Origin of the sequence: Streptomyces sp. NPDC058000 (assembly GCF_042886435.1) — a bacterium.
Classification (GTDB): Bacteria; Actinomycetota; Actinomycetes; order Streptomycetales; family Streptomycetaceae; genus Streptomyces.
Window position 1 is genome coordinate 86205 of sequence record NZ_JBHVQS010000022.1, and the last position, 43185, is coordinate 129389.

Annotated in this window: 35 protein-coding genes; 15 read left to right on the top strand and 20 right to left on the bottom strand. The window is 74.1% G+C overall.

The features are described 5' to 3' along the window. The first annotated feature begins 171 nt into the window (after positions 1 to 171). Positions 172 to 990 carry a hypothetical protein gene (locus ACFVT2_RS22075; protein ID WP_390020388.1) on the top strand — a complete coding sequence of 273 codons (819 nt, stop codon included), beginning with the start codon at positions 172 to 174 and terminating at the stop codon, positions 988 to 990. 123 nt (positions 991 to 1113) lie between these two features. Here the strand turns inward: ACFVT2_RS22075 and ACFVT2_RS22080 are convergent, their stop codons facing one another. Together ACFVT2_RS22080 and ACFVT2_RS22085 are read right to left on the bottom strand one after the other, a co-directional pair. Continuing rightward, positions 1114 to 1695, bottom strand: a complete 582-nt coding sequence (locus ACFVT2_RS22080; protein ID WP_390020390.1) for a TerD family protein — start codon at positions 1693 to 1695, stop codon at positions 1114 to 1116. A gap of 146 nt (positions 1696 to 1841) precedes the next feature. Next, complete coding sequence (locus tag ACFVT2_RS22085; RefSeq protein WP_390020393.1) at positions 1842 to 2108, bottom strand: GlsB/YeaQ/YmgE family stress response membrane protein; 267 nt, start codon at positions 2106 to 2108, stop codon at positions 1842 to 1844. A 136-nt stretch (positions 2109 to 2244) separates the two neighbouring features. Here ACFVT2_RS22085 and ACFVT2_RS22090 point away from each other — a divergent pair, with 136 nt between their 5' ends. Then, positions 2245 to 3279, top strand: coding sequence for a zinc-binding alcohol dehydrogenase family protein (locus ACFVT2_RS22090; RefSeq protein ID WP_390020396.1), 1035 nt, complete (start codon positions 2245 to 2247; stop codon positions 3277 to 3279). Positions 3280 to 3287: 8 nt separating this feature from the next. Here the strand turns inward: ACFVT2_RS22090 and ACFVT2_RS22095 are convergent, their stop codons facing one another. Both ACFVT2_RS22095 and ACFVT2_RS22100 read right to left on the bottom strand, forming a co-directional pair. Next, positions 3288 to 3662, bottom strand: a complete 375-nt coding sequence (locus ACFVT2_RS22095) for an MmcQ/YjbR family DNA-binding protein (RefSeq protein WP_390020398.1) — start codon at positions 3660 to 3662, stop codon at positions 3288 to 3290. An 81-nt stretch (positions 3663 to 3743) separates the two neighbouring features. Beyond that, on the bottom strand, positions 3744 to 5204 hold the full coding sequence (locus ACFVT2_RS22100; RefSeq protein ID WP_390020490.1) for an SDR family NAD(P)-dependent oxidoreductase: 1461 nt from the start codon (positions 5202 to 5204) through the stop codon (positions 3744 to 3746). Between the two features lie 312 nt (positions 5205 to 5516). Between ACFVT2_RS22100 and ACFVT2_RS22105 the strand changes: the two genes are divergently transcribed. Continuing rightward, complete coding sequence (locus ACFVT2_RS22105) at positions 5517 to 7175, top strand: FAD-dependent oxidoreductase (protein ID WP_390020401.1); 1659 nt, start codon at positions 5517 to 5519, stop codon at positions 7173 to 7175. Between the two features lie 117 nt (positions 7176 to 7292). Beyond that, positions 7293 to 7691, top strand: a complete 399-nt coding sequence (locus tag ACFVT2_RS22110) for a CU044_2847 family protein (RefSeq protein WP_390020492.1) — start codon at positions 7293 to 7295, stop codon at positions 7689 to 7691. 23 nt (positions 7692 to 7714) lie between these two features. Here ACFVT2_RS22110 and ACFVT2_RS22115 read toward each other — a convergent pair whose 3' ends face one another. From ACFVT2_RS22115 to ACFVT2_RS22180, 14 genes are all read right to left on the bottom strand, one after another. Beyond that, positions 7715 to 9154: an oxygenase MpaB family protein gene (locus ACFVT2_RS22115; RefSeq protein ID WP_390020404.1), complete on the bottom strand. Its 1440-nt coding sequence runs from the start codon at positions 9152 to 9154 to the stop codon at positions 7715 to 7717. 205 nt (positions 9155 to 9359) lie between these two features. Beyond that, entirely contained in the window at positions 9360 to 10340 is a 981-nt protein-coding gene (locus ACFVT2_RS22120; protein ID WP_390020406.1) for a nucleoside hydrolase, read from the bottom strand. Between the two features lie 114 nt (positions 10341 to 10454). Further along, the gene (locus tag ACFVT2_RS22125) at positions 10455 to 12038 is read right to left on the bottom strand and encodes an AMP-binding protein (RefSeq protein WP_390020409.1); all 1584 of its coding nucleotides are present in this window, start codon (positions 12036 to 12038) and stop codon (positions 10455 to 10457) included. Next, complete coding sequence (locus tag ACFVT2_RS22130) at positions 12035 to 12691, bottom strand: 4'-phosphopantetheinyl transferase family protein (RefSeq protein ID WP_390020412.1); 657 nt, start codon at positions 12689 to 12691, stop codon at positions 12035 to 12037. Before ACFVT2_RS22130 ends, ACFVT2_RS22125 begins: the two co-directional genes overlap by 4 nt. Then, complete coding sequence (locus ACFVT2_RS22135) at positions 12688 to 13842, bottom strand: acyl-CoA dehydrogenase family protein (RefSeq protein WP_390020414.1); 1155 nt, start codon at positions 13840 to 13842, stop codon at positions 12688 to 12690. Before ACFVT2_RS22135 ends, ACFVT2_RS22130 begins: the two co-directional genes overlap by 4 nt. Then, positions 13835 to 14995 carry an acyl-CoA dehydrogenase family protein gene (locus ACFVT2_RS22140; RefSeq protein WP_390020417.1) on the bottom strand — a complete coding sequence of 387 codons (1161 nt, stop codon included), beginning with the start codon at positions 14993 to 14995 and terminating at the stop codon, positions 13835 to 13837. Before ACFVT2_RS22140 ends, ACFVT2_RS22135 begins: the two co-directional genes overlap by 8 nt. Beyond that, a complete protein-coding gene (locus ACFVT2_RS22145) occupies positions 14992 to 15246 on the bottom strand; it encodes an acyl carrier protein (protein WP_390020420.1) in 255 nt (84 codons plus the stop codon). The genes ACFVT2_RS22140 and ACFVT2_RS22145 overlap by 4 nt, the downstream gene beginning before the upstream one ends. Before the next feature lie 27 nt (positions 15247 to 15273). Next, entirely contained in the window at positions 15274 to 16410 is a 1137-nt protein-coding gene (locus tag ACFVT2_RS22150) for an acyl carrier protein (protein WP_390020422.1), read from the bottom strand. 35 nt (positions 16411 to 16445) lie between these two features. Further along, entirely contained in the window at positions 16446 to 17162 is a 717-nt protein-coding gene (locus tag ACFVT2_RS22155) for a maleylpyruvate isomerase family mycothiol-dependent enzyme (protein WP_390020425.1), read from the bottom strand. A 96-nt stretch (positions 17163 to 17258) separates the two neighbouring features. Then, positions 17259 to 18530, bottom strand: a complete 1272-nt coding sequence (locus tag ACFVT2_RS22160) for a pyridoxal phosphate-dependent aminotransferase (protein ID WP_390020427.1) — start codon at positions 18528 to 18530, stop codon at positions 17259 to 17261. After that, positions 18527 to 19867 carry a KamA family radical SAM protein gene (locus tag ACFVT2_RS22165; protein ID WP_390020430.1) on the bottom strand — a complete coding sequence of 447 codons (1341 nt, stop codon included), beginning with the start codon at positions 19865 to 19867 and terminating at the stop codon, positions 18527 to 18529. Before ACFVT2_RS22165 ends, ACFVT2_RS22160 begins: the two co-directional genes overlap by 4 nt. Then, positions 19864 to 21543, bottom strand: a complete 1680-nt coding sequence (locus tag ACFVT2_RS22170; protein WP_390020432.1) for a carbamoyltransferase C-terminal domain-containing protein — start codon at positions 21541 to 21543, stop codon at positions 19864 to 19866. The genes ACFVT2_RS22165 and ACFVT2_RS22170 overlap by 4 nt, the downstream gene beginning before the upstream one ends. A 43-nt stretch (positions 21544 to 21586) precedes the next feature. Next, a complete protein-coding gene (locus ACFVT2_RS22175; protein WP_390020434.1) occupies positions 21587 to 24028 on the bottom strand; it encodes an ATP-grasp domain-containing protein in 2442 nt (813 codons plus the stop codon). Between the two features lie 161 nt (positions 24029 to 24189). Then, positions 24190 to 25485, bottom strand: coding sequence for a condensation domain-containing protein (locus tag ACFVT2_RS22180; RefSeq protein WP_390020437.1), 1296 nt, complete (start codon positions 25483 to 25485; stop codon positions 24190 to 24192). 280 nt (positions 25486 to 25765) lie between these two features. Here ACFVT2_RS22180 and ACFVT2_RS22185 point away from each other — a divergent pair, with 280 nt between their 5' ends. The 5 genes from ACFVT2_RS22185 to ACFVT2_RS22205 all read left to right on the top strand — a co-directional run bounded on the left by ACFVT2_RS22185 (position 25766) and on the right by ACFVT2_RS22205 (position 34424). Continuing rightward, the gene (locus tag ACFVT2_RS22185) at positions 25766 to 27421 is read left to right on the top strand and encodes an AMP-binding protein (RefSeq protein ID WP_390020440.1); all 1656 of its coding nucleotides are present in this window, start codon (positions 25766 to 25768) and stop codon (positions 27419 to 27421) included. Beyond that, on the top strand, positions 27418 to 28650 hold the full coding sequence (locus ACFVT2_RS22190) for an MDR family MFS transporter (protein WP_390020443.1): 1233 nt from the start codon (positions 27418 to 27420) through the stop codon (positions 28648 to 28650). The genes ACFVT2_RS22185 and ACFVT2_RS22190 overlap by 4 nt, the downstream gene beginning before the upstream one ends. A gap of 280 nt (positions 28651 to 28930) precedes the next feature. Continuing rightward, the gene (locus ACFVT2_RS22195; protein ID WP_390020446.1) at positions 28931 to 31036 is read left to right on the top strand and encodes a PP2C family protein-serine/threonine phosphatase; all 2106 of its coding nucleotides are present in this window, start codon (positions 28931 to 28933) and stop codon (positions 31034 to 31036) included. A gap of 57 nt (positions 31037 to 31093) precedes the next feature. Continuing rightward, a complete protein-coding gene (locus ACFVT2_RS22200; protein ID WP_390020449.1) occupies positions 31094 to 31867 on the top strand; it encodes a uracil-DNA glycosylase in 774 nt (257 codons plus the stop codon). A 133-nt stretch (positions 31868 to 32000) separates the two neighbouring features. Continuing rightward, positions 32001 to 34424 carry a SpoIIE family protein phosphatase gene (locus ACFVT2_RS22205; RefSeq protein ID WP_390020452.1) on the top strand — a complete coding sequence of 808 codons (2424 nt, stop codon included), beginning with the start codon at positions 32001 to 32003 and terminating at the stop codon, positions 34422 to 34424. 27 nt (positions 34425 to 34451) lie between these two features. On the opposite strand, the gene ACFVT2_RS22210 is transcribed toward ACFVT2_RS22205, so the two are convergent. Beyond that, entirely contained in the window at positions 34452 to 35870 is a 1419-nt protein-coding gene (locus ACFVT2_RS22210; RefSeq protein ID WP_390020456.1) for a tetratricopeptide repeat protein, read from the bottom strand. Positions 35871 to 36001: 131 nt separating this feature from the next. Between ACFVT2_RS22210 and ACFVT2_RS22215 the strand changes: the two genes are divergently transcribed. The 5 genes from ACFVT2_RS22215 to ACFVT2_RS22235 all read left to right on the top strand — a co-directional run bounded on the left by ACFVT2_RS22215 (position 36002) and on the right by ACFVT2_RS22235 (position 41669). After that, positions 36002 to 37165, top strand: coding sequence for a CaiB/BaiF CoA transferase family protein (locus tag ACFVT2_RS22215; RefSeq protein ID WP_390020459.1), 1164 nt, complete (start codon positions 36002 to 36004; stop codon positions 37163 to 37165). Positions 37166 to 37236: 71 nt separating this feature from the next. Then, complete coding sequence (locus tag ACFVT2_RS22220; RefSeq protein ID WP_390020461.1) at positions 37237 to 38196, top strand: trypsin-like serine peptidase; 960 nt, start codon at positions 37237 to 37239, stop codon at positions 38194 to 38196. 217 nt (positions 38197 to 38413) lie between these two features. Beyond that, positions 38414 to 39307: an alkaline phosphatase family protein gene (locus ACFVT2_RS22225; protein ID WP_390020464.1), complete on the top strand. Its 894-nt coding sequence runs from the start codon at positions 38414 to 38416 to the stop codon at positions 39305 to 39307. Between the two features lie 5 nt (positions 39308 to 39312). Beyond that, positions 39313 to 40650: an MFS transporter gene (locus ACFVT2_RS22230; RefSeq protein ID WP_390020467.1), complete on the top strand. Its 1338-nt coding sequence runs from the start codon at positions 39313 to 39315 to the stop codon at positions 40648 to 40650. After that, positions 40647 to 41669: a TolB family protein gene (locus tag ACFVT2_RS22235; RefSeq protein ID WP_390020469.1), complete on the top strand. Its 1023-nt coding sequence runs from the start codon at positions 40647 to 40649 to the stop codon at positions 41667 to 41669. The genes ACFVT2_RS22230 and ACFVT2_RS22235 overlap by 4 nt, the downstream gene beginning before the upstream one ends. On the opposite strand, the gene ACFVT2_RS22240 is transcribed toward ACFVT2_RS22235, so the two are convergent. Beyond that, positions 41657 to 42577 (bottom strand): DMT family transporter, encoded by a 921-nt coding sequence (locus ACFVT2_RS22240; protein ID WP_390020471.1) that lies wholly within the window; start codon positions 42575 to 42577, stop codon positions 41657 to 41659. The genes ACFVT2_RS22235 and ACFVT2_RS22240 overlap by 13 nt on opposite strands. Before the next feature lie 160 nt (positions 42578 to 42737). Between ACFVT2_RS22240 and ACFVT2_RS22245 the strand changes: the two genes are divergently transcribed. After that, positions 42738 to 42965 carry a hypothetical protein gene (locus ACFVT2_RS22245; RefSeq protein WP_390020474.1) on the top strand — a complete coding sequence of 76 codons (228 nt, stop codon included), beginning with the start codon at positions 42738 to 42740 and terminating at the stop codon, positions 42963 to 42965. The last annotated feature ends 220 nt before the right edge of the window (positions 42966 to 43185 follow it).

Here is a 43185-nt window from a genome sequence, read left to right on the forward strand (position 1 = left end):
AATTTTTGTTAATTTACAAAATTTTTGGTGTGGGCCAACCCCGGAACATATGTGGGGGCCCCCGGGGGTGGCCGGCCCCCGGCCCCCCCCCCGCCGCTGTCCGGACAACGCGGCCGAGCACCGGGCCGGACCGTCGGGCAATCTTGACTCTCAACCCATCGGGGAATACACGTGCACCAGAACGACCGCTTACAGGCACCGGACGCCGCCGCATTCGAGCGCACCGTGGACCAGGCCCTGAACTCCCCGGAGATCAGGGCGGCGCTGTCGCACACGGTCGGTTCGCTCAACGCCGAGCAGCTGCGCAGCGCGGCGTTCGGAGCGCGCGACGCCCTGGCCGCCACGGCGGCCGCCGAATACCGCGAACTCGTCCGGCTGCGCGCCGATGCGGCCGGTGACACCCGCCCGGTCCCTTCCCCGCCCGCCACCGGGACGACGTCACGGAGCGGTGGGGTGCTCCCCGCGCTGGGGGTGCTGGTGCCCGGTCTGGCCGCCACCGCCGCGGCCGTCTTCCTGCTGTTCGGGTTCGGTCTGCGCGCCGTGGCCACCTCGTCCCGGCTCGCCGACGAGCTGATCGCGGCCGGTTGGACGTCCGCCGGGGTCGCCGGGGTGGCGACCCTGACGGGGCTGAGCTGGATGCTGGTGGCGGCCTCGCGCAATCGCGCGGCGGCCGACGCGCAGTCGCCCGACGAGGGCGATCCGGCGGCCGCCCGGGCACACGATGCCTGGCAACTGGCGCTGCTGGAGCGGGGGATCATGCCGTTCCTGCTCGGCCGGATCGATGGCGCGGCGGGCGGCGGGAGACCCGGCGGACGACCCGCCCTCCCCCGCCCGGCCACGGCCGGGGTGGCCGGCGGCGGGGGCGAGGCCCGTCCGGCGGCGGCCGACGGCCCCGGTTTCAGCTCCCCCGACTTCGCCGGACCCGACTTCAGCAGCCCGGACTTCGGCCGTCCGGGCTTCTCCGGGCCGTCCGCACCCGGGGCGCCCTGACACCGCCGCCGAGGGTTTCCCCCCTCGGCGGCGCCGGCGGCGTCCCCTTGGTCCCCTTGCGCCCGCGGCCGCCGGTCCGCGGCTCCCCGGGAAGCGGGGGCCGGGAGCGCGCGGACCGGGGGCTCACAGGTGCGCGGCGATGGCGGGCATCAGGTCCTCGAAGGTGCGGCCCTGGGCGGGCGTGCCGAGCGCCGCCATCTCCCAACCGCCGTCCGACCGGAAGACCTTGGCCATGATCTGGGCGGTGTGCGAGCCGCCGCCGGAGAGGGAGTAACGGGCCAACTCCTGGCCGGTGGTGTCGTCGAGCAGGCGGCAGAAGGCGTTCTCCACCTCCTGGAAGGTCTGTCCGGTGAAGGAGTTGACGGTGAAGACGATCTGGTCGACGTGGACCGGCACCCGCTCCAGGTCAACCAGGATCGACTCGTCGTCTCCACCCTGGCCGGCGCCGCCGACGAGGTTGTCGCCGGTGTGCCGCACCGAGCCGTCGTCGCTGACGAGGTGGTTGAAGAAGACGACGTCCACGGGCTGCTGGCCGGCGAAGAGCACGGCCGAGGCGTCGAGGTCGATCTCGCGGGCGGTGAGCCGGGCGAGGAAGCCCTTGCGGCGCGCCGCCTGCCAGCCCAGTCCCATCCGGACCACGCTCAGCGCGCCGCCGTCGGACTTGCTCAGGCTGACCTTCTGGCCCTTGCTCAAGTTCACACTCATCTGATTCCCCATATGTCGGTCTCAACTGGAAACGGATGCGCCGGCACGGCAGTTCCGGCTTCCACCGACGAATCCAGGATCCACCTCACAGTAGAAGGCGACATTCCGGGACGGAAATCGACACCGTGGCCGGTCCGGGCATCCGCTCAGTCCCGGGAGTTCCCGAACAGCAGGCGGTAGAGGACGAGCAGCACCAGGGCGCCGGCGACGGCCGCGATCCAGGTCGCGAGGTCGAAGAAGTTGTGCGCGATCGGCCGGTGCAGGAACTTCGCCGACAACCAGCCACCGATGAACGAACCGGCGATGCCGATGAGCGTGGTGCCCACCAGTCCGCCCGGATCGCGTCCGGGAAGCAGGAACTTGGCTATCGCCCCGGCCAGGAGCCCGAGCACGATCCAGCTGATGATGCCCACGGGACATCCTCTCCTTGGTCGTTGGGTAGGTGCGGACCGAAAATCTACATCACTGTAGAAGTTGCCTGCGCACGATCGAGCCAGGCCGGCCGGCACAGCGTTTGCCCGGGTGGCGGGCGGGCGGGACGCTGAGGGCATGGCGTGCGCCGCGCACCCGGAGACGCTGACCGGGTGGGCCGTCGAGCGACCGGGGCCGGCTGACTCCGGGCCGCTGACACGGGTGCGCCGCCCCGTCCCGGAGCCGGGGCCCGGGGATCTACTGGTGACGGTGGAGGCTTGCGGTGTCTGTCGTACGGATCTGCATCTCGCTGAGGGTGATCTTCCGCCGCACCGGCCGGCCACCGTACCGGGACACGAGATCGTGGGCCGGGTGGCGGCCGCGGGTGCGGCGGTGACGCGGTTCCGGGTCGGCGACCGGGTCGGCGGGGCCTGGCTGCGCGCCACCTGCGGGGAGTGCCGGTACTGCCGGGCCGGGGCCGAGAACCTCTGCCCCGCCTCGCGGTACACCGGCTGGGACGCGGACGGCGGCTTCGCGGACCTGACGCTGCTTCCGGCGGACTACGCGTACCCGCTACCGGAGTCGGCGCCCGCGACGACGCTCGCCCCGCTGCTGTGCGCGGGCATCATCGGCTACCGGGCGCTGCGGCGGTGCGCACTGCCACCGGGCGGACGGCTCGGCATCTACGGCTTCGGCGGTTCGGCACACCTGGCGGCGCAGGTCGCGGTGGCCGAGGGGGCCCGGGTGCACGTGCTCACCCGGTCCGCACGGGCCCGCGACCTGGCGCGCGAGTTGGGTGCGGTGTCCACCGGCGGCGCCTACGACCGCCCGCCCGAACCGCTGGACTCCGCGATCCTCTTCGCGCCGGTGGGCGATCTGGTGCCGGTGGCGCTGGCGGCGCTCGACCGGTCCGGAACGCTCGCCGTCGCCGGGATCCACCTCACCGACATCCCCCCGCTCACCTATCAGGAACACCTCTTCTACGAGCGGAACCTGTGCAGCGTGACGGCGAACACCCGGCGCGACGGGCGGGAGTTCCTCAAGACCGCGGAACGGATCGGAATCAAGGTCACGACCAGCCGGTATCCGCTCAGCCGGGCGCCCGAGGCGCTAGCCGATCTGGCCGGCGACCGGGTCCAGGGGGCGGCCGTCCTGGTACCCGACGAGGAATGACGAGGAATTCAGCCCGTCGTGAGGTAGGCCGCGACGAGGTCGGCGGGGGCCGCCTGCCGCCACGAGTCGACGAGGATGTCGCGGAGTTCGTCCAGGTCGTCGAGGGCGGCCAGACGCACCCGCACCCAGTTCGAACCGGCCTCGTGCGGCGGCACCCAGAACTTCTCCGGCTCCGCCGCGATCAGCTCAGCGCGCTCGTGCGCGGGACACCGCACGGCGAAGGAGGTCTCGTCGTCGGGCACGGTGATGAACATCTTCCCGGCCACCCGGAAGGTGGGCATGCCCCAGGCTTGCTTCTCCGTGGTCTGCGGGAGCGCGAGCGCGATGCGGCGGACGTCGTCGGAATCGGGCTCGGAAGCGGAGCCGGATGTGGTCGTGGTCACGTCACCAGGGTACGGCGCGGTGATCTCCGGCCGAGCGGCCGGAGCCGCCGGAGGGCGGCACCGCGCCGACGTCCCGCGGGCTCACCAGGGAGACGGGGCGTAGTCCTTGAGGAAGCAGCCGTGCAGGTCCTCGCCCTGTTCGCCGCGGACGATCGGGTCGTAGACCCGGGCCGCGCCGTCCACCAGGTCCAGCGGGGCGTGGAAGCCCTCGTCGGCCAGCCGCATCTTGTCCGGGTGCGGGCGCTCGTCGGTGATCCAGCCGGTGTCGACCGCGGTCATCAGGATGCCGTCGGTCTCCAGCATCTCGCGGGCGCTGGTGCGGGTGAGCATGTTGAGCGCGGCCTTGGCCATGTTGGTGTGCGGGTGGCCGGCACCCTTGTAGCCGCGGCTGAACTGACCCTCCATCGCGGAGACGTTCACCACGTACTTGCGTCGGGCCGGGGCCGCGGCGAGCGTCGGGCGCAACTTGCTGACCAGGAGGAACGGCGCGGTCATATTGCAGAGCTGGACCTCCAGGAGCTCGACCGGGTCGACCTCGTCCACCGTGTGGATCCAGCTGTTGGTCGGGTCCAGGTCGGGCACCAGCCCACCGGCGTCGATCGCGGTGCCCGCCTCGATCCGGGCCGGCGAGGCGGAGCCACGGGTCAGGGCGAGGGCCGTGAGGTTCTCGGCGGTCAGCGCGGTCGGACCGCCGGGCGCCGCGGCGGGCAGGGCGGGGGCGCCGCTGCCGAAGTGGCCGAGGACGACGGAGGCGGGCAGTTCCCCGGCGGGCAGCGGCGCGGACTCGGCCTCCACCAGCTGGCGGTACGCCTCGGGCGAGCGGCGGACGGTCTGCGCGGCGTTGTTGATCAGGATGTCGAGCGGGCCCTCGGCGCTGACCGTCTCGGCGAGCGAGAGGACCTGGGACGGGTCGCGGAGGTCGATCCCGACGATCTTCAGCCGGTGCAGCCACTCCGCGCTGTCCGGCATCGCCGTGAAGCGCCGGACCGCGTCGTTGGGGAAACGGGTGGTGATGGTGGTGTGGGCGCCGTCCCGCAGCAACCGGAGCGCGATGTACATGCCGATCTTGGCGCGGCCGCCGGTGAGCAGCGCACGCCGTCCCGTGAGGTCCGCGCGGGCCTCCCGGCGGGCCCGGTTCTCCTGGGCACAGGAGGGGCACAGCTGGTGGTAGAAGGCGTCGACCTCGACGTACCGGCTCTTGCAGACGTAGCAGCTACGGGCCCGCTCCAGGATGCCGGCGAGGTCCGAGCTCACCGAACTGGCGAGGGCGCGGCCCATGGTCTCGTCGTCGATCCGGTCGGCGGCACCGGTGGCGGTGGCCTCGGTGACGGCCTTGTCGTGGGCGGTCTTGGCGGCCCGGCGATCCTGCCGGCGGCGCCGCTTGACCTCGCGGAAGATGCCGGCGGTGGCCCGCCGTATGGTGATCGCGTCCGGGTGGTCCACCGGCAGGGCGTCGAGCTCTTCGAGGACGCTCAGGCAGATCGCCATCCGCTCGGCGTCGATTCCCGTGCTCTCGGCCCGGTCTGCTTCGGTCACCGTCATCGCCGCTGCGGCATTCACTGGGATTTCCCTGGGTTCGTTCGGTCTCTCCAGGCCGGCCTTGGGCCCATGGGATTGCCTGTTCGAGCTTCGGCGGAACTTTACGTCAGCGGTGCGCGACTGCGCCAAACCGGCGGCGACGGCGTACGGGCCGCGGGCGGTGACCGGGCGCGCACGGCGGCCGGCGGGGCGCACCGCGCGGGGCCGCCGCGGTCGGTGCCACGCGCTCTGCCTCCCGCGGGAATCTTCACGCATGGTAGTGAGTTGACTACACAGTGAAGGCGATCACGCCGCTCGATCCACAGGGGAAGTCAGATGGCCGTGCACACGATCCGCGCCGGTGCCGCGTACGGCACCGAGGTGCGCCCGGGGGACGCCCGGTACGAGGCGCTGCGCCGGGGGTTCAACCAGCGCTTCATCGCCACGCCCGACTACGTCACCGTGGCCCGTTCGACCGACGAGGTGGTCGGGGCGGTCACCAAGTACCTCGCCGATCGCCGTTCCGACGGCGGACCCGCCCGCCGGCTCACGGTCCGCTCGGGCGGCCACTGCTACGAGGACTTCGTCTGCGGCGACGACGTGGCCGTGATCCTGGACCTGGGGCAGATGGACGCCGTCTATCTGGACGAGGAGAGGGGCGCGTACTGCGTCGAGGCCGGCGCCACCAACTGGCACCTGGCCACGCGCCTCTACGCCCCGTTCGGGGTGGCGGTGCCCGGCGGGTCCTGCTATTCCGTGGGCACCGGCGGGCACGTGACCGGCGGCGGGTACGGCCTGCTGTCCCGGCAGCACGGCCTGACCGTGGACCACCTCTACGCGGTGGAGGTGGTCGTCGTCCGGGACGGGCAGCACGCCGAGGCGGTGGTGGCGCGGCGGGACTCCCCGGAGCCGGAGCTGCGGGACCTGTGGTGGGCGCACACCGGCGGGGGCGGCGGCACGTTCGGGGTGGTGACCCGCTTCTGGTTCAAGGGGCTGCCCGAACCGCCGTCCCTGGTGCTGCTGCACGCCGTCGCCTGGCCGTGGGACCGGCTCAAGGACCATCCGGAGCGCTTGAAGTCACTGGTGCGGAACTACGGACTGTTCTTCGAGCATGAGAACACCACGCGGCTGCCCGCGCCGCTCCGCGTCGACTACAGCGACATGTTCACGCTGCTGAAGCTGAACCACCTCTCCAACGGCAAGATCGGGCTGATCACCCAGCTCGACGCCACCCGGCCGGACAGCGCCCAGCGGCTGACCGCCTTCCTCGACTGGATCACCCAGGACCTGGGCGTCGAACCGACCCCGCTGGACCGGCGGATGGGCGAGCACGCGCCCATGGGCGGACTGCACGTACCGACCCGGCTGCCCTGGCTCACCGCCACCCAGACGCTCAACGGCTCCGGCGACAACCAGTGCGGCAAGTACAAGTCCGCGTACATGACCCGGGGTTTCACCGAGCCGCAGCTCGACGCGATCTTCCACCACCTGCGGCGGCCCGACTACACCAATCCGCAGGCCCTTCTCCAAGTGGACTCCTACGGCGCCGCGGCCAACCTCCCCGGCAGCGCCGACACCGCGGTCCACCAGCGCAGTTCGGTGCTGAAGCTCCAATACCAGACATACTGGAGCTGGCAGGAGGACGTGAATCAGGACGGCGTCGCCGACCAGTTGGACGCCGCGGCGGACCCGGAGATCGCCGGCCGGCACCTGCGCTGGATCCGGGAGTTCTACCGCGACGTCTACGCCGACACCGGCGGTGTGCCGGTGCTGGCCGGCACCGGGGAGGAGGGCCGGCCGGAGCCGGTGACGGACGGCTGCTACATCAACTACCCGGACACCGACCTCGACGACCCCGAGTGGAACACCTCCGGCCAGCCGGCGCACCGCCTCTACCACGGCAGCAACTACGAACGGCTGCGGAAGACCAAGAGCTACTGGGACCCCCGGGACGTCTTCCGGCACGCCCAGTCGATCCCGCCCGCCACCGGCTGAGCCCATCGGCCTTCCGGGGGCCCACCGGCCTTCCGTCGGGCCCACCGCTCCTCCACGCGGCCGACGGCCACCCCCGATCCGACCGTTCCACTGCCGGCACCACCCGTGATCGGCACAATGAAGGACGTGCCGCACGACGCTGAACTCACCCTCGCCGACGGGACGTCCGTCCGCCTGGAACTCGCTCCGGTGCAGGGCGCGTCCCGGCCGGACGGCACGCCCGGCGGGGAGGCGGCGGCCTTACCGGAGGGGGCGGGACCGGGGGTGCCGGCGGCCCGCGGGGGCGAACGGGCCGCCGCGGCCGTGGTGGCGGCGCTGCGCACCACCCCCCGGCCGCTGGGCCCGCTGCTCCAGGAGATCCACGATGCGGCCACCTCCGCCGAGCGGCCCCCGGACGAGCTGTCGGTGCAGTTCGGCGTGCAGGTCGGCCAGGACCTCAAGCTCGGCATCGTCGCGGGCAACGGGCGGGCGTCCCTGACGATCACCGCGACCTGGCGACCGCCGCGGGCGCCGTGACGGGCCGGTGCCGGTGGCCGGGGTCAGGGGCGGCCCAGCAGTTGGGCGCCGGCCGCGGTGTCGCTGCGGGCGGTGAAGTAGGCGGTGAACGCCTCAAGGAACTCGTCCTCGGTGATCTGCCCGTCGCCGTCGGCGTCGAGTTGGCGGAAACCGTGGTTGAGTTCGGCCGGATCGACGCCGGAGCCGCCGAACAGGACACGGTATTCGTCGGCACCCAGGTGCCCGCTGCCGTCGGTGTCCGCGGCACGGAAGAGGGCCCGCAGCGCGGGGTGCAGGCCCTTGTGGAGGTAGTCGGGGTCCTGGTCGATGCCGGCGAGCATGGCCGTGGTGAACTCCGCCAGGGAGACCCGGCCGTCCCCGTCGGTGTCCATGGAGGTGCGGATCTGCTGCCACCAGGCGTCGAAGCCCTCGTACACCAGGGCTTCCCGGTCCTCGGCCAGTTCCAGCTGCCAGCAGACGTTGTGCGCCATGGCTTGGAGGTCGGCGGCGGAGAGGTACCCGTCGCCGGTCTGGTCCAGCACCTGCCGGAAGAACGTCTCCACCCGCGCCCGGCGGGCGGTGCCGCGACCGGATCGGCGCGGCCGCGGCAGCCACCCGGCCCGTGCGGCGCCACCGGGACCGTGATCCGCGGCGGCGGGAGCCTGCTCGGCAGTGCCGTCACCCGCCACCTGGCGGCGGTAGCGCAGCCGGTCGGGCAGGCGCGTCAGGACGTGCCGCCCGCCGCGGTGCAGCATCCAGGACAGGGCGGCGGCGCTACGGCTGCGGCGCAGGCCGAAGCGCTCGCGGAAGGCCGGTGGCAGGTCCGCGAGGGTCAGGGCGGTCAGCATCCGGGCGATCACCGGGCGCAGCAGCGGCCAGGCGGGACGGAGACGCCCCAGGCGGCGCGGGGCCGGTGCCTGGCGCAACATCTGGAACAGCAGGTCGTGCGCGGCCTCGGTGTACTCCAGGCGTTCGCGGACGGTGCGTTCCACGTAGGCGGGCACGTCCGCGGCGGTCGGCGGGAAGAGCTCCGCCGGTAGTCCGAAGGCGGCGCAGACGGAGCGGAACTCGGCGTACAGCCGGTCGCGTTGGTCCGGGCTCAAGGGGGCGCCGGACAGTTCGCCCATCGCCGTCATCGACTCGTACACCGTCACCAGCACCCACACCCGTACCGTCGGCTCCAGCGCCGTGAACGACCGGCCCTCCCCGTCGGTGCCGTGGATCCGGCGGTGCGTCCGCTCCAGGCGGGCGATCTCCCGGGTCAGTCCCTCGCGGTCGGAGAAGAACAACCGCTTGCCGCTGTCCATGGTGTGTTCCACCCGTCGCCAGGGATGGGCGCGGTAGGTCGAGAACTCCGCAAGTCCCGCGGCGACCGTCGGATCGGCGTTCTGCAACACCAGCAGGCGCCATGCCACCAGGGCGATACGACGCTCGCCGAGGGTACGGCGCAGCAGGTGGTCGGAGCCGGGCAGGACTGTGGACACGGGCGTCTCCCATGAGGTGGCGGTGCAACGGCGGTGCAGCGGGCGTCGGACGCCCGCTCAGCCGTACAAGTAGCGTTCACCAAGCGGTTCTTGAGAGACGATCAGGCGAGAAACCACACGTCCGGGCGATCCACCGCCCCGGCACGTTTGCCGCAACCGGCCCTGCTGCGGGCCACGGTGACGCTCCCGGGCAGGGCGCTCCGCATCAGAGGGCGGCGGCGTCACCGGGGAGCGGCGCGCCGGGGTCGGGGGCGGCGACGGTGTCGAAGAGGAGCTTCTTGAATCCGGCCTCGGCGACGCGTCGCACGAGGGTGAGGTTGGGGGCCGGTGCGGAGACCCGCCGGTCGATGACCATCTGTCCGCGGGTCTCGTCGGCGACGGAGATCTGCACATGGGCCCGCTCCTGCTCGGTGATCAGGGCGGGGTCGAGGGCGACGGCCATGGCGATGGGGTCGGGCAGGTCGTAGCCGGCCAGGCCGGTCACGTTGCGGGCGAAGTCCGCGACGGTGCGGTTGATGCGGTGGGTGAACGTCGCCATGGGAGTGCCGAGTTCCACGAGGCGCTGCTGATCGGCGGGGGTCATGACGGCGTCCTTGCGGGAGACGTCCCAACCGATCCAGGTGACCTTGTCCGCGCTGGCGGCCCGGGTGACGATCCGGGCCGCCTCGGGGTCGGCCCACACGTTGAACTCCGCCGTCGGTGAGACGTTGCCGGCCAGGTCGGCGGCGCCGGCCATGCAGTACACGTGCCGGTAGCGGGTGAACAACTCCGGATCGAGCAGCAGGGCGGCGGCGATGTTGGTCAGTGGGGCGAGGGTGACCAGCGTCAGCTCTCCGGGGTGCCGGCGGGGGTAGGACAGCAGCGCCTCGACCGCGTGCCCGTCCTGGGGTGCGGTGCTGGGGTCGGGCAGGCCGGTGTCCCCCATCCCGTCCTCGCCGTGCACCTCCTGTGCGCCGGACGCCTCGCGCAGCATCGGCCCGCCGCAGCCCAGGTGGACGGGGATGTCGGTGCGGCCGGCGGTCTCCAGGGAGATCAGGGCGTTGCGGGCGGCGACGGCGACCGGCACGTTGCCGGCCACGGTCGTCACCGCCCGGATGTCCCCGAGCCCGCTGGCGGCGGCCAGGAGCAGGGCGACGGCGTCGTCGGAACCGGTGTCGGTGTCGATGATCAGTGGGAGAGCGGGCATGGCCGTGCCCCTTTCGGCAGGTGGTGGTGCGGGGTCGGGCGGGGGACCGTCAGCGTACGGCTGCGCAGGCTCGGCCGAGGGGGAAGTCCGTCTCCGTCGGCCCGCGTCGAGCGGTCACGGCTCGCGCGTCGGCGTGGGTCGGGTCAGGTTGGGCGCGTTCGGGGCGAGGGTGGCGCCGAGGGCCGCGCGGTCGAGTTTGCCGTTGGGGTTGAGGGGCAGGGCGTCGAGTGCGGTGAGGGAGGCGGGGACCATGTAGGCGGGGAGGCGGTCGCGCAGGGCGGTGCGGAGGGCGTCCGGGGTGGTGGCCGGGTCGTCGGTGGTGTAGGCGGCGGCGAGTTCGGTGCCGCCGGGGGTGGCTGCGGGCAGGACGGCCGCGTCGAGGACGCCGGGGAGGACGCGCAGCGCGGCTTCCACTTCGCCGAGTTCGACGCGGTAGCCGTGCACCTGGACCTGCTGGTCATCGCGTCCGAGATGGACCAGCGGCGGGGGGTCGCCAGCCGCGCCGGGCAGTGGTGCGACGCGGTCGCCGGTGCGGTACCAGTGCGCGTCGGTGAGGGGGGTGGTGGGGTCGTGGCGGGATCCGTCGGGGGCCAGGAAGCGGCCGGTGTTGTCGGCCGGGTCGAGGTAGCCGGGGAAGCGCTGGGGGCCGCGCATGCACAACTCGCCGTCTTCCAGGCGTAGTTGGAGGTCGGGGTGGGGGGTGCCGATGGGGACGGTGCCGTTGGTGGGGGCGGGCCAGGCGGCGGGATCGGCGGGGAGGCGGTAGGTGACGCAGGTGACGGTCAGTTCGGTCGGACCGTAGGCGTTCTCCAGCGTGCTGGTGGGGGCGGCCCGGTGCCAGGCGGCGGCCTGCTGGAGGGTGAGCGGTTCGCCGCAGAACATGCTGTGCCGCAGGGTCGGCATGCCGGCGGGTTTGAGGGCCCGCAGGCGCTGGGCGAGGGAGATCAGCGACGGGACGGAGTTCCAGTGGGTGAGGGCGCGGCGGTTGACGAACCGGACCGGCGCCAGGAGTTCGCCGCGGGTCGGGACGACGAGGGTGGCGCCGCTCCCCCACGCGGTGAACATGTCGTGGACCGACGGGTCGAAGGTCAGGTCGAAGGTCTGCGAGAAGCGGTCGCCGGGGCCGGCGGCGGTGCGCGGGACGAGGTGCGCGAGGTAGGCGCAGACATTGCGGTGCCGGACGGGGACGCCCTTGGGGACGCCGGTCGAGCCGGAGGTGAAGAGGAGGTAGGCGAGGTCGTCGGGGTGGGCGGTGCGGGCGTCCGGGACGGGGTCCGCCGGGAGGGCGGCCAGTGCCTCGTCGGTGAGGGTGAGCGTCGGGACGCCGAGGGGGTCGGGGTGGTCGGCGGTGGTGTCGGCGAGTACCGCATCGAGCCGGGCGGCCCGGGTGATGGCGGCGTTGCGTCCGGTGGGGAAGGCGGGGCCGAGCGGGACGACGGTGGCGCCCAGGCGCTGGACGGCGAGGTAGCCCGCGTAGGCGACGGCGGTGCGGGCGGCCAGCAGCCCTACGCGGCGCGGGGGCCGGCGGTCGCCGAGGTGGACCAGCAGGCGGGCGGCCAGGGCGTCGGCGCGGGCGGCGAGTTCGGCGTAGCCGAGGGTGGTGCCGGCGACTTCCAGGGCGGGGCGGTCGCCGTGCCGGGCGACGGAGGCGGCGAACCAGTCGTACAGGGTGCGGGGTGTGGCGGCGGGCGTGGTCATGCGGGCGGTCCGGCTTTCTCGACGCGGGCGTCGTGGTCGGTGAAGGCGCAGCTCAGCGGGAGCGCGGAGCGGTCGCGGAGGGTGGTCCAGCGGTAGCCGGCCCAGTGGCCGGAGCGGGCGCCGGGCGGGACGGGGATGGTCCAGGGGCGGCCGGCCAGGCCCGCGCCGCTGGCCTTGACGCAGGCTTCCTGGGCGGTCCACACCCAGGCGACCTCCTCCGCAACGCGCTCCGGGGGCAGGGCGGCGAGGTCCCGGGCGTGGTCGGGCAGCAGTCGGCGGGGGAGGGAGGGGCTGACGTGGGCGGTGGGGCGTTGCAGGTCCACGCCGAGGGCGCGTCCGACGGCGACTCCGGCGGCCGTCCCGCCCTCGGTGTGCGAGACGCTGATGCCGATGCCGGGGTGGCCGTGCAGGGCGGGTTTCCCTCGCGGGTCGGCGGTGATGTCGGCGTCGGCGAGGTCCGGGCGGACCGCGGCGAGGAGTTCCCTCAACAGGCCGCGCCCGGCGAGGAATTCGCGGACCCGCCATTCGGGCAGGGTGGCGGCCCGGCGCAGGTCGCCGGGGTGGCGGCTGACCGGGGCCGGGCCCGACCGGTCCGGCCGGTCGCCGGTGGCGCTCAGCCAGACCTGGTCGGCGACCTGGAAGGGCCGGGTCACGGCAGGGTGCCCGGCCGGGTGAGGCCGTCGAGGACGGTCTCGGCGGCGTCCGCGACGGCGCCCAGGACGACCTCGCCGGCCCCGCCGCCGATGTTGAACAGCGCGGCCTGGGCGCGGATTTCCTGGATGCCGCCGGTGGTGAAGCCGTCCGCGCCCCACAGTTGGCCGCAGGTGGCGAGGACGTGGTTGACGGTGGCGCCCGCGGCGGCCTTGAGGGCGGCGGCGGCGATCGCGTCGTGGCGGTCTGCCACCGCCTCCGCGGAGTCCGTGGTGAGGGCCTGGAGTTCCCGCACCCGGACCAGGCAGGCCGCGAAGCGCTGCCGCACCGCGTCCAGGTCCCACAACGTGCCGTCGCCGTGCGGGCGCCCGGACAGGTGGCGGTGGGTGTCCGCCAGGACGCGGCGGCACAGGGCGACGCCCCACTGGGCGCCGGCCAGGCGTTCGGTGGCGATGTGCCGGGCGAAGAGCGGCAGGCCGAAGCCGGTCCGGCCCACCAGGTGGTCGCGGTCCAGTCGGACGTCGTCGAGGGTGAGGTGCCCGGCACCGGAGGCGGCGAACAGGGTCGAGTCGGCGGGGTGGACGGTGACGCCGGGCGCGTCGGCGGGGACCAGGACCCAGGTGAAGTGGGTGAAGTGGCGGCCGGGCCGGTGTCGGGCCAGGACCAGGTGCCAGGCCGCGGTGGTGGTGTTGGCGATCCACCGTTTGCTGCCGGTGAGCGTCAGGCCGTCGTCGTCGATCCGGACCTCGGTGCGCAGGGCGGTGAGGTCGGTGCCGGTGCCGGCGTCGGTGGCGGCGAGGGTGACGGTGGCCCGGCCGGTCAGCGCGCGGTCCAGGGCGTGCCGGGCGGGTGGGGCCTGACCGGTCGCCAGGATCGGTAGGGCGGTGGCGAGTTGGACGCTGGTCGAGAGGGTGGCGGGGATGCTGAAGCGGGCGTCGACGGCGGTGAGCAGGTCGGCGAGGCCGTCGGGGTCGGTGCCCGCGGTGACCGACCGGTCGCGGTAGGCGTGGGTGAGCAGGCCGGCGTGGCCGAGCGTGGCCCACACCTCGGCGCCGGTGGCGGTGGGCGGTAGGGCGTCGAGGGCGGCGTAGCGGGCGGCCGGTGGTTCCGGTGCGGTCCGGGGGGCGGTGGCCGGCGGTGGGGTCTCAGGCAAAGGTGACCCCCTGGTCGCGCAGTGCCAGTCGGCCGTCGGCGAGGTGCAGGCGGTCGTTGCTGTAGTTGAGGGCGGCGGAGCGCAGGTCCCGCAGGGCGCGTTCGAGGCCGGTGGGCGAGTCCTGGAGGTAGCCGTGGCGCAGGCCGAGGGCGGTGATCAGGTCGTCGACCGCGGCGTGGCACTCCTCGGCGGCGGTGATCTTCAGGGCGTTGAGCTGGAGTTGACGGGCGGGCACGGCGAGGTCGGCGCCGGACTCCAGGGTGTGCAGGGTCTGGTGGAGCAGGGCGTGGACGGTGTCCAGTCGCTGTCGGGCGCAGGAGATCCGGGTGAGCAGCAGTTCGGAGCCGAGGTCGAAGCGCTCGCGGCCGGCCGGGCTGCGCAGGAGCCGTAGGACGCGGGAGAGCGCTCCGGCCGCCGTCCCGAGCCAGACCGCCGACCAGCCGACGTGCGCGAGCGGGCCGAAGACCTGGGCGGCGATGTGGTGGAACCCGCCCGGTTCGCCGATGACGTGATGGTCGGGGACCCGGCCGGTCAGTCGCAGGGCGACGCTGTGACTGGCCCGCATCCCCATCGGCTGCCAGTCCCCCGAGGGGGTGCGGGTGAGCTGGTCGCGGTGGGCGTAGACCAGCGACACCTCGCTTGCGGTGGCGTCCGCGCCGGGGCTGCGCATGGTGATCAGGAAGCCGTCGGCGTGGCTGCCGCCGGTGACGACGGGGGCGAACCGGTCGATGTCCAAGTGGCCCTCGTCGGCTGCGAGTTGGGCCTGAGCGGTGAGCAGGTGGCCGCCCTTGCCGGCCTCGGTGGTGACGGAGGCGAGGTAGCTCTCGCCGGCCGCGATCCGCGGGAGGAGTTCCTTGCGGAGCCGTTCACCGGCGAACCGGGCGACCGCCTGGACCTGCTGGCAGTGCATCGCGAAGATCATGCCGACGGACGTGTCGACCCGCCCCAGGGCTTCCGCCGCGGTCACCAACTCCCGGGCGGTGCCTCCGAGTCCGCCATGCTCCACGGGGACGAGGAGGCCGAGCAGGCCGGTGCGGCGGAGCGCGTCCAGCGCGTCCGTGGGGAATTCCGCGGCCCGGTCGGTGCGGGCCGCGTGCCGTTCGGCGACCTCGGCGACCTCGGCCAGTCGGGCCGTCAGATCATCGCCGGTCATGCGGTCACCTCGTCGGGCAGTTGTGCGGCGATCGCCTGCCAGAGGCTGCCGGCGGTGGCGAAGGTGGCGTCGTTGAGCTCCTCGTCCGGGAGGGAGATGCCGAAGGTGTCCTCGATGGTGAAGAGCAGTTCGATGGCCTGCATGGAGTCGACGCCGAGCCGCCGGAGGTCGGTGTCGGGGGTGAGGGTGAGCGGGTCGGCGCCGGCGTGCTTGAGGAACGGGCGGAGCAGGTCGGTGAAGCGGGGGTCCATGGGGCCTCTTCCGGGGGTCTGGGGCGGTCAGCGGGCGATGCGGCAGAGGTCGTCGACCCGGCGGAGGTTCTCCGGGATGAGTTCGTCGGCGTCGAGTTCGCGGTCCAGGGCGCTCTCCAGGCGTTCGATGATCTCGACCAGGCGGAACGAGCTGAACGCCGGGAAGGAGTCGAACGGTGCCCCGCCGAGCAGGTCGGACGCGGGAACGCCGAGGACGTCGGCGGCCACCGCGGCCACCCGGCGACGCAGTTCCCCGTCGTCCGGGGCGGGCGGTCCGGCGGGGGCGGGGACCGTGCCGAAGACCGTGCGGTCGGCGGCGAGGACACCGCGCAGGCGGTCGACCACACCGGGCGGTTCGGCGCGGCCGCGGGAGACCCGGCGGTGGGCGAGGTAGGTCTGTTCGACGACCTTGTCCCAGGCGCGCAGGTGGTCGGCCTCGGGGCCGGGTTCCGGGCCGTCGGCACGGCCGGCGAACAGCGCACGGTAGGTCGCGTGCAGTTTGCGGGTGCGGGCCAACAGCCAGGTTTCGACGGTGAGTTGCGCGAGCACCCGGGCCCGGTCGGGGCAGGCGTCGTAGGGGGCGAGGTACGCGTCGGTGGCGGCCGGGTCCAGGGCGGCGACGGGTGGCTGGGCGGACAGCGGCGGGAGGTCCGCCGGCGCCAGTTCGACGACGTCGGCCGTGGTGAGTCCGCCGAGGTCCGCCTCGGGCAGTACCCAGTGGCCGGGGGTGGCCGGTCCCCACTCGGTCTCGTTGCGGTAGGCGTCGGTGACGTGCCAGCCGTCCGGGCCCGCGGCCAACAGGAAGCTGTGCGGCATGTGGGCCCGCCCGTGGTACGGCAGCCAGGGCAGGTGGTAGGCGTCCGCAACGACGTAGCGGGGGCCGTCGTCGGCGGCGCGGCCGGCGAGCAGTTCCGCGCGGGTCAGCCGGGTGTGGTCGACGACGCGCAGCCCGACGAGGGCCGGGAGGGTGGTCAGGTGCTCGGTCAGCGGCGGGTCGACGGTGGGCAGCCCGTCCGCGGGACGCTCCCAGGAGCGCAGGCCCAGGGGGGCGCCGAGCCGCAGGTGGGTGCCGGGGCCGTGGTGGTGGTCGGCGAGCACCGCGAGGTTAGCCTGGATGCAGTCCAGCAGCCCGGTGTGGACGGGGCCGAGGTCAAGGTGTGCCATGTCCGTTCTCCTTCGTCCCCTTCCTCTTCCTCCGGTCACAGCCATCGCGGCAGGACGGGCAGCGGGCCGGCGGTGGAGCGCAGTCCGGTGCCGGTGGACCGTCCGGACAGCCAGGCGAGGGCGTCGGCGGGGCTGCCGGAGACGACCGGGCCGCCGGTGCCGTAGCGCGCCAGTTCCGCTCCGGCGTCGTCGCGCAGGGCGAAGTCCGGGACGTCCGCCGCCTGGGCGTAGTAGCCGAGGACGTCGGCGAGGATGACGGCGCGGGCCGGGGCGGGGATGTCGGCGACGCGGTAGCCGAGGTCCAGGTCCACGTGGTGGAGTTCGAGTTCCCGGATGCGGATCACCAGCACCCGTTGGGGGGTGCAGAGTTCACCGGTGAACGGCCTGATGGTGGCCTGCCAGGCGGGTTCGGGCAGGGTCTCGACGGTGTGCTGGAAGTGTGCCGCGGTCTCCCGGACGTCCGCGATCAGGGCGGCGGCGGAGCGGTGGGCGCCGGCCTCGATCTCCGCGTCGCGGGTGGCGCGGTCGGGGTACTGCGCGGTCTCCACACCGGTGCGGGCCCAGGTCAGGAGCCGCTCCAGGGCCGGTGCCTGGCGAGCCAGGTGGCTCAGGACGTGGCCGCGGGTCCAGCCGGGGAGCCGGGCCGGGGCCGGCACGTCCGCGTCGGTGAGGCCGGCCAGGCCGGTCAGCAGCCGGTCGGCGGCGGCGGCGATTTCCCGGAAGGACTGTGGGGTGGGGGGTATTTCCTTCATGGTGCGATTCCCTTTCGGTGGTGCGCGGTCGGTCCGGCGGTCCGGCCGATTGCTGGGCCCGGTCGGCCCGGGGGCGGTCCGGCGGGTCTGCGGGGTCTAGGCGACGAGACGGGCGAAGCCCTCGGCGATCCGGGCGAGTTCACCGGCTATGTGCGGCAGCCGGGTGGGGTCGTCGGCCGCCAGTGCCTCGGCCTGCTGCTGCTCGTCGCCGTAGAGGAGGCTGGTGGCGGCCTTGAAGCGGAGGGCGTGCGGGTCGTCGCCGAGGAGGTGGCCGGCGAGGACGACGAGGCCGGACTCGTCGAGGAGGGCGGTCGCCAGGGACGCCGAATCGGTGATGCCGCGGGCCGCCAGACGGGCGCGCAGCGGCCCGAAGTCCGGGTAGACGTAGAAGCCACCTATGGGCGGGCGGCAGTCGGCGCCGGCGTCGACCGCGATGCGGTGGACGGCCCGGGCCACCGCGCCGTGCAGCCGGGCCGCGGCCCGCACCCGGGCGGTGATCTCCGGCGGCTCGGCGTAGGCGTACGCGGCGACGTGCTGCATCGGGCCGGCGAGCGTGGACCACAGTTCGCTGGCGGCTGCGATCACGCCGTCGCGCAGTCGCTCCCCGGGGTCGCCGGCCGGGAAGCGCGCCATGCCGATCCGCCAGCCGCCCAGGCCCAGGGTCTTGGACAGTCCGCTGGTGACGACGGTGCGTTCGGGGGCCGCTTCGGCGGGGCTGAGGAAGGGGGTGCGGTCGGGGTCGTGGACGATGTCGCGGTAGATCTCGTCGGCGACGATCAGCAGGTCCTCCTCGCGCGCCAGTGCGCCGAGTTCGCGGATCAGCGCGGGTGGGGCGAGGGTGCCGGTGGGGTTGTCGGGGAGGGTGAGGATCAGCAGGCGGGGGTCGGCGCCGGCGGCGCGGGCCTCGCCGAGGACGGTGCGGAGCGCGTCGGGGGCGGGCACGCCGCCGCACTCCGCGGGGACCGGGACGCCGAAGACCCGTTTGCCGGCGTAGCGGGCCTGGGGTGCGTAGGTGTTCCAGGCGGGGCGGGGCAGCAACACATCGCCGGGGACGGCCAGTTGCAGGGCCATCAGGAGGGGTTTGCTGCCGGGGGCGACGACCACCTGGTCGGCGGTGGTGGGCAGTCGGCGGCGGGTGAAGTAGCCGGCCACCGCGGTGCGGACGTCCGCGCCGCCGGCCACCGGTCCGTAGGCGGCGCGCCTCGCACCGGCCGCCAGTCGGGCGGCGAGTTGCGGCAGGACCGGCAGCCGGGCCTCGCCGAAGGCCAGGTGCACCAGACGGTCGCCCCGGGCCCGGCGCCGGTCGACCAGTTGGTTGAGGGCGAGGTTCGGGGAGGGCTCGGGCCGCGCGGGGGTGGCGGGGGTCATGCCGGGCCTCCTTCGGTACGGGGCGCGGTCCCGCCGCGGACGGCCGCGGCGAGGTCGGCGGGGGTGGCGGGGTCCAGCTCCAGGTCGTCGAGCCAGGCGGCGGTGGCGGAGTAGCGTGCCCGGAACGGCCGGCCGACCAGGGACGGTTGCCGCGCCTGGAGCATCCGCAGCCGGAAGAACGCTCCCTCGGGGGTGTCTTCCACGCCGTCGACCACGACCTTGCCGGGGGTGGCCGACATCACCGGACCGCGGACCGTGCGGGCGAGTCCGGGCAGGGTGCGGTAGGCGTCGGCGAAGATCTCCGCGGCCCTGGCCAGTGGCACCTTGAAGTAGTCGTGCGGGCCGGTGTCCCGCTCGACGAACAGGTAGTAGGGGACGGCGCCGGCGGCGAGTTCGGCCCGCCACAGCCGGCTCCACACCTCGGCGTCGTCGTTGACGTGGGCGATCAGCGGAGCCTGGCAGTAGATGACGGCACCGGTGCCGCGGATCCGGGCCAGGGCCCGCCGGGCGAGGTCCGTTTCCAGCTCCCGCGGGTGGCTGAAGTGGGCCATCACCGCGAGTTGCCGGCCGGAGGCCACCACCTGCTCGAAGAGCCGGAGCACGTCGTCGGCGTCGGGGTCGGTGACGAAGCGCTGCGGCCAGTAGGCGACCGACTTGGTGCCGATCCGGACCGTCCGCACCGACTCCACTCCCAACAGCGGCTCCAGGTGGGTCCGCAGCCGGTCGGTGGACATCACCATCGGGTCGCCGCCGGTGACCAGTACGTCGTGGACCTCGGGGTGCGCGCGGAGGTGGTCGAGCAGCCCGCTCGGGTCGGGGGCGGCGAACCGCAGGTCGGCGTCGCCGATGAACTGGGCCCAGCGGAAGCAGTAGGTGCAGTAGGCGTGGCAGGTCTGGCCCTGGCCGGGGAAGTACAGCACGGTCTCGCGGTACTTGTGCTGGAGGCCGGGGATCCGGTCGCCGTCCCGGGTGGGGACGTTGAGTTGCTGCTGTCCGGAGGGGTGCGGGTTGAGCCGGTCGCGGATCTCCTGGACGGCCTCGCGGAGCAGCAGTGTGTCGGCCGGGTCGGCGGAGAGCTTGCCGAGCCGGTCCTCATCGTCACCGGTGAGCATGCCGCGCTGCGGGAAGGTCAGTTGGAACATCGGGTCGCCGGGTACGTCGTCCCAGTCGATGAGCCGGTCCAGGACGTAGGCGTTGACGCGGAACGGCAGCACCAGGGAGACCCGGCGGACGGTCTCCCGGACCTCGTCGGGCAGCCCGTGGCGGACGGCGATGGTGTCGAGGTGGCGGGGGCCGTACGCGCGAAAGCGGGTCGGTGCCGGCAGGCCGGCCGTCATCGGCGGGCACCCCCGGTCCGGCCGGGCTTGCGGTAGAGGTCGTCGCCGAGCACCAGGAAGTCGAGGTCCATGGCGCGGAAGGCGGTGAGCGCGTCGGCCGCGGTGTTGACGATGGGTTCGCCCTTGTCGTTGAAGGAGGTGTTGAGCAGCACCGGTGGTGCGCCCTGCCGGTCGAGGGCGTCGAGGACGGCGCCGACGGCCGGGGCCTCGTCGCCGTGCAGCACCTGCGGCCGGGTGGTGCCGTCGATGTGGACGACGCCGGGGGCGACCTGCCGGCCCAGCGCGGTGGCCTTGGCCGCGCCGAGCATGTAGCGGCTCAAGTGCTCCTGCTGTTCCCAGAGTTGGGCGCCGTAGTCGGGGCGGGTGACGCCGGCGAAGGGGCGCCACTGCTCGCGGTTCTTGACGGTGTTGACCCGGGTGTTGACGTCGGCGGTGTTCGGTACGGCGATGATCGAGCGGCGGCACAGGGCGCGCGGGCCGACCTCGGCGCGGCCCTGGGCGACCGCGCCGATCCGGCCGTCGAGGAGGAGGGCGGTGAGGGTGTCGGTGTCGAGGTCGGTGCGGAGCAGGTCGGAGGTGTCCGGTGCCGCCTGGCGGCCGGCGTGGTCGGGGCCGTGGACATCGGTGCCCAGGTAGGGGCTGAGCGGGGTGGTGTGGCGGCGGGGCGGGCGGACGGTCCAGGCGGCGCCGAGCGCCACGCCGGCGTCGTGCGGCACCGGCGGGACGTAGAGCGGGCCGGGCAGGGTGCCGTTGGTGCTGCAGTTGAGGGCGACGCCGCCGCTGAGGCAGAGTTCCTCGACGCCGGCCGCCTTGCGGGTGAGCGCGGCGAGGTGGCGGACGGTGTCCTCGATGATGCGCTGGGCGGTGTAGGCGACGAGGACGGCTCGGGGGTCGTCGGTGAGGCGGTCCTCGGGGGCGCCGGGGCCGTCGGCGCCGGCGATGCGGGTGTAGCGCTCCCGCCACCGGCCGACGACGGTGTCGTACTGCTCCTTGATCTCGTCGGCGGTGGCGGTGCCGTGGTGTTCGGTGAGCGGGGCGACGGCCAACTGGAAGTCGTCGGCGGCGAGTTCGACGAGGGGTTCGGGCTCCAGGCCGGCGGCGCGGCCGTAGGCGGCCAGGCCCATGGTCTTGCCGGCGTTGAGGAAGGAGAAGCCGAGCCAGGTGGAGGCGGCGTCGTAGGCGTAGCCGAGGGAGGCGGTGCGCTGCCAGGTGCGCTCCTGGCGGGGGGCGGCGCCGTCCTCGTAGGTCCAGATGGTGGAGGACTCGTTCTCGCCGTGGCCGTCGACGACCAGGACGCCGGCCTTGCGGAACGGCGAGGCGTAGAAGGAGGAGGCGGCGTGCGCCTGGTGGTGGGGGACGCGGACGACCTCGGGGGTGCGGTTGCCGAAGTCCAGGCCGACGGCGTAGGCGAGGAACTCGGCGTCGGTGGCGAACCGTTGCGGGTAGAGCTGTTCGCTGTCCCAGCCCAGGGCCACCACGTCGATGTCGGCGGGGGTGAGGCCGGCCTGGTGGAGGACGAAGCGAGCGGCGCTGTAGGGCTTGCGGTAGAGGGAGTGGCGGTGGCGGTTGAGGCGTTCCTCCTCGGAGAAGGCGACGATCTCGCCGTGTTCGTCGACGAGGCAGGCGGCGCTGTCGTGCCAGCCGGTGGGCGGGGCGTTGACGCCAAGGATCCACATGACGCGTGTCTCTCTTCCTGGGTCGGTGTCCGGGTGGACCCGGTCACCGGAGGGGGGTGAGGGAGTACCGCACGGTGTGCTGGGCGCGGTCGAGGGCGGCCGCGCAGTCGTCGGGGGTCTCACCGGTGGCCAGCAGGGCGGCCAGGCGGGGGACGATGCCGCGCGGCGGCAGCCGGAGTCGGGTGCCGGGGGCGGCGAGCGGGACGGCGCGTTCGATGCCCGGATCGGCCGCGGCGGCGGTCAGGTCCAGCGCCTGGACGGTGCCGTCCTGTTCGGGGTAGAGGAAGCGGACTTCGGCGCAGCGGTCGTGGGTGGAGGTGAGGTCCGGGGTCCGGCCGAGGGCCAGGTCGGCGGCGGTGACGACCGGGTCCAGGCCGGTGGCGAGGGTGCCGAGGAGCGGGATGAAGTCGCCGCCGAGGCGGCCGTTGACCTCGACGACGCGGGGGCCGGCGGGGGTGAGGCGGAGTTCGGTGTGGGTGAGGCCGGTGCGGATGCCGAGGACGGTGTGGGCGTCGGTGACCACCGAGCGGACCTCGTCGGCCCAGGGTTCGTGGCGCCAGGGAGCGACCAGGTGGCCGGTCTCCTCGAAGTGGGGCGCGAATCCCAGCCGTTTGCGGGCGACGTTGACGAGGTGGACCGTGCCGTCGGAGACCGCGCAGTCCACGCTGATCTCCGGTCCGGAGAGGTACTCCTCCACGATCGCCCCGTCCAGTGCACCCAGTCCGGGGAAGGCGGCGCCGACGGCTCGGGCGTAGGCGCGGGTGACCTCGGCGGGGTCGGTGGCGAGGGTGACGCCGATGCTGCCGGCCAGGGCGCGCGGTTTGACCACGACCGGCGGGCCCAGTTCGTCGGCGGCGGCCCGCGCCTGGTCGGCGCTGTGGACGTGTCGGAAGCGGGCGGAGGGCACGCCGGCGCGCTCCAGGAGCCGCCGGGTGGTCAGTTTGTCGCGGCAGCGGCGGACGGCCTCGGGGCTCATATGCGGCAGCTGGAGCCGGCGGGCGACCTCGGCGGTGCTCTCCAGCAGCGCCTCGTCCCAGGTGAGGACGGCGCCGGGGCCGGGGTGGTCGGCGAGCAGCGCGGCGGCGGCGTGGGCGGTGGCGGTGGGGTCGGTGGTGTCGGCGGAGCGGAACCGGTCGGCGACGTAGCGCCGTTGCCAGTCGATGTCCGCGGGTTGGACCAGTGCGGTGGTCAGGTGCGCGGCGAGGGCGTGCAGGGCGTATTCGCGGTAGGGCGGGTTGCCGCAGCCGATGACGACGAGGCGGGCCGGTGCGTGGGGGTCGACGGGGGTGCAGTCCAGGACGGTGTCCCGCATGGTCCGGTGGACCGCGGCGGTCACCGACGCGCTGCTGTCGCCGCGGAAGCGGAACCGGGCCCCGGCGTGCTCGTATCCGCCGCCGGTGAGCAACGCGCCGGTTTCCGGGACGACCTGTGCGTACGGTCCGTCCTGGTGGGGGGCGGGCGGGGTGCGGACCCGGCAGGGCATCGGTACGGACGGCGGCACGAGCAGCCAGCCCGCGACCTCGGCCGGCGGGTCGTTCGGGGTGTCGGTCGGCACGGCGGGGGCCTCGGTGCCGGTCTGGTGAGCGCAGGCCACGGCCATCAGGTCGATGCCGTGCACCTCCCGCCAGACGAAGGGGACTTCGGCGCCGCCGGGACGGGAGCCGATCTCCAAAACGGTCAGCTCCCCGCGGTCGCCGAGGAAGAGTTCCAGGTGGAAGACGGCGGGCCCGGTGAAGAGGGTGCGGGTGGCGGCGGTGGTGATCTCCGCGAGGGCGGCGAGGAGTTGGGGGTCGTCGATCTCGACGGAGGCCAGCGCGGTGCCGGTGGTGAACTCCAGACATGTCGTCAGGTAGCGGGCGGCCCGCCAGGGGCCGAGGCGGCCTCCGGTGAACACGCCGTCCACGTGGAGGACCTGGTCGGGCAGCCAGGTTTGGACCAGCATCGCGCCGTCCCGGGGGAAGGCGTAGGCGGCCAGCTCGGCCGGGGAGTCGAGGCGGGTGATGCCGGCGCTGGCGGTGCCGCGGCGCGGTTTGACCAGTACCGGCCAGCCGTGCCGGGCGGCGAAGGCGGTGACCGCGGCGTGGTCGGGAGCATCGGCGGTCGGCGGTACGGGGATGCCGGCGGCGGCCAGGCGCCGGGCCATGAGGAATTTGTCGCGGAGCGGTTCGAGGTCGGCGCCGCGTTGGCCGGGCAGGTCGAGGGCGTCGCGGAGGTCGGCGGCCAGGTCGAGGTCGGTCTCCTGGAGGGCGACGATGCGGGTCACCGGCCCGGATCGTTCGACGAGGGCGTCGATCGCCTCGCGGACCGCCTTGACGTCCTCGGTGCTGTCCACGAGCCGTACGCCGGCGGCCTGTTCGACGGGCAGGTGGCGGGCGGCCCGCTCGGTGGTGACGTAGCTGACGCGGTGGGTGGCGTGGTCGAGGTAGGCGGCGTAGTCGGCGTAGTGGTCGGTCCAGCGGTGGATGACGAGCACATGGTCGGGCACCGGGGGGCTCCTGGGCGAGGCGGGCGCGGGTGGGGGCGCGGGCGATGGGCGGGCCGGACACCGGCGGCGGCAGGACGAGGTGACGTCCGGTGCGGAAGGGTGTGGTGTGGAGAGCCGGGGCGGCCGGGGTCGGGCCGGGCCACCGGGGTCGGCCGGCGCGGTCAGCGTCCGGCGGCGGCCAGCAGGGTCGTGTGCAGGCCGGTCAGCAGGGCGGCGCACCGGTCGCGGCCGAGGTCCTTGGTGGTGAGCCGGACGGTCAGGTCGCGGTCGCTCTCCAGCGCGCGGGCGTAACATCGCGGGCCGATGGTGGTGAAGGGCTCTTCCCAGGTCAGCACCGGTTCCTCGGCGGACGCCGGGATCCGGGGCGGGTCGAGTGGGGAACTGCCGGGCAGCGCGACGTAGTTGAAGGCGCAGGTCGGTTCGGCGGCGTCCGGCGTCCGGTCGCGCAGTGCGGCGACGGCGGTGACGTCGTGCATGCCGTGCCGGAAGGCGGCGAGGGAGCTCCAGTGGACGGCGTCGGCGAGGGTGACCAGGTCGCCGGTGCGGGCCTGCTCGATCAGCGCCGGGACCCACTGGTTCATGGAGGTGACCACGTCCTTCCAGCGGGCGCCGAAGCGGTTGGCGCTCATCAGCTGCACCAACAGGGTGTCGGCGTCGCACAGCGTGGCCACGGTGTGCACGTAGGCGGCCAGGACGACGCTGGAGACGGAGACCCGGGCGCGCTCGGCGACGGCGTGTGCGGCCGGTAGGGCGGCGGCGGAGCGCAGGGTGGCCTGGACGGTGCCGCCCGCGGTGCCGGGGGTGCGCGGCAGGGCCACCGAGGGTGCGTCGCCGAGGAGTTGGGCCCAGTGGTCGAGGGCCGCGGCCTGCCGGCGGAGTCCGGCGGGGGTGTGCTGGGCGGCGGCGAGGTCGGCGGGTCCCGGCGGGGTGGGGCCGAGCCCTCCGGGGTCGGCGAGGGCGTACCGGAACTCGCGGTGGAGGAGTTCCTGGGCCCAGGCGTCCGCGGCGATGTGGTGCTTGACGAACAGCAGGTGGGACGGGGCGCCCCGGCGGCTCAGCAGGCGGGCGCGCCAGCCGTGTTGGCGGCCGAGGTCGAAGGGTTCGGCGGCCAGGCGGGCGGCGCGGTGGTCGGGATCGTCCGCGTCGCGGCGGTCGGGATCGTCCGCGTCTCGGCGGTCGGCCGGTGGCGCGTCGAGGGCCGGCAGGTGGTCGTCGAATTCCGCGTCGGGCGGCAACTGCCGTGGCGCGGTGGCGTCGTGGACGTCGTAGCGGGTCCGTAGGGACGGGTGTCTGGTGACGACGGTGTGCAGTGCGGCGCGGGCCTGCGCGACGGTCGTGCCCGGTGGCAGAGGCCAGGCGGCGGCGTTGTTGGGCTCGTGCCACCGGGTTGCCGGAAGGTCGCGGATGTCGTGCCACACCGAGAGCTGACCCAGCGACAGCGGTCCTGCCTCGGACATACAGATCCCCCATGTCATATTTCCATGATGTGGAATATGAGTTCCATGCTTAGCTGACGCTGCCACAATCCGCCGACCGTGGCAAGAAGTGATCGGCGCCACGAAGTGATCCACCTCACACACGGGCGCCCGCGAAGCCGTGAGAGCCTGATTGCCACCACCCGGAATCACCTTTCCGAATGCCGGAATTCGGTCGCAGCGCTTTCTGCCGCTATCCCGTGATCTGCCCTGCTTCTACTCCGAACCATCGTGTGTGCACGCCACAGGGGGCTTCAGCAACGTGAGTCAGCAGCCGCACCCACCCGCCGACGCCGCCACCGCCGCCGACGCCGACGCCGACGCCGCGGACATCCGCCAGGACTTCCTGCACGCCTTCCTGCTCGACCCGGCACGCCACTCCCCCGACGCCCCCGCCGTCGTCGAATCGCCCGAGGCCGGCCGGACCACCGTCACCACCTACGCCGAACTCCGCGCCCACACCGCCGCGTTGGCGTGCGCGCTGGACGCCCTGGACCTCGAACCCGGCGCCCGGGTCATCCTGGAGGCGGACACCACCGCGCCGGCCCTCGCGATGCTCCTCGCCTGCTCGCAAGCGGGGCTGACCTTCGTCCCGGTCAGCCCGCAGACCCCGCGGCAACGCCTGAACACCCTCCTCGACACCGTCCGACCCGCCCTGCACCTCCAGGAGTTGACCGGCAGCCGGACGGACGTCCCGCACCCCGTCGGAACCGCGCGCTTCGGCCGCGACGGGCTCACCGTCGAACGCGCCCCCGAGCGCCGGCCACCGCGCCGCCGCACGCCCTGCCCCACCGACCCGGCGTACATCGTCTTCACCTCCGGAACCACCGGCCGGCCCAAGGGCGTGGTGATGAGCCACCGCGCGGTGGTCGCGTTCTACCGGGGCATGCTGGCGCACCGGATCGCCGGCCCCGAAGACCGGATCGCCAGCACCTCGCCGCTCCAGTTCGACTTCTCCCTGCTCAACATCGGACTGGCGCTGGGCAGCGGCGCCGCCGTCGTCCCCGTCCCACCCCAACTGGTGCGCTGGCCCCGGCACTTGCTGCGGGTGCTGCGAGAGGCCGGCGCCACCCAGGTCAACGGCGTCCCGTCGATCTGGCGGCAGGTGCTGCGCCACGAACCCAAGCGGCTGGCCGCGCTGACCCAGCTGCGCGGCGTCCTCTTCTGCGGTGAGGAATTCCCACTGCCCGAACTCCGGCGCCTCCAGGAGCTGTTGCCCACCGCCCGGATCGTCAACTGCTACGGCGCCACCGAGTCCATGGCCTGCTCCTTCGCGGACGTACCCAACCCGCTCCCGGACACCACCGAACGGCTCTCCATCGGCACCGCCCACCCCGGCGCGGAAATGCTGCTGGTCGACGCGGACGGCCGGGTCATCGACGCACCGGGCACGGTCGGCGAGATCCACCTGCGCAGCCCCGCCCTCTTCTCCGGCTACTGGGGCGATCCGGAGGCCACCCGCGCCACCCTGGTCCCCGACCCGCTGTGCCCGGAGTCCGGCCAGTACGTGCTGCGCTCCGGGGACCTGGCACTGCGCGGCCCGGACGGCGCCTTCCGCTTCGCCGGACGGGCCGACTCCCAGGTCCAGATCAACGGCAACCGCGTCGAACTCGGCGAGGTGGAACGGCGGTTGGCCGAACACCCCGGCGTGACGGCGGCGACCGCACTGCCGGTGCCGGGGCCCGGCGGAGGCCGGCAGCTGGCCGCCTTCGTCGTCCTCGCCGCCGGCCACGCCCCCACCGACACCGGCGACCTGTGGACCTTCTGCGCCGAGACGCTGCCGCCGTACATGGTCCCCCAGGAGATCCGGCTGCTGGACCGGCTGCCCACGACCGCCCACGGCAAGGTCGACCGGGCCGCGCTGGCGGCGGAGGCCGGGGCGGCCGCCGCGGCCGACGTCGCCGGGAGCGCCCGGTGACCGGGCCCGGCGGACCCGCCCCCGCCGTCACCACCGGGGAGGGCCGGCTGCGGGCCTTCGTCCGAGTACGGGCCGGCGGACTGCCCGGCGCGTTCTGGGTGCTGTGGGGCGGCTCGCTGGTAAACCGGCTGGGCGCGATGGTCAATCCGTTCCTGAGCCTCTACCTCACCGGCGCCCGGCACGTCCCGGTCGCCACCGCCGGCGTCGTCCTGGCCGTCGGCGGCGCCGGCGCGGTGATCTCGCAGCCGCTCGGCGGCTACCTCGCCGACCGGTTCGGGCGCCGGGCGGCACTCACCGGCGGGATGCTGGCCAACGGCGCGACGCTGCTCACCCTCGGCCACGCGCGCAGCCTCCCGGTGCTGGTCGCGGCCTGCTTCGTCCTCGGCATCACCCTCGACCTGTTCCGGCCGGCCGCCCAGGCGCTGGTCGCCGACGCGGTGCCGGCCGCCGACCGGACCCGCGCCTACGGTCTGCTGCTGTGGGCGATCAACCTGGGCTTCTCGATCGCCATGGTCCTCGGCGGCTACCTCGCCGCGCACGGCTTCGGGCTGCTGTTCTGGCTCGACGCCGGGGCCTGCGCGGTCTTCGGACTCCTGGTGTGGCTGGCCGTCCCCGAGACCCGGCCGGCCGCCCGGGACCGGTCCGCCGGCGGCTTCCGCACCGTCCTGCGGGACCGGGTGATGGTGGCGTTCGCCGGGATCATCGTGGTCTACGCCGTGGTCTTCCAACAAGCCTTCGCCACACTGCCGTTGGCCATGCGGGCCGCCGGCATGTCCAGCGGCGCCTACGGCACGGTGATGGCGGTCAACGGCATCGTCGTCATCGCGGCCCAGCCCCTGATCGGCCACCGGCTGGACGGCCGCGACAAGAGCCGCGTACTGGCCTTCGGCTTCACCGTCGCCGCGGCCGGCAACGCGCTGGCCGCCACCGCCGGGTCGGCCACCGGCTATGGCCTGGCGGTCGCGGTCGCCACCCTCGGCGAAATCCTGGTCTTCGCCATCACCGCGGCCGTCGTCGCCGACCTCGCACCGCCCGCGCTGCGCGGCCGCTACAACGGCCTGATCGGCATGGCCTGGGGCACCGGTTTCCTGATCGCCCCGGTCGTCGGCACCCGCCTGCTCGTCATCGGCCCCAGTGCCCTCTGGCTGAGCTGCGCGGCGCTGAGCCTGCTGGCGGGCCTGGGACAGCTGGGCCTGGCCCCCGCACTGCGCCGGCGGGCGTCCCGCTGAGCCCACCGCCCCACCGCCCGGGAAGGAACGTCGCGCCCACCAGGCCCCGCAGGAAGGTGCCGCTCCTGGAATCCGCCGCCGACGACGACGCCGGCGGCGATCGGCCACCTCATGGTGCGGGCCGACACCCGCGCCGAGCCAACGCGGCCGCCGACCCGGCTTCCTGGCCGCCGTCCCCGTCGAACCGACCACCCGCTGGTGGCCCGCCACCACCAGGACTGCCACCGACGGCCCGGCGGCGTAACGTCAGCACTGTGCCGCGGCCGTGGGTAGGTGGACCATGACGACCGGCGGGACCGACCGGGCCCCGCTGGGCCGGGAACTGCTGCGGACGATGGCGGAGACCGGGGCCTCGTCGGCCATGGTCTACGAGCTGGCACCGGACGCGCCGGTACTGCGGCTGACCGCGCTGAGCGGCATCCCCCCTCCCGTGCTGGACCCCTGGCGGCGGATCGCGCTGGCGGCGCCCATCCCGGTCGCGGTGGCCGCGCGCCGGCAGCGCCTGGTGTGGGCGGCCGGCCACCAGCAGCTGGCCCGGGACTTCCCCCGGACGGCGGTGGCGCTGCCGTACGACTTCGCGCTGGGCGCGGCGCCCCTGGATGACGGGACCGGCTGCCGGGGGGCGATGGTGCTGCTGTGGCCGGCCGGCCACGCGCCGGAGCTGTCGGACGCCGAACGCACCGCGTTCGAGTCGGCCTGCCGGCGGCTGGCCGGGCTGCTGCCCGCGGGCCACAGCCCCGACGGGCCGCTGGTGGTCCCGACGCCCCCGGCCCGTACCGTCGGCCTCGACGAGGCGCTGGCCGCGGTCGACTACGTGGAGCGGCTGCCGGGCGGTGGCTGCGCCCTCGACCTGGAGGGGCGCGTCACCATGCTGAGCGCCGGCGCGGCCGCGCTGCTGGACACGGCCGCGGCCCGGCTGCACGGTGCGCGGCCGTGGGAGGTGCTGCCCTGGCTGGCCGGGCCGGTCTTCGAGGACCGCTGCCGGGCCGCGGTGCTCAGCCGGCACCCGGCGTCGTTCACCGCCTGCCGTCCGCCGGCGCAGTGGCTGACGTTCCGGCTGTTCCCGGACGGCCGGGGGGTGAGCGTGTGGATCAGCGCCGCGGACGAGCAGACGGATCCGGAGGCGCGCTGGCCGGCGGAGGTCATGCCGTTGCGCGCCGGGCAGATGTACCACGTGCTGCACCTCGCGGCCGCGCTGACCGAGGCGGTGGGCGTCAAGGACGTCACCGAACTGTTCGCCGAGCAGATCGTGCCGGCCTTCGGCGCCCAGGGCATGTTGATGTACGCCGCCGAAGCGGGCCGGCTGCGGACCGTCGGACAGCGCGGCTACGCCCAAGAGGCCGTGGAGGCGTACGAGGGGCTCCCGCTGAGCACCGCGAACAGCCCCACCGTGCACGCCCTGGCCACCGGCAAACCGAGCTTCTTCGGCTCCGCCGAGGAGACCGAGCGGCTCTTCCCGGGGCTGGTGAAGCTGACCGGGATGGCGGCCCGGGCGGTGCTGCCGCTGATCGTCTCCGGCCGTCCGGTCGGCTGCTGCGTACTGGCGTACCGGCATCCGCGGACCTTCACCCCGGAGGAGCGCCTGGTCCTGACCTCTCTGGCCGGGCTGATGGCCCAGGCCCTGGACCGGGCGTTCCTCTACGACACCAAGCAGCAGCTGGCGCACGACCTCCAGGCCGGGCTGCTGCCGCACCGCCTGCCGCCGGTCCCGGGGCTGTCGGTCGCCGCCCGCTACCTGCCGTCGACCCGCGGGATGGACATCGGCGGCGACTTCTACGACCTGATCCGGCTCGACGAGCACCAGGTGGCCGCGGTGATCGGCGACGTACAGGGGCACAACGCGGCGGCCGCCGCGCTCATGGGGCAGGCCCGTACCGCGGTGCACGCCCACGCCTCGGCCGGCGCGGCACCGGACGAGGTGCTGGCCCGCACCAACCGGCTCCTCACCGACCTGGACCCGGACCTGTTCACCAGCTGCCTCTACGTCCACCTGGACCTGCGTACGCACCTGGCCTGCCTGGCCAGCGCCGGCCATCCGCCGCCGGTGCTGCGCCACCCCGACGGGCACACCGACGTGCTGCGGGTGCCGCCCGGGCTGCTGCTGGGCGTCGCGCCCGGCACCCACTACACCTCCACCACCGTCGCCCTGCCGCCCGGGGCGGTGCTCGCGCTCTACACCGACGGGCTGGTCGAACGGCCCGGCCGGGACCTCGACGACGGGGTGGCGGCGCTGGCCGCCGATCTCGCCGGGGCACACTCCCCGGACCCCGGCGGCCTCGCCGACGCGGTCCTGACCCGCCGCGGTGCCCATACGGAGCGGATGGACGACGTGGCGCTGCTGCTGCTCGCCCCGACCGAGGGCGGCGGACCGGGCGGCGACGCATGACCCGGTATACCCGGAGGCGGTGCGTCCGGAGGCGGCGCACGGAGAGGAGGGGCGCGGATGAACCGGGAGCCGAGCGGGGGGCCGCCCGGCCCGGAGGACCACGGGTACCCGGCCCACCGGGCGGCGCGCTGCGGCGGGCTGCCGGCGTTGGACGCCGCGGTGGCGGAGTGCCGGGCCTGCCCGCGGCTGGTGGCCTGGCGGGAGCGGGTGGGGGCGGAGCGCCGGGCGGCGTTCCGGGACTGGGAGTACTGGGCGCGGCCGGTGCCGGGGTTCGGCCCGCCGGACGCGGCGCTGGCGGTGGTGGGCCTGGCCCCGGCCGCGCACGGCGGCAACCGCACCGGCCGGATGTTCACCGGCGACGCGTCCGGGGACTTCCTGTTCGCGGCGCTGCACGCGGTGGGCCTGGCCTCGCAGCCGACCGCCACGCACCGGGGCGACGGGCTGGAGCTGTACGGCGTGCGGATCACCGCGCCGGTGCACTGCGCTCCGCCGCAGAACCGGCCGACCGGGGCCGAGCGGGACACCTGCCGCCCCTGGCTGGCGGCGGAGCTGGGCCTGCTGGCGCCCGGGTTGCGGGCGGTGGTGGCGCTGGGCGGGTTCGGCTGGCAGGCGCTGTGGCCGGCGCTCGGTGCGGCGGGGTGGCCGGCGCCGCGGCCCCGGCCGGTGTTCGGCCACGGTGCGGAGCTGGCCCTGCCGGCGGGCCGGCGGCGCGGGGAGCTGCGGGTGCTCGGCTGCTACCACCCGAGCCAGCGGAACACCTTCACCGGCACGCTCACCCCGGACATGCTGGTTGCCCTGCTCACCCGGGCCCGGGAACTCGCCGGGCTGTGAGAGGGACCGAAAGTCCCGGGGCCAGTACCCTCAGACGGGGTAAACACCCCATATAACGGATTAGTCTATTTCATCCATAGATTCGGCTATACCGCATTCGTCCGGCTCGTCCGGCAGAGACGGAACGGCTCTGATGGTGGACTTCGAGGAGCACGGCCACGACGGGCGGCAGGCGCCGCTCGACATCGCCGACGCCGCCCTGGTGCTGTGCGACGCCCGCGGCCGCGTGGAGAGCTGGCCGGACGGCGCCGAGCGGCTGTTCGGCCACCCGGCCGCGGACGTGGTGGGACGGGCCGCCGCGGCGCTGCTCGCACCGGACGACGCGGCCCGGCTGTCCGAGCTCGCCGCGGAGTGCCGGGCGCACGGCGGCTGGAGCGGGACGCTCACCGCCCGGCGCAAGGACGGTGCACTGGTCGACCTCATGGTGCAGCTGGCCCGGGTGACCGACAGCGACGGCACCCCGCACTGGCTGGCGGTGGCCGCCGAGGCGTCGTCGTTCCCGGGCTGGGAGATGAGTCGGGCGGTGCTGGAGAAGCTCCTGATGCAGGCGCCGGTCGGGATGGCCGTGGTCGACACCGACCTGCGGTTCGTGTGGTCCAACCTCGCTCTGGAGCGGTTCGGGGGCGGCCCGGCGGTGGAGCGGATCGGGCGGCGGCTGGCCGAGGTCCAACCGGGCCTCGACGCCGCGGCCCTGGAGGCCCAGATGCGGCGCGTCCTGGAGAGCGGCGAACCGGTCCTGGGCTACGAACACATCGGCCACCCGCAGTCCGAACCGCGCTACGAACGCGCCCACGCCATGTCGTTCGTCCGGCTCGACGGCGGCAACGGCCAGCCCATCGGCGTGTGTTACACCGTCATCGACATCACCGAGCGGTACCGCAGCCGCCAGCGGCTGACCCTGCTGGACCGGGCCGGCACCGCCATCGGCCAGTCCCTCGACGTGCTGCGCACCGCCCAGGAACTCGCCGACGTCGCGGTGCCGGACCTCGCCGACTTCGTCACCGTGGACCTGCTCGACTCGGTGATCCGGGGCGGGGATCCGCTCACCGGGCCGCCCGGTGACGCGGACCGGGTAGCGCTGCGCCGCGGCGGCCAGCAGTCCGCCCGGCCGGGCATCCCCGAAGCGGTCGTCGGCGTCGGGGACCTGGCGTCGTACCACTCCTGGTCCCCGCCCATCCGGGCCCTGGCCGACGGCAAGTCCTGGCGGGTGGAGTGGCTGGACCCGCACGGCGCGGAGTGGGCCGCGGACATCCCCGGCGGCCGGCGCCGGCAGCTGCGGGAACAGGGCCTGCACACCGCGATGGTGGTGCCGATCCGGGCGCGCGGCACGACGATGGGCGTCACCAGCTTCTTCCGCCGCGGGCACGGTGAGCCGTTCGGCCCGGACGACCAGCGGCTGGCCGAGGAGTTCGTGGCCCGGGCCGCGGTCTGCCTGGACAACGCCCGCCGCTACACCCGGGAGCGCGCGGCGGCACTCACCCTCCAGCGCAGTCTGCTGCCGCAGGGCGTCCTGGAACACAGCGCGCTGACCCTGGCGACCTGTTACCGGCCCGCGGACGAGCTGGCCGGGGTGGGCGGCGACTGGTTCGACGTGATCCCGCTGTCCGGGGCGCGGCTGGCGCTGGTGGTGGGCGAGGTCCGCGGGCACGGCATCGGCGCGATCGCCACGATGGGGCGACTGCGCACCGCGGTGCAGACGCTGGCCGCCCTGGACCTACGGCCGGAGGAACTCCTCGCCCGCCTCGACGACCTGGTCAGCCGGGTGTCCGAGGAGGGCGGGCAGGGCGCGGACGCCGGCGCGGTGGGCACCAGTTGCCTCTATGCGGTCTACGATCCGCTCGGCCGCTGCTTCACCATGGCCAGCGCCGGGCACCCGCCGCCGGTCATCGTGGGGCCCGACGGCACCGCCGCGTTCGCCGAACTGCCGGTCGGCCCCCAACTCGGCGTCAGCGGGCTGCCGTTCGAGGCCGTCGAGGTGACCGTCAAGGAGGACAGCGTGCTCGCGCTGTACACCGACGGGCTGCTGGCCGGCGCGGGCGAACCGGCCCAGGAACGGCTGCTGCACGCCCTCGCCGCCCCGGACGAATCCCTCGACGCCCTGGGCGAGTCGGTCATCGGCACGCTGGTGCCGCGCCGGCAGCACGACGACGTCACGCTGCTGCTGGCCAGGACCCGCGGGCTGGCCCCGGACCAGTTCGCCTCGTGGGAACTGACCGCCGATCCGGCCGTGGTGGGCCAGGCACGCGAGATGGCCGCCCGGCAGCTGACCGAATGGGACCTGCCCACGCTGACGTTCACCACCGAGCTGGTGGTCAGCGAACTGGTCACCAATGCGATCCGGTACGGGTCGGGGCCGATCCGGCTGCGGCTGATCCTGGAGCACACCCTGATCTGCGAGGTGTGCGACGGCTCCAGCACCTCCCCGTACCTACGGCATCCGCGGACGACCGACGAGGGCGGCCGCGGGCTGTTCCTCATCTCCCAGTTCACCCACCGGTGGGGCACCCGCTACACCACCGACGGCAAGGTGATCTGGGCGGAACAACTGCTGGCCTGACCCGCCCGCTCACCCGCCCGGCCCGGCTCACCCGGCCAGCGTGGCACCGGCCGCCTGTGCCGCCGCCCGTTGCCGGGCCGCCGCCGCGCGCTCCGGTGCGCCCAGCCGCTCCTCCAGGCGGGCCTTGGCCGACCAGTTGTAGGGGCAGATCGGACGGAGCCGGCTGCGTTCGCTGAGCAGGGCGCGGGCCAGGTCGTGACGGCCGGCCCCGAGCGCGGCCTCGACCAGGGTGCGCTGGACGGCGTCGCGCTGGGCGTGGCTGCCGCCGAATTCGTGCAGGCGGTACCGGACGGGCAGGAGGAGGTCGGTGGCGCCGGCGTAGTCCTTCCGGCCGTAGGCGATCAGGGCCCGGCAGACCGGCAGGCCGACGTCGGCGGTCATGGCGCGGTTGGCGGGCACGGGGCCGGCCGGAGTGTTGGCCAGCCAGCGTTCGCGGTCCCGGACGAGCAGTTCGGCCCGGTCCAGGCGGCCCGCGCCGACGTACGCCATCACCGCGTGGGCGTCGTTGAAGGCGTAGTGCGGGCCGTCGCCGCGGTGCTCCCAGGCGTCGGCGAGGGCTGCCCAACGGGCGCTCTGGTCGTCGCCCGCGAGGTGCAGGCGCCACAACAGGGCGGCGGCGTTGACGAGTTCCAGGGCTCCGCTGTCCGCGGCCACGTCGTGCAGTGCGGAGTCGTAGATGTCCAGGACCCGGCCGGTGTCCCCGCGCTCCAGGGAGAAGAGGGCGTAGTGCCACCAGTTGTGGCCGGTGAGCAGGGTGTTGCCGGCCCAGGCGTCGGTCCGGGCGTCCAGGAAGCGGAGGCCGTCGGTGAACCGGCCGCGCATCTCGTAGGTGTGCACCACGCCGTGGATGCCCCAGACGTCGTGCGGCTGCCGCTCCAGGGCCGCCAGTCCGGTCTGTTCGGCGTGTTCGTAGTGGCCGTTCTCCTCCAGGCCGAAGGCGTACATGCCCAGCAGCGGCCCATAGTGCGGATCGTCCTCGTCCCAGGCGTCGAGCGCACCGCCGATCCGGTCGCGCAGCCGCGGGGCGTCGCCGGTCAGGAAGTCGACGTGGTGGCCGGCGAAGAGGGCCAGCTCGTCGCGGGGATGGGCGATGCCGATCTCGTCGAGGATCCGGCCCGCGGTGCGGAAGTCGCCGTTCAACCCGGCTTCGGCCGCGGCGATGTGCCGCCGCTCGCGCGGGGTGAGCCGGTCCGGGTCGAGCTCCGAGCGGAAGGCGGTGAAGGTGGCGCGAGCGGCCTCGACGGCCCGTTCCTCGGTGGCCAGCACGCCCAGATGGACGGCGAGGGCGTGGCCCATCGGCGAGCGGGGCGCGGCGGCCAGCACGGTCCGTACCCTCTCCTCGACGGCGGGGCGGAAGAACAGCAGGTCGTCCAGGGCCCGTTCGTAGTGGTCGAGGGCCTCGGTGCCGGTATCGGTGAGGACGTGCCCGTGCCGGTCGGCTGTCATGGTGACTCCTGCGGGTGAGTGGGGGTGCCGCCGGATCCCGTCGGATCCGTGGATCCGTCGGTCCGGATCCACGGGCAGATAGGTACCCCGCTCGCCCGGCTCCGCCCCGTCTCCTCAGGAAAGGTCCACCTATGCTCCCTCTGGACGGCATCACCGTGGTCGCGCTCGAACAGGCGGTCGCGGCACCCTTCGCCACCCGCCAACTCGCCGACCTCGGCGCCCGGGTCATCAAGGTGGAACGCCCCGGGACGGGCGACTTCGCCCGCGGCTACGACGAGACGGTGCGCGGGATGTCCAGCCACTTCGTCTGGCTCAACCGCAACAAGGAGTCGATCGCGCTCGACCTGAAGAGCCCCGCGGACGCCGCCGTGCTGCGACGGCTGCTCGCCCGGGCCGACGTCTTCGTGCAGAACCTCGCACCGGGGGCCGCCGAGCGGCTGGGCCTGACCACCGCGGCCCTGCTGACGGCCCATCCGCGGCTGGTGGTGTGCGGCATCTCCGGCTACGGCACCGGCGGACCGTACGCGCACGCGAAGGCGTACGACCTGCTGGTGCAGTGCGAGGCCGGGGCGATGTCCCTGACCGGCACGGAGCAGGAACCGGCCAAGATCGGGATCCCGGTGGCCGACATCGCCGCCGGAATGTACGCCTACAGCGGGATCCTGACGGCCCTCTACGAGCGCGAGCGCACCGGCCGGGGCAGCGCCTTCGAGGTGTCGATGCTGGAGGCGCTGGGCGAATGGATGGGCTACCCGACCTACTTCACCCGCTACGGCGGTGCCACCCCGCCCCGCTCCGGTGCCGAGCACGCCGCGATCGCCCCGTACGGCCCGTACCGTGCGGCGGACGGGACACGGGTCTTCCTCGGCGTGCAGAACGAGCGGGAGTGGGCGGTGTTCTGCGGGCGGGTGCTGGAACTCCCGGAGCTGGCGGCCGATCCGCGGTTCGACCGGAACTCCGCCCGGGTCACCCACCGGGCGGCGCTGCGGGAGCGGATCGAGGAACGGTTCGCCCACCTGGCGGCGGCGGAGATCGAGCGGCGGCTGTCCGACGCCCGGATCGCCCACGGACGGCTGCGGGACGTCGCGGAGTTCACCGGGCACCCGCAGCTCGCCGCCCGGGACCGCTGGCGCACCGTGGACTCCCCGGTCGGCCCCCTGGACGCCCTGCTGCCGCCGGTCACCGTCGCCGGCCGGGAGCCGCGGATGGACCGGATCCCGGCGCTGGACGAGGACCGGGAGCGCATTCTGGCGGAACTCGACGGTACGGAACGGGAAACGCACGGCAACCGGTGACGCCCCTCTGGCCAGCCGCCTTCCGCCGTACGACCATGTCGGCCTACCCTCCGCCCGAAAGGAACCCGTCCATGGGCAGACCCCTGGCCGCCCGCGGCCGCTCCGTCCCCGCGCCGCTCGCCGTCCTGCTGGTGCTCGTCCTGGCACTGCTCGCGGTGCCCGCAGCGTCCGCGCACGCCACCGGCACCCCGAGTGACCCGGCCTCCTCCGTCGACGCGTACTGGACCGCGGGGCGCATGGAGGCCGCCGAACCCGTGGTGGCCAAGGGAAAGGAGCCGTCGCCGCCACGTCCGTCCGCCGCACCGGTACCGCCCAGCCACCCCTTCGAGGGGCTGCCCCAGGTGGGCACGTTCTTCTGGACCGACGGCAGCAACACCGGCCGGTTCTGCGGCGGAACGGTGGTCCGCAGCCCGCACCGCAACCTCGTGGTCACCGCCGGGCACTGCCTGCGCTCCCCCGACCCGAAGAAGTACCTGTCGTTCGTGCCGCAGTACCACGACGGCCTCAAACCGCACGGCATCTACCCCGTCGAGCGGATCTACCTCGACCAGCGCTACTACGACCTGGGCACGGACGGCGGCGCCCGCTGGGACTACGCGGTGGTCCGGGTCGGCCCGCGCGAGGACGGCGCCCGGGTGCAGCAGGTGACCGGTGGCTTCGACCTCCTCCCCTACCCCGGGTACAACCACCCCGACGTCCGACTCATCGGCTACCCCGGCAGCAGCGACACCCGCTACCCCCAGCCGCTGGACTGCTCCTCGTCCACGCACCGCTACACCAGCACCGACCCGGCCGCCCCGGGCGACTTCCTGGAGATCCCCTGCGCCGGCTACATCGGCGGCACCTCCGGAGGGCCGTTCCTGGTACGGGACTTCGACGGCTACGCCCTGATCGGCGTGATCGGCGGCTACCACACCGGCGGGGACACCCCGGACATCTCCTACAGCTCGTACTTCACCCTCGACATGGCGCTGCTGTACCTGCACGCCGTACGGGGTGACACCCCGGCGGCACCGCGCACCGCGACCTGACCCGCCCGGGGCACGCACCGACCCGACCGCGGATTCCCGCGGGGTGGCCGGAATTCCCCTGTGCCCGTGGCCGGTTGGGCGCCACCATCGTTCGACCGCGGAGGTCAATCGTTCGTTTGTTCTTCACCCGGTGGACGCGGCCGAGTCCATCCGGCCGCTCCTAGGGTTACCGCGCCCCTCCCCCCATACGCTCGTCACTCCTGTCCGGAGGACAGTCATGACCGCAGTCAAGGCGCGCAAGCGCACCCGGCGTTCCCTCACCGCGCTGGCCGGCGCGGCGGCCCTCGCCGCCGCCTCGTTCGGGCTGTGGGCCGCCACCGGCGCCACCGCCACGGCGCAGACCGCCGGGCTCCCCACCCCCGACCACGTGGTCGTGGTGATGCTGGAGAACCACGCCTACGGGCAGGTGATCGGCAGCTCCAGCGCGCCCTACCTGAACTCCCTCAAGGCCGGCGGCGCCGACCTCACCCAGTCGTTCGCCCTCACCCACCCCAGCGAGCCGAACTACTACATGCTGTTCTCCGGCTCCAACCAGGGCCGCACCGACGACAGTTGCGTCCCGGTCGGTTCGATGTCCGCGCCCAACCTCGCCTCCGAGCTGATCGCCGCCGGCAAGACCTGGGCGAGCTACAACGAGGGGCTGCCGAGCCAGGGTTCGACGACGTGCAGCAGCGGGAATTACGCGCAGAAGCACAACCCGTGGTTCGGCTTCTCCAACGTGCCGACGGACACCGCCAGGACCATGGACCAGTTCCCGTCCGACTACAGCACCCTGCCGAAGGTCTCCTTCGTCATCCCGGACCTCTGCAACGACATGCACGACTGCTCGGTGGGCACCGGTGACACCTGGATCAAGGACAACCTGAGCGGCTACGCGGAGTGGGCCAAGACCCACAACAGCATGCTGGTCGTCACCTTCGACGAGGACAACCGGCTGGCCGGCAACCGCATCCCGACGCTGTTCTACGGCGCGCACGTGACGCCCGGCAGCTCCAGCGGCACCACCTACAACCACTACAACGTCCTGCGCACCCTGGAGGACCTGGCCGGTCTGGGCAGCCACGCCGGCAATGCCGCCGCGGCGTCCGACGTCACCGACATCTGGAACTGAGGCCCGTGTACCTCGCGGACTCCCGCAACAACACCACCGGCACCGCCGGTTCCACCGCCGCCCCGGGCAGCACCCGCCCGGGGCGGCGGCCCGCGGTGCCCGGCACGGTGCTCGCACTCGGCGCGGTCAGCCTGATCACCGATGTCTCCGCGGAGATGATCACCGCGGTGCTCCCGCTGTACGTCGTCACCGCCCTCGGGCTGTCACCGCTGGGCTTCGGCCTGTTGGACGGCATCAACAACGGGGTGGGGGCGCTGGTCCGACTCGCCGGCGGCCATCTCGCGGACGGCGGCGGCCGCCGGCACAAGGTGGTCGCCGGCATCGGCTACGGCCTGTCCGCGGTGTGCAAACCGCTGCTGCTGATCGCCCAAGGACTGCCGGCGATCAGCGCCGTGCTGGCCGTGGACCGCGTCGGCAAGGGACTGCGTACCGCACCCCGGGACGCGATGATCTCGCTGGCCACCCGGCCCGAACACCGCGGCCGGGCGTTCGGCGTGCACCGCGCGATGGACACCGCCGGCGCGCTGATCGGGCCGCTGGCGGCGTTCGCGGTACTGCGGATCGCGGTCGACGGCTACGACGCGGTGTTCACGGTGAGCACGTGCGTGGCGGCGCTGGGCGTACTGGTGCTGGTGCTGTTCGTCCCCGCCCGGCCCGCGGTCGCCGCACCGGCACCCGGATCCGCACCCGGTACCGCCCGCCCCGCCCTGCGCGACTCGCTGGCCCTGCTCCGCCGCCCCGGACTGCGCCGGCTGACGCTGTGCGCCGCCCTGCTCGGGCTCACCACCGTCAGCGACGCCTTCCTCTACCTCCTCCTCCAGCGCGAACTGGGCGTGCCCGCCGACCTGTTCCCGCTGCTGCCGCTGGGCACCGCCGCGGCCTTCCTGCTGCTCGCCGTGCCGCTGGGCGCGCTCGCCGACCGGGCCGGACGCCGCCGGCTCTTCCTGGCCGGGCACGCCGCACTGCTCCTCGCGTACGGGCTGGTGCTCTCCCCGCTGCGCGGCCCGGGCACCGTGCTCGCGGTGCTCGTCCTGCACGGTGCGTTCTACGCGGCCACCGACGGAGTACTGGCCGCCGCCACCGCGGGCGCGGTCCCGGCGGAGCACCTGGGCGCCGGACAAGCCCTGGTGGGGACCGGCCAGGCACTGGCCCGGTTCGTCTGCTCGCTGGCGTTCGGCGCGGCCTGGAGCCTGTGGGACGGACGGGCCGCGCTGGCGGTGGCCGCCGCTGCGCTCGCGGTCGCCGCCCTGATCGCCGCACGACTGCTCCGCACCACCGACGCACCGGACCCGGACCCGAGCCCCGACGACGACCGCCCTAACCCCCAGGGAGCGCCCCGATGAACCGGAAGACCCGCCTGGCCGTGCTGCTGTTCGCGGTGGTGGTGCTGGGGGCGGTCGGCACCGCCGCGGTGCTGCGGGCCGCCGACCGGTCCGCCGTCCGCGACCGGCAGCAGGCCGGCGGCCCGGCCGTCCACACCGGTGCCGTCTCGCTCAACCGGGCCGGGGAACGGCAGTTGCTGGTACGCAACCTCGCCTGGGGTCCGCACCGCGACGAGATCGCCACGGTGCCGGCCGGGCAGCCGCAGGGCCCGCGCACCGCCTCCGGTGTGAAGTGCCTGCGCTTCCACGCCGCCGCCGGCATCGGCATCTGCCTCCAGGCCGAACGCGGCGCCCTACAGGACACCTACCGGGCGGTGGTCCTCGACTCCCACCTCCGGGTGCGGCACCGCTTCCCGGCGCCCGGCATCCCGACCCGGGCCCGGGTCTCCCCCTCCGGCCACACGGTCGCCTGGACCGTCTTCGTCAGCGGCGACTCGTACGCGGGCACCGCCTTCTCCACCCGCACCGCGCTCGCCGACACCCGCACCTGGGCGCTGGACGACAACCTGGAGGAGTACGCCGTCACCAAGGACGGCCGGCCCTACCACGCCTCCGACATCAACATCTGGGGCGTCACCTTCGCCGACGACACCCGCTTCTACGCGACCCTCGCCACCGGCGGCCGGACCTACCTCGTCCGCGGCGACCGCACCGCCCGCACCCTGACCACCCTGCACGGCAACGTCGAGTGCCCCTCGCTCTCCCCCGACGGCACCCGGATCGCGTACAAGAAACGCGTCCCCGGCGCCTCCCCCGACGCCCCCTGGCGGCTCTACGTCCTGAACCTCGCCACCCTGGAGGAGACCGCCACCGCCGAGCGCCGCAACATCGACGACCAGGCACTCTGGTCCGACAACGGCACCCTGGTCTACGCCCTCCCCGGCGACTACGGCTCGGACCTGTGGACGGTCCCGGCCAACGGCTCGGGCACCGCCCGCCGGATGATGACCTCAGCGGTCGCACCCGCCTACGTCGGGTGAGGCGGCGGCCGGTCCAACCGTTCCCCGGTCTGACCGGTCGCCAGGTCCCTGGCGAGCGAAACCTGGGACAACAGGACCGCACCCCACAGGACCAGGCCGACACCCAGCGCCTCGGGGACCAGCCACCACCCGATGCGGACCCGTTCGTCGAAGAGTGTCACCCCCAGCGACAGGCTGATCAGCGCGTCCCCCAGGGTGAGCACCGGCTGGGAGGCGGTCAACGGACCGGACTGCATGGCGTTCTCCATCATGAACAGCGCCAGCACCCCGGTGAGCGCGAAACCATAGGTCTGCCAGGACACGAAGAACTCGGCCGGACCGCCGCGCTCCCACGCGTGCGTGGCGTCCTTGAGCAGCGCGGCGGTGAGCGCGTAGCCCACCGCGGTCGCGGCGCCGAAGCAGGCCGCGCGCACGCTGCCGGCACCGCGGCGCAGTCCCGCCCCGACCGTCACGGCGATCACCGACGCGCAGACCACCAGGGCGGGCACCCAGCGGCTCAACGGGGCGTGGTCCCGGCCGACGGTGGGTGCGGCCGCCGCCAGTGCGCTGCCCAACCCCGCGACCAGGAGGCCCACCCCGGCCCAGCCGCGCCCGGAGATCCGCACCGGCACCGGCCCGCCGAGCAGCACCCGGCCGATGAGCAGGGCCAACGGGAGCTCCAACACGAAGATCGGCTGCACCACCGACAGTGCGCCCAGCGACAACGCCAACGCCTGGAAGCAGGCGGCCGGCAGCACCATCAGCATCCCGCCGAGCCACGCCGCCCGGTGCAACAGATCGGCGAAGAGGCCGAGCCGGAGCCTGCCGGAGACCGGCACGGTGCGCGCCGCGCGGCGCTGGAGCACCGTGGACAGCGCGTTGCACGCCGCCGCGAGCACCGCGAAGACGACGGGCACCCACACCGTCACGCGCCCACCTCTCCCTCGACCGACCCCGCCCCCGACGCTAACCGCAGCCAGGTCGGGCCGCCCGGCACAGTCGTGCAGGAGGGTCCGTGGCTGTCGTTCGTCCGCGTGACACCCCGGCGCGTCGCTTGGCCACCCGGCGCCCCTCCCGCACCGTGAGACCGTGCGTCGCATCTCTCCCCTCCTCGCCACCGCGCTGACCGCCGCCTCCCTCGCCGCGGCCGGCTGCACCTCCGCACCGCCCTCCGACCCGGGCCCCGGCGGCTCGGCCCGGCGCACGGTCGCACCGGGCCGGCTCTCGCCGGTGCTGATGCCGTGGCCGGTGACGGCGGAGGGGCAGGCGAGGCCGCAGTCCGCTGCGCTTGGCTGGTCCTCCCACGTTTTTGGCTGACTCGTACGTTGCCGGGTGCGGCGGCCGCTGCGCTTGGCTGAGACTCGTACGTTGCCGGGTGCGGCGCCGGGCCGCTGCGCTTGGCTGAGACTCGTACGTTGCCGGGTGCGGCGCCGTTTCGCCTGCGGCGTGGCTGTTGTCCGCTGCGCGGGGCTGTTGGGTGCGGTGTCGGGGCGGAGGGGTCGGTGTGCAGGACTGCTGCGCTTTACGTCCTGCACAC

What these genes read in the sequence shown, in the direction of transcription:
- ACFVT2_RS22165 (WP_390020430.1), bottom strand. Translation starts at nt 19,867, where the DNA reads ATGACGGCCGGCCTGCCGGCACCGACCCGCTTTCGCGCGTACGGCCCC.
- ACFVT2_RS22215 (WP_390020459.1), top strand. Translation starts at nt 36,002, where the DNA reads ATGCTCCCTCTGGACGGCATCACCGTGGTCGCGCTCGAACAGGCGGTC.
- ACFVT2_RS22110 (WP_390020492.1), top strand. Translation starts at nt 7,293, where the DNA reads ATGAAGGACGTGCCGCACGACGCTGAACTCACCCTCGCCGACGGGACG.
- ACFVT2_RS22170 (WP_390020432.1), bottom strand. Translation starts at nt 21,543, where the DNA reads ATGTGGATCCTTGGCGTCAACGCCCCGCCCACCGGCTGGCACGACAGC.
- ACFVT2_RS22105 (WP_390020401.1), top strand. Translation starts at nt 5,517, where the DNA reads ATGGCCGTGCACACGATCCGCGCCGGTGCCGCGTACGGCACCGAGGTG.
- ACFVT2_RS22160 (WP_390020427.1), bottom strand. Translation starts at nt 18,530, where the DNA reads ATGACCCCCGCCACCCCCGCGCGGCCCGAGCCCTCCCCGAACCTCGCC.
- ACFVT2_RS22200 (WP_390020449.1), top strand. Translation starts at nt 31,094, where the DNA reads ATGAACCGGGAGCCGAGCGGGGGGCCGCCCGGCCCGGAGGACCACGGG.
- ACFVT2_RS22140 (WP_390020417.1), bottom strand. Translation starts at nt 14,995, where the DNA reads ATGACCGGCGATGATCTGACGGCCCGACTGGCCGAGGTCGCCGAGGTC.
- ACFVT2_RS22155 (WP_390020425.1), bottom strand. Translation starts at nt 17,162, where the DNA reads ATGAAGGAAATACCCCCCACCCCACAGTCCTTCCGGGAAATCGCCGCC.
- ACFVT2_RS22120 (WP_390020406.1), bottom strand. Translation starts at nt 10,340, where the DNA reads ATGCCCGCTCTCCCACTGATCATCGACACCGACACCGGTTCCGACGAC.
- ACFVT2_RS22205 (WP_390020452.1), top strand. Translation starts at nt 32,001, where the DNA reads ATGGTGGACTTCGAGGAGCACGGCCACGACGGGCGGCAGGCGCCGCTC.
- ACFVT2_RS22180 (WP_390020437.1), bottom strand. Translation starts at nt 25,485, where the DNA reads ATGTCCGAGGCAGGACCGCTGTCGCTGGGTCAGCTCTCGGTGTGGCAC.
- ACFVT2_RS22125 (WP_390020409.1), bottom strand. Translation starts at nt 12,038, where the DNA reads ATGACCACGCCCGCCGCCACACCCCGCACCCTGTACGACTGGTTCGCC.
- ACFVT2_RS22210 (WP_390020456.1), bottom strand. Translation starts at nt 35,870, where the DNA reads ATGACAGCCGACCGGCACGGGCACGTCCTCACCGATACCGGCACCGAG.
- ACFVT2_RS22195 (WP_390020446.1), top strand. Translation starts at nt 28,931, where the DNA reads ATGACGACCGGCGGGACCGACCGGGCCCCGCTGGGCCGGGAACTGCTG.
- ACFVT2_RS22235 (WP_390020469.1), top strand. Translation starts at nt 40,647, where the DNA reads ATGAACCGGAAGACCCGCCTGGCCGTGCTGCTGTTCGCGGTGGTGGTG.
- ACFVT2_RS22220 (WP_390020461.1), top strand. Translation starts at nt 37,237, where the DNA reads ATGGGCAGACCCCTGGCCGCCCGCGGCCGCTCCGTCCCCGCGCCGCTC.
- ACFVT2_RS22145 (WP_390020420.1), bottom strand. Translation starts at nt 15,246, where the DNA reads ATGGACCCCCGCTTCACCGACCTGCTCCGCCCGTTCCTCAAGCACGCC.
- ACFVT2_RS22080 (WP_390020390.1), bottom strand. Translation starts at nt 1,695, where the DNA reads ATGAGTGTGAACTTGAGCAAGGGCCAGAAGGTCAGCCTGAGCAAGTCC.
- ACFVT2_RS22225 (WP_390020464.1), top strand. Translation starts at nt 38,414, where the DNA reads ATGACCGCAGTCAAGGCGCGCAAGCGCACCCGGCGTTCCCTCACCGCG.
- ACFVT2_RS22150 (WP_390020422.1), bottom strand. Translation starts at nt 16,410, where the DNA reads ATGGCACACCTTGACCTCGGCCCCGTCCACACCGGGCTGCTGGACTGC.
- ACFVT2_RS22090 (WP_390020396.1), top strand. Translation starts at nt 2,245, where the DNA reads ATGGCGTGCGCCGCGCACCCGGAGACGCTGACCGGGTGGGCCGTCGAG.
- ACFVT2_RS22100 (WP_390020490.1), bottom strand. Translation starts at nt 5,204, where the DNA reads ATGACGGTGACCGAAGCAGACCGGGCCGAGAGCACGGGAATCGACGCC.